The following is a 57,043-nucleotide window of genomic DNA, read 5'->3' as shown; positions in this document are numbered from 1 at the left end:
CGGCGGCTGTTGGGCAGCTCGATGCCGATCACGTTGCGGCCAGGGATGACGGCGACGCGCGCGCTGGTCGCGCTCATCGAGCGCGCGATGTCGTCGGCGAGCGCCATGATGCGCGTGGCTTTCGTGCCGCGTGCGGGTTCAAGTTCGTAGAGCGTGACCACCGGGCCCGGCTTGATGTCGCGCACTTCGCCTTTGACGCCGAAATCCGCCAGCACGTCTTCGAGCAGGCGCGCCGTGCCGCGCAGCACCGTCTGGGAGAATTCCGCCGACGACTTGGTGGCCGGCGTGCGCTTGAGCATGCTCGCGGCCGGGCGCTTGAAGGTTGCCTCCGCTTTCCGCGCAATGGCCTTGAGAATGGCCGGAGCCCCGCGGCGGACAGCCTGCGGACGGGCCGCTTGCACGGGGGCCTGCTGGATCGGCGCGGGTGGGGCAGCAGGCATCGGCGCATGAGAGGGGGCCCCCTCGCGCGGCGTGGCGGCGCTGCGCATGAAGCGCGGCAGATCCTGGTCGTCGAGCGGCGGCGCAATCGGAGCCGGACGCGCGCCAACCGGCGCGAAGCGTTCCGCGATCGCGCGGCTGGAATAATCGAGCGTGGTGTCGGGCTCGGCGTCGTCCATGCCGAAATCATCCGGCGCGGCGTCGCCATAGGCCGCGCCCGCCTCGTCGTGTCGCGGCGGCGCGCCGTAGTCGCCGGCCGCATAGCTGCGCGCATACTCGGCTGCGACGGGCGAGCCTGGCAGCATCGGGTCCTGCCCATGCCGGTTGCGCGGGGTGGCGGCGTCGCGCGATCCCCAGACGCTGAGCGTTCCCAAGGCCGACATGAGACTGTGCGGGCGCGCGCGAGGCGGCATCCAGGTCGCATCACCCAGTCCGCCCAACTCAGGCGCAGAATGGCGGATCGTACGATTTTGGCGTGTGCCAGCGAACGGAACATGCTCGCGTGTCAGTCCCGCCGCCTGAGCCAGCGACGACAATCCGATGCCGAACAGCAGGATCGCGGCCGCGATCGCCGCCGTGTCCGAGCTGATGAAATTCATGATCGAGGCGACGAAGCCGAAGATCACGTCGCCGAGAATACCGCCGTAGCCGTGCTCGAGCGGCCAGGAGCCCGCCATCGGCAGCGCCGAAACGCCACCGGCCAGCGCCAGCAGGGCAAGCGGATAATAGGTGACCTTCGTGCGCAGGCTGGCGACCTGCTGCGAAACTAGAAGCTCGATCCCCCAGATCATGATGGGCAAGAGCGCGATGGCCGAGGCAAGGCCGAGAGTCTGAATGAGGAGGTCGCCGACGATGGCGCCGGGGGCGCCGAGAGCATTGCGCACGGCGCCGCTCGTGACATGCGTGAGGCTCGGGTCCGACACCGACCACGAGACGAGGCTCGCCCACACGGCCGCAAGCACCGCAAGCAGCACAAGGCCGCTCGCGCGTCCGAGCGCACCGATCAGGTGGGCTTCGAGAGCGGGCGGCAGAAGGCGTTGACGATGAAGCCCTGATGCGGACGGCATGGGTGCGAACGTCTCTTACGCAGATACATGAACGAACCGTTCGAGCGCTTCCCTGATCGTCTGGACGTCATGCACCAATGCCACGCGCACGTAATGTGCGCCCGGATTGGTCCCATCGCGTCCGGTCTGAGCCAGGTAAGAACCAGGTATGACCTTGACGCCGAAACGTTTCCATAAGGTTAGTGCCGCGTAAGCGTCGTCGCCGATGCCGCTCGTATCGAGCCAGAGAAAGAACCCGCCGGCCGGCCGCCGGTAGCCGAACCGGGTCCCGAGCACCGCGTCCGCCACATCGTATTTGGCGGCATAGGCCAGCCGGTTGGCCGTCACATGCTGTTCCTCCGCCCACACGGCCGCCGAGGCGTGTTGCGTCGGCCCCGGCATCTGGGGGCCGACGAGGTTGCGCACCTCGAACAGCATCTGGAGGAAAGTGGCGTCCCCGGCACAGAAGCCTGACCGCAACCCGGGCAGGTTCGACCGCTTGGAGAGAGAGTTGAAGACGACGAGGTTCCGGAAGCGCTCCGGCGTCTTGGCCGCCACTTCGAGTCCGCCGGTGGGCGGCGCCCCCCCGTAGATCTCGGAATAGCACTCATCGAAAAACAGCATGAAGTCGTAGGTCCGGGCCAGCGCGAGCGCGCGCGCGATATAGGCTTCGCTCGCCACCGCCCCCTGCGGATTGGCGGGCGAGCAGAGATAAAGCGCCGCCGTGCGGGACAAAAGTTGCGTATCCGCCTCGAGCGCATCGAGGTCCGGCAAGTGGCCGGTCGCCTCGGTGGCGTCGAGAAACACGGGCTCTGCGCCGGACGCGAGCGCCCCGCCCAGGTACGCCTGGTAGAATGGGTTGCACATCAACACCGCCGGCCGCCCCTGCCCGGCTTTTCGGCCGGCTGCCGGAAAGGCGGCATAGAAAAGCCCCTCGCGCGAGCCATTGCACGGCAGGATCTCGCTCGATGGGTCCATCACGCCGGCAAGGCCAAAGCGCCGGCCGATCCAGTCGCTGATTGCGCCCCGCAGGTCGTCGGAACCGCGGATCGGCGGATATTTCGCGAACAGAGCGTCCGCCTCCGCGATCTTGGCCGCCACGAACGGCGGCATCGTCTCGCGCGGCTCACCGAGCGTCAGATCGAGCGGGCGATCATGCCCCGGCGTCACGCCGTCCAGCAGGTGGCGGAGCCGGGTGAACGGCGACAGGATCGTGCCGTCGGCCAGCGCCGCAAGGCTCAGAGGATCGGACATCGGTTTGTATTCCACGCAGGGTGCGAGCCAGGAGATAGCGTGCTTCCGGAAAATTGGGAACCGGTCATGGCGAAGCCATGCTGCCCACAGTGCCCGGCAAGAAGCACGCACGGACAAAGCCCTAGAGCCGTTCAGCAAATTTCGCGGGACGGCTCTAGCGTCCGGCACCCCGCATTGTCCACGCCCTTCCGCCCGGATCGCGAGCCCCGCGGCTTGTTGCGGCTACGGAATCGGATCGCGGCGGGCGCTGCTGTAGTTCTCGGCGGTCGTAAGCCCGATCGCCTGGTCGAGCCCCCGCACACCGCGCAACTCGGCTTCGTCGAGGTTCGCCCCGGTGAAATCGGCCCCGGCGATGTTGGCGCCTGTGAAGTCCGCCTTGAGCAGGTTGGCGCCGCGCAGGTTCGCACCCGACAAATCCGCATCGACGAAGCGCGCATACCTGAGCGATGTGCCTGACAGCTTCGCGTCCTTGAGCACGGCCCGAGTGAAGTTCGCGCTCATGAGGCTCGGAGGAGAATTGGGGGACGGCTCACGCGTGGCTGCGCGCCCAAGGACGGCGCCAGTCAGGTCCGCATCGGTAAAATCGGCCCGGTCGAGCCATCCGTCGGAAAGCAGACGCACAAGCTTGGCGCCGACGAACTTCGGCGCCTCCGCCGCGGCGACCTGGAGCGTCGTGAAGATCGTCGGGCGCAGGATGCGAGCATCCGTCATGTCGGAGCCGCTGAAATCGGCGCCGGTGAGGGTCGCCCGGTCGAGCCGCGCGCCGACGAGCGAAGTCCCGTTCAACTTCGCACCCGTCATCTCGGCGCCGTAGAAATCGGAGCCGTCGAGTTGAGCGCGCTTGAAGTCGAGCTCCGCGAGATCCAACTGCGAGAGATCGAGCCCCTTGAGATCCGGCCGCGACTGAGCTGTCGCCTTGAACAGACGCTCGGTGACATCTCGCGCCGTCAGTTTTCTAGCGACGCCATCTTCCGCGCTCGGCTTGGGATCGGGTTGCGTATAGCTCGGCAGCCCGCCGGCCATCGCGAGCAAAGGCGAGAACGCAAGCAGGCCGGCCGCAACGCCGTGTGCAAGTCGCATGGCAGCTCTTCGCGTGCCCGGCCTTCGCATTATCGTCCTCCGCATGTCGCCGCCGCTTGCCCCCGCGATCTACGGAATGGGATCGCGCCGGGCGCTCTCGAAATTCGTGACCGAGGAAAGCCCGATCACCTGGTCGAGCCCGCGCGCGCCGCGCAGATCGGTCTCGTCGAGGTTTGCCCCCGTCATATCGGCGCCTGCGAGATTTGCGCCGCGGAACATCGCGCCGGTCAGGTTCGCGCCCCGGAAGTTCGCCCCGCTCACATCCGCATCGATGAAACGCGCGTACTTGAGGGCAGCACCCGGAAACTTCGCGTCCTTTACGATGGCCTTCGTGAAATTAGCAGCCGTCAGGCTCGCGGGCGAAAACAGGGTTTCCTCGCGCGTCGCCCCGCCGCCGAACACCGCCCCCGTCAAATCCGCGCCGCTGAAGTCGGCCCGGTCGAGCAGACCGTCGGAGCGGATGCGCACGAGCTTGGCGCCCGCGAATTTCGGCGCTTCCGCGGTGTCGATTTCGAGCGTCGTGAAAATGGTCGGCCGCAGAATGCGCGCGTCCGTCAGGTCCGCGCCGCTGAAATCCGCAGCCGTAATGGTTGCCCGGTCGAGGCGCGCGCCGACGAGCGAGCAGTTCGCCAGATTGGCGCGCGACAGATCGGCCCCGTAAAGGTCCGCCCCATCCAGCTTCGAATGCTTGAAATCGAGCTCCGCCAGATCGAGGCGTGTAAGGTTGAGCTTGGTCAGGTCGGGTCGCGAACCGGGTGCCGCCTTGAACAGGCGCGCCGTCACATCGCGCGCCGAGAGCTTGCCCTCCTGCGCCTCCCCCGATGCGTCGGCGTTGGCATTGGGCAGTTCGGTTTTGGGCTGCGTATAGCTCGGCAGGCCGCCGGCGATCGCAAGCGAAGGCGAAAGTGCCAGAACGACAGTCGCAACGCCGCGTGCAATTCGCATGGTCGTTCTCCGCAACACGCGTTCTCTCCGCACGGGCTCAGTCGCCGGTGGCGCCGTCCGTCAACAGCTTATAGTTGATCGAGTCGATCAGCGCTTCAAAACTGGCGTCGATGATGTTCGGTGAGACGCCCACCGTTAGCCACCGCTTGCCGGTTGCATGGTCGAGCGTTTCGACGAGCACGCGCGTCACCGCTTCCGTGCCCCCGGTCAGGATGCGCACCTTGTAGTCGACGAGTTCGATGCTCTCGATGTGCTTCTGGTAACGGCCGAGATCCTTGCGCAGCGCCCGGTCGAGGGCGTTGATCGGACCGTTGCCCTCTCCGACAGACCACAGAGGGTCCTGGTCGCCGTTGACGTAGACTTTCACGGTCGCTTCCGATGCAGTCACGAGATCGCCGGATGCGTTGTGCCGCCGCTCGACCATGACGCGGAAGCTGTCGACCGAGAAATAATGCGGCACCCGCGCAAGGTGCCGCCGGGCCAGCAGTTCGAACGACGCCTCCGCCGACTCGTAGGCATACCCGGACGATTCCCGCGACTTCACCTCGTCGAGCAGCGACTGCACGCGCGGATCGTCCTTGTCGACCGAAAGCCCGAGCGTCTCCAGCGACGCCATGACGTTCGACCGCCCGGCCTGCTTCGAGACCAGCAGGCGGCGCTGATTTCCGACCACCTCCGGCGGCACGTGCTCGTAGGTCTCCGGATCCTTGAGGATCGCCGACGCATGGATGCCCGCCTTGGTCGCGAACGCGCTGTCGCCGACGTAGGGCGCGTGGCGGTTGGGCGCCTCGTTGAGGAGTTCGTCGAGCACCCGGCTCGCATGCGTGAGCGTGCGCAGCCGCTCCGGCGTGATGCCGGTCTCGAACCGTTCCGCGAAATCCTTCTTGAGCAGCAGCGTCGGGATGATCGACGTCATGTTCGCATTGCCGCAGCGCTCGCCGAGCCCGTTCAGCGTGCCCTGGATCTGCCGACAGCCCTGACGCACGGCCGCGAGCGTGTTCGCGACCGCATTGTCCGTATCGTTATGCGTATGAATGCCAAGGTTCCCACCCGGCACGTGGGTTGCGACTTCGCCCACGATGCGCTCCACCTCGTGCGGCAGCGTCCCGCCGTTGGTGTCGCACAGCACGACCCAGCGCGCGCCCGCGTCGAGCGCCGTCTTGGCAACCGCCAGCGCATACGCGCGATTGCCCTTGTAGCCGTCGAAAAAGTGCTCGCAATCGAGCATCGCCTCGCGCCCCGAGGCGACGACGGCGCGAATGCTCTCCGCGATCCCGGCGAGATTCTCCTCGTTCGAGATGCCGAGCGCGACCCGCACGTGGTAGTCCCACGACTTGGCGACAAGGCAGATGCTGTCCGCCGCCGAATTGAGCAGCGCATTGAGCCCCGGATCGTTCGCCGCCGAGCGCCCGGCCCGCTTGATCATTCCGAACGCGGTGAAGCGCGCCGTCCGGAACGCCGGCTTCGACTTGAAGAACTCAGTATCGGTATCGTTCGCGCCGGGATATCCGCCCTCGACGTAGTCCAGGCCAAGATCGTCGAGCAGCGTGGCGATCCGCCGCTTGTCCTCGAGCGAGAAATCGACGCCGGTCGTCTGCGCGCCGTCGCGCAGCGTCGTGTCGAACAGATAGAGGCGTTCCTTGCTCATCGTCCCGGCTTCGGTTCGTTGCTTCTAAGGTCAGCCATCATTGGCGGCGCCGAGCTGTTTTTTCATTGTCGTGTTGCCGAGCCACAGGTCGTCCCTCGGCACCATGTTCCGCTGCGTGGCGACGTAGCCGCGCGCTTCGAAAAACGGCGCCGCCGTATCGCTCGCCTCGGCCGTAATCGCACTCGCGCCGCGAGCCCGGGCAAGCCGCTCGATCGCATCCGCCAGCGCCGCGCCGATCCCCTGCCCCGCATGGTAAGGATGCACATAAAGCATCTCGAACGTCGCGTTGTCCTTGAGCGAGGCAAATCCGGCGTACTCGCCGTCGACCTGCACCACCAGCGTCACCATCGAGCCCAGCCGCTCCGCGAACGCTTCCGCATCCGCCGCCACGCTTGCCCACGCCACGCGCTGGTCTTCGTCGTAGTCCTCGGCGGTTAATTCTTCGATGCTCTGCGCGAACAGCTCACGCAACGCCATCGTATCGGCCGGCAGGAACGGACGCAGCGGAAAGGCAGTGGTCATCACGCTGCCCCCTCCGAAGCGGACAGAAGCCCAAGCTCAACCATCACAGCGGCCATAACGCCTGAAGTATTGTTCAACACGTCGCCATTCCAATAACGCAGGACACGATACCCATTTCCTGAAAGCCATTTGGTTCGCAACGCATCTCTAGCGGCATTGGACGGCATTCCATGCTGTCCACCATCCAGCTCGATCACCAGCTTCGCCGTGTGATCGGCAAAATCTGCGATGTACGGCCCGACAGGCGCCTGCTGCCGAAAGCGAAACCCCTGGCGGTTGAGTGTGCGGAGTTCACGCCAAAGTTTTCTTTCGGCCTCTGTCTTTTCACGGCGAAGACGCCGGGCACGATCGCTCATGATGTTGGTCATGGCGCCTCCCGATCAAAATCAAACGCGACATTCCCCTCCCCCTTGTGGGGAGGGGCTAGGGGTGGGGGGAACCCCGACAATTGCCGTTCTGGGCTGGCCCCCCCCCCCCCGCCCCCCCCACGGCGGGGGGGTTGGGACGGGGGACACCGAACCCCTCCGCCGCCCACCCCGCGCTATCACCCCCCCGGGGGGGGGGGGGGGGGGGGGGGGGGGGCCCCACCCCGACAATTGCCGTTCTGGGCTCCCCCCCTCCCGGCCTCCCCCACAAGGGGGGAGGAGAAGGAAGGTCATCCCCCTTGCGCGTTCGCTCATGACGTTCGTCATGACGAATACCGCTCATAATCGAACGCGACATTCCCCTCCCCCTCGTGGGGAGGGGCTAGGGGTGGGGGGAACCCCGACAATTGCCGTTCTGGGCTCGCCCCCCCCCCCCCCCCCCCCCCCCCGGGGGGGGGGGGGGGGGGGGGGGGGGGGCCCCACCCCGACAATTGCCGTTCTGGGCTCCCCCCCTCCCGACCTCCCCCACAAGGGGGGAGGAGAAGGAAGGTCATCCCTCTCGCCGATGCGAAGCTCACCGGGCGATCTCCCAGGTGGTCACGATCTCGCCGGTCTGCGGATCCTTCGCATCCTTGAGCGCGACGCCCATCGCGGCAAGCTCATCGCGCAGCCGATCGCTCTCCTTGAAGTCCTTCGCACGCCGCGCCGCCAGCCGCGCAGCAACAAGCGTATCCACCTTTGCGGCATCGACCGTGGCGACTTCCACGCCGACGTTCAGCTCGTCCCGCGTCTCGCCGCCGTAGAGCCCCATGAATTCGAGCGTCGCACGCAGCTCCGCTGCGCCTTCCGGATTACGCTTGGCCGATTTGGCGAGGCCGTGAATGATGGACAGAGCGCTCGGCGTGTTGAGATCGTCGGAGAGCGCCGCCACGACATCCGCGTTCGGCTCGCCCGCCGCGTCCACACCCGACAGGAGGTCCGCGAAGTCGAGCAGCGTCGCGCGCGCCTGCAGCAGCCGCTCCGCCGTCCAGTCGATGGGCTGGCGATAGTGCGTCCCGAGCATGGCCAACCGCACCACGCGCCCGTGCCACTGGCTCGCGCCGAAAGTCTTGGTCGCCAGCAGCTCGTTGATGGTGATGAAGTTGCCGAGCGACTTCGACATCTTCTCGCCTTCGACCTGCAGGAAGCCGTTGTGCATCCACACCCGCGCCATCACCGGCGTGCCGTGTGCACACCGGGACTGTGCGATCTCGTTCTCGTGATGCGGGAACACCAGATCGATGCCGCCGCCATGAATGTCGAACTCGGGCCCGAGGTGCTTTTCGGACATCGCCGAGCACTCGATGTGCCAGCCGGGCCGGCCCGGCTCGCTGATCCCGCACGGCGACGGCCAGGCCGGCTCGGATTTTTCGTTGCCGGCTTCGCCAGCCTGCTTCGACGGCTTCCAGAGCACGAAATCCATCGGCCCCTTCTTGTAGGGCGCCACCTCGACGCGGGCCCCCGCCTCCATCTCCTCCAGAGACCGGTTGGAGAGCGTGCCGTAATCAGGCATCGACGACACGTCGAACAGCACATGCCCGGACGCCACGTAGGCGTGGCCGCGCTGCACCAACGCCTCGCACAGCGCCTTCATGCCCTCGATGTGCTCGGTGGCGCGCGGCTCTACCGTCGGCGGCAGCACGCCAAGCGCGGCGATGTCGTCGTGAAACTGCTTTTCGGTGGCGCTCGTCACCCGGCGGATGGCGTCGTTCAGCGGCAGGTCCGGGAAATCCTTGGCGGCCCGCGCGTTGATCTTGTCGTCGACGTCGGTGATGTTGCGCACATAGGTGACGTGGTGCGCCCCGTAAACGTGGCGGAGAAGCCGGAACACCATGTCGAACACGATGACGGGCCGTGCGTTGCCGATGTGGGCATAGTCGTAAACCGTCGGCCCGCAGACATACATCCGCACATTGGCGGCATCGATGGGGTCGAACGGCTCTTTGCGCCGCGTCAGCGTATTATAGAGCGTGAGCGCCACGCGTCCTCCTCATCGTTCGCCGGACGGGGCCCTTCCGCAGAGCCCCATGCAATATGAACCCGTTCCCGGGCAGGGCGTGGCGTTTCTCTGTCTTGTGATGAGGCAAAGAACGAGGCCGCGCGCCAGCCGGACGTGACTAGCTCGAAATGGTAATGATGCCGCAAACGGAGCGGGCAGTATGGCGCAGGCGGGTTCTCATGGCCGGAGTTATGCGGGCCAGTCCGGGTGCCGTCAAGCGGCGGACGCACCAATCCCGGAACCTGCGGCCGGCGACGGGAGATTTAATGAGGGGCATTGAAGGAGTGCGATTTCGCGAGGATAACGGCGGACCAGGGCGAGACGCCGCATTTCTCCCGCATTGACCCCCTATCCGGGGGCTCTCATAGTAAATGCATGTGACGAGACAAATCGGGGGCATGCGCCTCCGACCGTGATGGGGCCGATGGCAGATTTCCGCATCAGCGGCTTCAAGCGCCGACTGGGCAAACTGAGAGCCGGCAGGACCGCGGCGGCCGTGATGGCCGCGCTCGTCCTCGGCGGAGCCGTGACCGTCCCCGCGCTCGGACAAAGCTGGTGGCCGTTCGGCGGCAACGAGCAATCCAAGCCGCGCCGCGACCCCGTCCCCAGCGAACCCGTCTACCAGGACCCCGCGACCGTGCCGCCGCAAGGCGCGCCTGGAGCGGCCGTCGGCCGTGGCGGCAGCCCCATCTGTCTCGAACTCGAGCAGCGCCTCGTTCAGGAAGGCCAGCGCGGCAGCGACAACCGCAATCTTCTGCCGATGGTGCAGACCGAGCTGCGCCAGGTCGAGCAGACCTATCGCGACAGCGAGAAGCAGCTCGATCGCGCCGACTGCTACGAATATTTCTTGTTCTCGAAAACTCTGAGGCGCACGCGCCGCTGCGTCGATCTCGCCAACCAAGCGGACTCGGCGCGCCAGCGGATCGAGGATCTCGAAGTCCAGCTCCGCCAGCTCGAAGGCTCGCCGGGACGTTCCTACCAGGACGAAATCGTGCGCGAGCTGGCCCGCAACAACTGCGGCGCGAGCTACCAGCAGCAGGCGCGCCGCCAGAGCGGCGGCGGCGTCTCGAATTTCTGGGACGACGGCGAAAGCGGCGACTATCGCGGCGGCGGCGGTTCGAGCTTCGGCTCGCTCCCCTACGCCACCTATCGCACCGTCTGCGTGCGACTGTGCGACGGCTACTATTTCCCGGTCAGCTTCTCGACGCTGCCGAACCACTTCCAGCGCGACGAAGAAGTCTGCCAGTCGAAGTGCGCCGCCCCCGCGCAGCTCTTCTATCATCAGAACCCCGGCGCCGGCATGGAGCAGGCCGTCGATGCCCGCACCAACCAGCCCTACACGAGCCTCAAGACGGCCTTCCGCTATCGCAAGCAGTACATCAATGGCTGCTCGTGCAAGATGGCGGAGTATCAGCCCGCCCCCGGCGATGTGATCCACACCCCGGCCGGCAACGCTGACGGCTGGAGCGCTGAGGCGCCGACCGGCGCGACACCGGTACCGCCCGATCAGCAGGGACCGCCCCCACCGGCGGCGGCACCCCCGTCCGCTCCGCCGCCCCAGGGCCGCGGAGAAACGCTGCCCTGGGATACGCAGTAGTCGGACACGCCGGAGCGCTCGAGCACACGGACCAAAACGCGCCAGCTAATTCGCCCTGCCCGCCAAGCCATGCCAGCTCGCCCGCCTTCGCCAGGGCCGTTACGACTTCAAATGCATCGCCCAGCGCCCCCTCACCCTAACCCTCTCCCCAAGGGGAGAGGGAATTGCGGCTGGCTGAACTGCAGAAAACACCCTCTTCGCCTCTCCTCGTCCATGCGAAGCAGAACTTCGCCTCTCCCGTCCATGCCAACCACTGCTCGCCTCTCCCGTCCATGCGGAGCATGGCTACGCCATGACGGGAGAGGCCGGAAGCCATTGAAGATGGCTTCCGGGTGAGGGGGCGCTGGATTGCTTCAACGCAAAGCGACGGGATGAAAACTCTTCACCGTGCGATACCCGATGTAGGCCGCCAGCACCAACAGCACGCCTTGCGCGATCTGGAACGGCGGTTCGGTCTGCGTCGGCGCGAGCTCCGCGATGCCGGGCACTTTCTGGAACGCCTGCACGACCAGCACGAAGCAATTGAGATAGAGCGCCGCGACCGCCGTCGAGGCATAGATCCAGCGCCATGGGCCCGCCAGCCGGAACACGTAGAGCGCCGCGAGCGACGCCGCGAGCAGCACCAGCGACAGCACACCGAACACCTTGGCCGGCGTGAACTCCGGCGTCGGGAACAGGAAGCCGGTCACGCTTGTGAGCACCGTGGTGGCCAGGAAGACGTGCGTCAGCCAGCCGGGGCTTTCGGACCGCAGCATGCGCGGCAGCACGAGCAGGCCCGATAGGATAGCGACCAGGCTGATCGCCACATGCAGAAGTGTGAATTCGTAGAGCGGCAATCCCAGTGTCATGGCGCACCCCCACCTGATGAACGGAAAGACTACCTCCCCACGGCTACAGCGCCAAGCCATCCGCAAGCTGAAATACCAGGCAGCCCAGCTCAGCCCGTATCGGCGTCACCCAGCGCCAAAGCGCACCGCATTACGCGCCTTGGCTTTGGCCGCCTCGACGTCCCGGTTGCGCGGTGGCGCGAGCGTCACGAGCGAGGCCATCAGCTCCTCGGCCGCCTGCGCGACCTGATCGACGGCGCGATGGAAGGCGTCCTCGTTCGCTTTCGAGGGATGCGTAAAGCCGGACAGCTTGCGCACGAATTGAAGCGCGGACGCGCGGATCTCGTCCTGCGTCGCGGGCGGCGAGAAATTGTAGAGCGTCTTGATATTCCGGCACATCGAAAGACCTCCTTTCGAGCCCATGTGTTGCGGCGCCTGGAGACAATTTGGCGGCCAGCCGGCGTCATGTCCAGTCGCCGGCAGCCTCCACCCAAGGACGATCGGGCGCGCCCGCGGCCGACACCCGCGCCTGATTGCGCGCGTGAGGCCCGCCAAAGCTGCACGATCATTGGCCGGCGAAACGATGCTTCGTTGTCAGAACCGCACGTTGAGCGAGGCCTTCACGCCGTGGTCTTGCGCGTCATTAGCGATCTGACCCGCGTAGAGCAGCGTAAACTCGGTCTCGTCCGCGACCGCCATGTCGAGACCAGCCTCGATCAGCGCCGTGTCTTCGGCAATCGGAACGCCCGCGATCGCGAACGCCGCGCCACCCGCAAACGCGTTGAACGCAATCGGCGTTGTATTGCCGTACGCATGCCGCCAGCCGATCAGCCCGTGCGCCCGCGCGTTGAGCGTCCCCAACGCGAAGTCGAATGCGCCTCTGACGCCAAGCGTCGAGAACGTCACATCCGTATCCACGCCGCGGCCCGACAGCGCCGCCGCGCCGCCTGTTTCGCGATGGCGTTCTGTATCGAGGCTGACATGCGCCAGCCCAGCGAACGGCTCGAACGACACCGGGCCGCCAAAGCGATAGCCAACCTCCCCGAACACCTGCGCGGTACCGCTGTCGTATTCGGACGTAACCGTCTCGTTGACCGCCGGAAACACGACGTGCCGCTTCGTCTCGATGTCGTTCCAGGAATAAGCCGCGCCGCCGCGCAGCCCGAGCGCGGCCCACTGCGTGCCGCCATAGAGGCCTACGTGCGCACTGTCGCTGTCGCCGGACGCTCCGCGCTCGCGAGCATTGAAGCTTGTCCGGCTGTAGCCCGTCAGGAACCCGGCGCGCCACGTGTCGAACAGCACGCCGTCGATGCCCGTGAGCACACCGCCCGTCGTCCGCGAAACGCTTGCGCCCGCGCCGTCGCTATCGCCCCACGAGCCGAAAGCCTGGCCCCATCCGGCGAACTTTGCGCTGAAGTCCAGCCCAGCGTCGCCGTCAAACGCTGCGCGAACCCGGTCCATCGCCGCATTGCGCACAAAGCGACTGTCCTCGATCAGCGCTGTCTGCGCCGACGCATGCACGTCGCCGGACAGCGCGTCGAACGCGCGTTGAGCTTGCGCAGCATCGAGTCCAAGGAGCGCGTCGTGAATGGCATGCCCCGCCCCGAGCCGCTCGGCCGCGGAACCAGCTGCATCTTGATTGTCGCTCTGACCGATCGCAGCAAAGAGCACCGCGTTACGCTCAAGCGTCATCGTCACGTCGGTTGCGCTGTACGCGAGTTTCGCATCCAGGAAAGCGAAGTTTTCTTCAAGAAAAGTGAAGGTGCCGGAGATCGCGCCCGCGGTCAGTATCGTATACGTCGACGAAAGTGCGTACGGTCCAGGAAACCCGACGTGACGCACCTTGCCGCTATTTAGAAACGCAGTCCCCGAAACAACGATCAGGTCCGAAGTGTTGCTGTTTGGGTCGATCTCAACGTCGTACGTTCCGCCCCCGCGATTGAACCAAAGATCACCGTTTACCTTCAACGTGTCGATCGAATTGCCGGGTGCGATCACTCCGCCTCGCCGTACAGAGACATTCCCGACGGTTCCTGATCCGCCAAGCCTCCCATTGACCTCTGTGAGTGACGACGAAGCGATCGAGCCATTAACGATCAGGCTTCCGCCATCGACGGTTGTCGTACCTGTGTAAGTGTTAGTTCCGCTCAACGTGAGCCGAGAACCAGCGCCAGACTTGGTGAGGTGGAACGTATGCCCGTTTCCATCAGACATTACTCCGGCAAAAATTGAATCGCCCAGCACGGTGCCATCAACAGTCAAATCCCCGTCGGACAGGGTGTTGGGCTGGATGGTGCCAACCCCGCCGATTCGCCCAAGCACGGTGCCTCCTAGCAACAGCTTGGAATTCCCATTCAACTGGACGTCGACCTCGCGAGTAGAAGAGCCGTGAAGCGAAATGGTTGCGGTGTCGTAAGCGAGAAACGCGCCGCCAGTTAAACGACCCAAAAAATCCACAACTAGTTTGCTTCGATCGAAAAAATACTGAACACCGCCGGAAATACCCCCACTGAGTATGGAAGCCCTGCTATCGCCGTAAAACTCACGCAGACCGGCAGAAACATCAGAAGATGCATAATAATCGAAACGTAGACTGCTTTGGTCATAGAACCGCTGCGTGCCCCCAACTATGGTCCCTTGAAGCTCTAGCCTCGCGTTGTCGAAGAAACTTTGAGAACCGCCTTCAATGCTAGAAGTGTCTGAACCGGATGGGAAACCCAAATTCATGTACGACTGATTGTAGAATTCTTGTTCGCCCCCCACAATTGACGCCTTCTGGTCAATAAAAAGAAGGCTACCGTCGAAAAATTTTTGTTTCCCGCCACTGATCGCGACAACAGTATCGTATTGACCGCCTGTGATACGGATCGAAGAATAGTTATAAAAAAATTGTTTTCCGCCAGAAGTCGGCTCTACCCTCCTTTCCACGCCGCGATAAGTTTGCGCCGTCGCGTCGGCCGATGTGAACAGCACGCCCGCGAACGCACCCGCGACCGCTGCCGACGCGCGCACAGTGCGCGACCTGCCGGCATGCAAAATGACCCTACGCGCGTGACAGCGCCTTCCGCGCACCGAATTGATTTCCATAGCGCGCCCCCGCCAAAATCTCCGCCTACAGCAGAGACGATTCTTTGGAAGAGGGTCAACTAAGCGGAATCAATAGGTTTTTTGTTGGTGCACTGTCGATCGTAGCGCCGATGCGGCCCGCCCCTGAGTGACCTCCCGCATCGCCAGTCGGCCGTCCTTGTGGCATCGTCGGCGGCGATGACAGACCCGCAATCCTCTTCCACATCTGACCCGTCCGACCTCGTGCCCGGCCGGTCCTGCGACGGCTGCACAATGTGCTGCAAGCTCATGGAGATCGACGTTCTGGAAAAGCCGCGCGCCGTCTGGTGTCCGCACTGCGACCAGAAGCGCGGCTGCACGATCTACGAACAACGCCCGGAGCCGTGCCGCATCTTCTATTGCGGCTACCGCAAGGTGCCGCACCTCGACGAGCGCTGGAAACCGTCCAAGGCCAAGTTCCTCGTCAACTACGAGAGCCGCAACAGCCGCATCGTGATCCACGTCGATCCGGCGCGCGCCGGCGCATGGCGGCAGGAGCCCTATCTGTCGACGATCCGCCAATGGGCCAAAAACGCGGTCCGCGAGAACGGCCTCGTCATCGTCTGGACCGGAGACCATGCCATCGCCGTCCTGCCCGACCGCGAAAAGGACCTCGGCCGCATCCGCGACGACCAGATCCTCGTGCCCACACTGAAACAAACGCCCCAGGGTCCCGCGTACGACATCACGGTTTCGGACGCCTAACGGCGTCGCCTCCAAATCGCGGATTCCCGACAGCCTTCGATAACGTTAGAGTGCCTACTGACAAGTGGGCCAGGGGGTGGAGGCACGCGATGCACGACCGGCAACGTTGCGGCATCGTCGGACTCCGCCGGGGCGGGAGCCTGCTTGGTCTCCTGCTCCTTGCGACGGCCGCAGCGGGATCGCTTTACGCCGCGGACGATGACGATACGCCTGCGGGTTTCACGGCGATCTCTCCGATCTTCGGCCAGCTCGTCGCCTTCACGCAGCCGCCGGGCTTCGTACCGGTATTCGAGGAGCCGACGGCCAACCGTTACATCCGCGAAGCTGTCCCGAAAGGCGAGACGGTCGAGAACTGGACCCAGATGATCACGATCACCGGCGTCAAGGGTGCGGCAGCCGACCCCGAAGCCTCACCCGAAGGGTTCGCATCCGCGATCGTCGACGGCTTCAAGCGCACATGCCCGCAGACTTTCGCAACGGCCGTGCTGAGCGAAGATCAAATCGACGGCCACGACGCATATGCAGTCGTTGCAAGCTGCGGCTCCGTTGGAACGGAAGGCGCCGCGCACAGCGAAACGGCGCTCATCGTCGCGATTGAGGGCGCCGAGGACTATTACACGATCCAGTGGGCCGAACGCAGCGAGGCGGCGGCCGAACCGCTCGACATCGACGACGACGCATGGCGGCAACGCTTCGAGCAGCTCTCGCCCATTCGCCTCTGCCCCATCGTCCCGGGAGAGAGCGCACCGTTTCCAAGCTGCGTCGCGGCGGATTAGGGAAGATGCAGCCGCGAAACCCTGCGGACGGCCCGCGACCCGCCTTTAGTTCCCGGTCACTGCCACCTTCGGCTTCGCGATCTCCGCTTCGACCGCTTTGACGAGGCGTGCCGCATCGGGCGCCGTCGCCGAGAAGAAGCTCGTCACGAGCTTGCCGTCGCGGCCGACGAGATACTTGTGAAAATTCCACTTGGGTGCATTGAGCCAGCCGAGCTCATCGCGCGCCCACTTGTAGAACGGATGCGCGCCATCGCCCGTGACGACGTTCTTGTCCGTGAGCGGAAACGTGACGCCGAACATGCCCTCGCAGAATTCCTTGATCTCACCCGCGGCCTTCGGCTCCTGCCCGCCGAAGTCGTTCGACGGCACGCCGATCACCGAAAAGCCCTGCGCCTCATACTTGGCATTGAGCGCCTGCAGCGCCTCGTACTGCTTCGTGAACCCGCAGAACGACGCCGTGTTGACCACGAGCAGCACGCTTCCCTTGTAATCCGACAGCGGCATCGGCTTGCCGTCGATCGACGTGAACGTGAAATCCCAGGCGGTCATGCCAGTCTCATTTGAAAACGCGGAAGGGGCGGCCAGCACAATCGACGCAAACCCGATCAGCGCGGCCAACGCAACCTTGAAGCTCATGCACCACTCCATTGAATGAGTTGCAGCTTACACTTAATGGCCTCTACCCGGTTGCACCAGCTATCTAAATCGTAACTTTTCAGATCTCGCGAAGCATGGCACGCTGGCGTCATCGTTCAACAACTGGAAGGAGGTGATCCGATGTCGAGTGGGATCTTGAGGACGGCGATGTCGCGGTCGCTGGGTTTCAGGCCGGATCTGCCTCTGGTAGTGGCTTAGACCAAGCGACAAGCGGCCGGGCGCAACAATCGCCCGAGTACGCCGCCGAAATCTCACGGGGGCTGTCCTATGGGCAGCCCCTTTGCTTTGAGCGGCTGTCCAATGGGCAGCCCCATTGTTTTTGGATATCGCGCGACGGTTGCGGGGACGTCCCGGCAAGGGCCCCTACTCGGGATCCGAGCCGATCACCTCGACGACATATTCGGCCGTCTTGGCCGGAGCATCCTCGCCGGCTTTCACGTAGTTGAACACGAGCTTGGCCTCGCCTGCATCGACACCTGTGATCTCGAACTTCTGCTTTTTTGGCGCCCCGAGCACGGGACGCTTGCCGGGCTCGGCGGCAGCAGCCGAATATCCCTGATCCGCAACCATCACCAGCTCGGCGTTGGCACTCGCTCCCGTGTCCAGAACCCACGAAAACCCGGTCGACGGGTTGCCGTCGAGTTCGAGCGTGGCCGACGCGCCCACGGAAACCTGAAGCGTCTCGTCGTTCGCGGCGAAACTTGCCGGGATCATCGCGCCGGCGGCGGCGAGAATGACGCCGAGCACGGCGCCGGCACGGACTGCAGCAAGGAGGTTTTTCATCGTCTCGTCCCTCAAGGGCCCGAACGAACGGACCGGCAAAATCCCCAGCGCGGACCATGCCATGCGGCCCCGCGCAGCGTCCATTCCCTTCCCAAGCCGCCGTTCGGACACGCGAGTTCAACGCGTCCTAGTTCAGCACGTCGATATGCGCCTGGAAGGTCTTCGAGCCGCTGCGGAACACGAGCATCACCTGCCCCGCCTTCAGCCCCTTGACCTGAAACTTTTGCGCCGAGGCCGACGCCCCGAGGCTCTTGACCGACACAAGACGCGCCTGCCGGCTGGCCCCGCCATCGAACACCCAGGGCTGGCCTTCGAGGTGCAGCGTGGTCGTCTCGCCGACATGCAGAACTTCCCCGTCACCCGCCATGCCGGGCGACACCGCCAGCGCGGCCATCAGACAAGCCGCCGCCACCCACATCCCGAAGCCTCGTAAACCCCTGAACCCGCTGTCCATCGCCCACCGGCCCTCGAACGGCCCGCATCCGCGCGAGCCTCCAAATTGCTCGCACGCCGCCGTTCGCACGTCCATCCATCGAGCGGGAACGAGCGGAAGCGGGGGATAGCGCCCGAACGAAACGCTTCAACTGCCTCTGCAAGTCGTCCGCACGCATCGTTAACGCATAAAATTCGAACGATTTTGCGGTCCGTCTTTTGAGACCTTTTGCTGATGATCCCCGCAAGACAGGTTGGGGGATCACGTCGATGAGCAAGCCCGTTTATACGAATGCGCAAGTCGTAGCCCAGCTCGACACCGGCTATCACTGGAGCGGAAGCGCTCTCACCTACGGGTTCGCAACCAACACGAGCTTTTTTCCGGGCGGCGGCGAAGCGGCCGGCTTTTCCGCCTTCAACGCCAATCAGAAGGCGGCGGCCACGGCCACGCTGCAGCTCTGGGACGACCTGATCAAACCGGACTTCACGCTCACCGCCAACGCGGCGGCCGCGAACATCAAGTTCGCCAACACGACGACCGGGATCGGCTACGCCCATGCCTATTATCCGGGGACGTGGGAGGCCGCCGGCTCGGTCTGGATGAATAAGAGCTACAATTCCGGTAGCAACGACCTCGTCAATCCCCAGTCTGGACAGTGGGGCTATGCCACCTACATCCACGAGATTGGCCACGCCCTGGGCCTCGACCATCCGGGAGATTACAACGGCGGCTCGCCGACGTATGCGGCCGACGCCAAATACACTCAAGACTCTGAACAATACACGGTCATGTCCTACTTCACGGCGGACGCGACCGGAGCCGATTGGATCGCGAGCGACGGCAGAGATTATTCTCCCCAGACGCCCATGCTGCACGACGTGCTGGCCATCCAGGCTATGTACGGCGCCGAGACGACGACCCGGTCGGGCAATACCGTTTACGGCTACGGGGCCACCGCCGGCAACTCCGTGTTCGACTTCAACCTCAATCCGCACCCGATCATCTGCATCTACGATGCCGGCGGCGTCGACACTTTGAACCTGTCGAATTCGAATTACGCCTGCAGCATCAATCTCAATCCCGGTGCGTTCTCCAATACCGACATGATGACGAAAAACATCTCGATCGCGTTCGGCACGTGGATCGAGAATGCGACGGGCGGCAAAGCCAACGACACGATCGCAGGCAATGCGCTGAACAACATCCTGAACGGCATGGCTGGCAACGACACGCTGAGCGGCGGCGCCGGCAACGATTCACTTTACGGCGGCGTCGGAAACGACACGCTGCGTGGTGACGCCGGCAACGACCGGCTCGATGGCGGCACCGGCAACGACAATCTCATCGGTGGAATAGGCGACGACATCTATGTCGTCGATGCCGTCGGCGACGACGTGACCGAAGCCGCCAGTGCCGGCACGGATGCCGTCCATACGGCGCTCGCGAGCTACGTGCTCGACACCAACGTCGAAAATCTCGTCTACACCGGCACCGCGACGTTCGCGGGTACGGGCAACGAACTCGCCAACACCATCACCGGCGGCGCGAACAAAGACGTCCTGGCAGGCAAGGGCGGCAACGACATCCTGAACGGCGGCGCAGGCGTCGACACGCTCTACGGAGACGGGGGCAACGACACGCTGAATGGCGGCGCCGGCGCCGACTACATGTACGCCGGCTCCGGAAACGACATCTACATCGTCGACGACGCACGCGATACGATCTGGGAAAACCTGAACGACGGCACGGATACGGTCCGCACCGCGCTCGGATCGTTCACGTTGGGCGCCAACTTCGAAAACCTCGTCTTCACCGGCACCGGCGCGTTCAAGGGCACAGGCAACGCCCTCAACAATGCGCTGACGGGCGGGGCAGGCAATGACACGTTGTATGGCTTGGCCGGCAACGACAGTCTCGTCGGCGGAGCCGGCGCCGACACCCTCATCGGCGGCGCGGGTAAGGATGCCTTGTCAGGCGGCCTCGGCGCCGACGTTTTCCGCTTCAACGACGTGAGCGAAAGCACGCGCTCGGCCTTCGACATCATTTCGGACTTCACGCGTGCCCAGGGCGACCGCATTGACCTGCGCGCGATCGACGCAAACACGAAAATCGCGGGCGACCAGGCGTTCTCGTTCATCGCAGCGGGCGCATTCACGGGCGTTGCAGGCCAGCTGAGCTACCAGAACCAGTATCTGCTGGGGGACATCAACGGCGACCGCATTGCCGATTTCGATATCTTCTTCGTCGGCGTCCAAAGCCTGCAGGTTGCCGAGATGTTTCTCTAGATGTCGCGAGCTTCGAACCCTGCCCGGGCGCCGCCGCCATCTCCAACGGACCCCCGAATTATCGAACGATATTAATTACCCAGCCAACTGAGTACTTGCCGGGATGGGGCCCCCATGGCATTCCAGTGGGATTATTCCCGCAAGGAGTATTGATCATGGCCATGCTCGCATCGCGTCAAACGGCCTCGACACTTGCACTTATGTTGTTGGGTCTTTTCTTCGTCCCGGCCGCCCAGGCCGCCCCGCTGTCCACCGCTCGCGCCCCCGGCGATCAGAGCGCCGTCATCCAGGTCGATCACGACTGGGATGATGACGACGACTACGACGACTATTACTCGCGCCGATACTATCGTCGCCACTATGTCGGCCGGCCCTATTACGGACGGCCCTATTACGGCTACGGCTATGGATCGGGTTACGGCTATGACGACGGCTATCGCTATGACGGCTATCGCTACTATGGCCGCCGCCGCGTCACGGTCCACGCTCCCTTCGCGGCCGTGCGTGTCAGGCCGCGCGGCGTCTATGTTCGCGCCCCGTTCGTGAGACTTTGGGTTCCGCGCTACTGAGCGGCACCAACGCAGGATTGAACGCGTGACGGCTCGCCCCCAAACACGGGCGGGACTGCGCTCAATTATATTGGCCGCGTTCACTCTTTAACGACAAATTTCCTCCATCTGACCGCAATTCTGTCCATAGTGGACACAGTTCGCGTGGGTTCAAGGGGAGGTATGCGTGTTTAGTCGCGGCTCAAATTCAGATTCAGGTGCACCGAAACCGCCGACGCTGCCAGGCGCAGCTCCGGGGTTGAATGCATCTCCCTCGCCGGCCACAAATGGCCGCGCATCGCCCTTCGGCGCCGCCTCCACGATGGGCCAATCGCTGATCGGCACCGACCTCACCATCCTCGGCGACAAGATCACCATCATCTCGCAGAACAAGCTGCAGATTGACGGCGACGTCCGTGGCGACGTCAACGGCAAGCAGATCATCATCGGCGAGGACGGCTCCGTCGTCGGCACCGTTTGCGCCGAGCAGATCGAAGTGCGCGGCGGCGTTCGCGGCGCGATCAAGGCTCAAACCGTGATGCTGCATCCGACCTCGGTGGTCGAAGGCGACATCTTCCACCAGTCGCTCTCGATCTCCGAAGGCGCCCAGTTCGACGGCCGCGTACGGCGCGCCAAGGACCTTGCCGAAATTACGCCCAATCTTGACGTCAATTCTTATCCGCACGCCGGCGAGCAGACTTCGTAGGGCTGATCCGGCGGCTGCAGGCGCGCAGCGCAATTCGCGCCAATGTGTTTGGGGGGAGGAGAGCCCTCTGCCGTGATCGGCAGAGGGCTTTTAATTTGTGCGTTTCCGTAAGAAGTACGGCAAGCCAAGACCACGCGGGTGCATTCAACTCGGAACGATCTGATGGAATCGCGACGCGTCCCCCTCCCCGTCATGGCGAAGCCATGCTCCGTATGGACGCGGGGAGGGGTTAGGGGTGGGGGAATGATCTAGGAGCACGCCCGAAAGCCCGGCACCCCACCCGGCATCTCGCGTCATGGCGAAGCATGCTTCGCATGGACGCTCCATGCCACCCTCCCCGTCAAGGGGAGGGTGAAGAAGCGGGAGCCGCATCGGTGCCAAGCCGCATGATCCGAAAATGTCTAGAACGGCCGGCGGCCGACGCTGTTGGCATCGATGCAGGCCATGTAGATGCGGTTGTCGCGGCCGACATGCTGGCAGACGTTGCGCTTGAGGTTCGGATTGTTGCGGATCTCGTTGGCCGAAACCTTCACGCCGCGTTCGCGCGCGACAATCGCCACCAGCTCGTCCTGGCAATAGGGCGTCGCCAGCGGCACGCCGTTGACGATCTGGTTGCCGTTCACGCATTTGATGCGCGCTTCGGCCGGACTGGCGAGCGCAAGGGCAAGCAGCGGCAGCGCCAGCGCCCCAAAGGCGCCGGTCAAGCGCGTGGCAGTCAGGCGTTGGCCGGAAGCGACACCGGCCTTGTTGGACAAGGTCATAAAAAACTCCATTGTTTGAGGCGCCGCCCGCCACGGGGAAAGGCAGGGGCGCCGGGCAAGCGTCTTAGAAATTTACCGGGCGTGGCCGCTATACCGCGCGGAACTGCCCAAATACGGGCCAAGCGCTCACGGACGATATCGGGGCAAGTGCACTTTGCAGTAAGGTATGGGGATCCGCCGGGGGAGTTCAAGGCGGCGAGGGAATGCCATGCTGACGATTTATGACACCAACGGCGAAAGCCTGATCCGCCACAACGAAACCGCGCCGATCACGCCGGATACGGTCTGGTATGACCTTCTCAATCCCACCAAGGAGGAGGACAACCACGTCGAGGGCCTCCTCAAGATCTCGGTGCCGACGCGTGCGGAATTGCGCGAAATCGAGGCCTCGAGCCGGTTCTACCAGGAGAACGGCGCGAGCTACATGACGGGCTTCATCGCCCACAACATCGACGAGCAGACGCTCGGCTCGTCCACGCTGACGTTCATTCTCACGGGCAACGCGCTGGTCACCGTGCGCTACGCCGACAGCAAGGTGTTTCCCACGTTCCTGTCGCGCGTTGAACGCCGCGATGCGACATGCAAAACCGGCGCGGGCATCATGGTCGGGCTCATCGAGACGCTCGTCGAGCAGCAGGCCGACCTGATCGTGCAAATCCAGGATCGCGTCGAGAAGATCGCCAAGGGCGTCTTCAGTCTCGACAAGCGCCGCAGCCGAGACACCAAGCTGGACGTGCTGCTCAAGGGCACCGGCACGCACGGCGACATGGTCGCGCGCCTGTCGGAAAGCGCCACTTCCATCGAGCGCGTTCTGCACGTGCTGCGCAACACCGCGCAGGAACGCAATTGCGACGGCAAGATCTTCCAGCGCATCGACACCGTCGACCGCGACCTCAAATCGCTCACCGAGCACATGCGCTTTCTTTCGGATCGCATCGGCTTCCTGCTCAACGCCACGCTCGGCCTCATCTCCAACGAGCAGAACCAGATCATCAAGCTGTTCTCGGTGATGGCCGTGATGCTGATGCCGCCGACGCTGGTCGCCTCCATCTACGGCATGAATTTCCGGCACATGCCCGAGCTCGATTGGCTCGAGGGCTATCCGTGGGCGCTCGGTTTGATGGTTGTCTCGGCCGTGATCCCGTTCATCTACTTCCGCCGCAAGGGATGGCTCTAGAGCTCTAAGAGCATTCAGAAGAGCATCGATCCGATCAGGCTGGCCGCCGCGCAGACGGCGAGCGCCGCCAGGATGTTGCGCGTGGCGAACACGATGATGAGAGCCAGCACGGCGAGCGCGCCCAGCGCCGGATTGAAGCTCGACAGCACCGGCAGGGACGGACTGACCGGGCCCCACACCACGGGAACGACCTCACGGAACAGCACGTGCAGCGCGAACCAGAGCGTGAGGTTGAGGATCACGCCGACCACCGCCGCCGTCACCGCCCGCAGGGCGCCGGACAAGCGCGGCTCGCGCGTCAGCCAGTCGATGTAAGGCGCGCCCGCGAAGATCCAGAGGAAACAGGGCGCGAATGTCGCCCACAGCGTCACCAGGCCGCCCAGCACACCCATCAGCAGCGGCCAGTCTCCGCCATGACGCCACGCCGCCAACACGCCGACGAACTCCGTGACGAGGATCAGCGGGCCGGGCGTGGTCTCGGCCAGTCCCAGCGCGTCGAGCATTTCGCCCGGAGTGAGCCAGCCGAAGCCCTCGACGACCTGCTGGGCCATGTAGGTCAGCACGGCATAGGCGCCGCCGAAGGTCACGACGGCGAGCTTCGAGTAGAACACCGCCAGTTGCGACAGCACATGCGACGGTCCGAAGATCGCGCCGATCAGAAGCAGCGGCGCGATCCAGATCACGAGCCACACGGCGATGGTCGTGAGCGTCTGGCCAAGCCTGACGCGGCTTGGCGCGGCGACGTCAGGCGTATCGCGCTCCGGCGACGCGGCCAGATAACCGGCGGCGAGCGCCGCCGCCACGACGGCCGGAAACGGCACGTGGAACGCGAACAGCGCCACGAAGGCGGCCGCCGCGATCGCCCAGTCCATCGGCCTCTTCAACGCGCGGCGCGCAACGCGCACAAGCGCTTCGACGACAATCGCCAGCACGGCCGCCTTGACGCCGAAGAACAGCGCCTCGACCACCGGCAGGGAGCCAAACGCGGCATAGAGCAACGCCAGCCCGAGCATGAGCAGCGCCCCGGGCAGCACGAACAGCAACCCGGCCGCCAGCCCGCCCGCGACGCCATGCATGCGCCACCCTGCATAGGTCGCGAGTTGCATCGCCTCCGGCCCGGGCAGCAGCATGCAGAAGTTCAAGGCCGACAGAAATCGCGTCTCGTCGAGCCAGCCGCGCTTCTCGACCAGTTCCTGGTGCATCAGCGCGATCTGCCCCGCCGGCCCTCCGAACGAGAGCAGCCCGATCCGCGTCCACACCGCCAACGCCTCGCGGAACGACGGCGGCTGAAAGGTCGAGAGCGGTCCGGATTGAGGCATGGCGGGGTCCTTGGCGAGACCTCGCGTCTTACCGGTTCCACATGACGGACGATAGGCCGCTCCCACCACCCGGTTCGCCGGACGTGATCACAAAACCCACGAACGGATGCCACAAAGTGGTCGTATTTCCAGCGCCTTGCCGGACAAAGATAACCTCGTTTGTTCTGCGACCTGCCGTCGCACCTTTCGCAGTGCACAATAAAAAACGATGGCAAATCAACGTGACGGAACATCCATCAAAACGACGTTCATTAACTGGCATTGCTTCCGTCCAATTCGACTGATCAGGTGCCGCTCACCAGAATGGGGAGCTACGTACAACCCCGTATTTCAGAGTGGCAGGACAAGTTCTGGTGGTGCGCTGAGATCCTCTCGGCGCCTCTGTGGCCCAACGGCTTGATGAAAATCGGATCCGCCAAGGCGGACGGCGAGAGGTGGTCCCAAGTGGACCTCTGCCGCGTTGGACCTTTCGACCACGGCACTGCCACAAGGGACGAATGGAGAATGATTATGCGGTATATTGCATTGGCGACGCTCGCACTTTTGACTGTTGGCACCTTTGACGCTCGCACCGCGAGCGCAGCCACCTGGCAGTGCGTCGGCCCCGAAGTCGCTTGCGGCTCGGCCAGCGCAGCACCGAAGGCCACCTACAAGAAGCAGCGCGCCAGCGCCGCCCAGAAGGGCAGCCGGTCGGCTCGCAAGGCCATCGCGCACACCAACAAGGTCGCTAAGAAGGCCTCGGGCTCTTACAGCGCCGCTTCGTATAGCGGCGGCTCTGGCGGCGGCTCCGGCATCGCGTCGTACTACTGGCAGGGCCAGCAGACCGCTTCGGGCGCACGCTTCAACCCGAACGGCATGACGGCCGCTCACCGCACGCTGCCCTTCGGCACGCGCGTTCAGGTCACCAACCACTCGAACGGCCGCACGGTCACCGTGACGATCAATGACCGCGGTCCCTTCATCAAGGGTCGCGTCATCGACCTGTCGCGCGGCGCAGCCAGCGCCATCGGCATGACGGGCCAGGGCCTCGCCCGCGTCTCGTACACTGTCGTCGGCCGCGGCTGATCCCGAACACACGGATTACAAAGAGGCGAGCCGCTCATGCGGCTCGCCTTTTTTGTTGCGCCAACACGGTCTGAACCAAACGCGGCCTTCACCACACGGCCCATTTGGGCTTGGGGTGGCGGCAATTATCGGTATATTACGGAAAGTTACTATCCATGGGGTGGGGCGTTCCGGCACGATGAAAGCAGCACCAAGCAGCAAGGAGCGCGCGGCCGCCGTCCAGACTGTCCGGACGGCCATGGTCGAGAAGAAGCTCACGCAGGCAGAGCTGGCCGACGCCGCCGACTGCCATGAGAAGACCATCCAGAACCTGCTGCACGGCAAGCCGGTCCGCGAGCAAACCTTGTTCGACGTCGCAATGGTGCTCGGCCTCGATTATCAGCGCCTCAAGGAATCCTGGTTCGGCTCCATGTCCACGGCACAGCCGATGGAGCTCAAGGGCGAAGGCGGCGTCGTCGCGCCGGTTTACATGGGCGCCTACACCCACGCCGCCGTCGACCATTACATCGGCAGCTACCTCACCATCCGCCCGGCCTTCGCCAAGCCGGAGGCGATCGTCGCCTACCGCACCGACATCGTCTGGGACCCCGAATGGCCGAGCCTGCTGTTCGAAGAGCGCGAACGCCCGGACGCCCCGTTCTCCCACCGCGGACGGCTCTACGTGCCGGCCTCGTCCATGTACATCCACCTGGTTTCGCTGACCAAGGGCGCCATGCGCATGGTGCTGATCTCGCAGATCGACCAGGCCGGCGAGATGCGCGGCCTGATCACCACCCTCAACAAGCAGCGCGCGTCCTACGTGCCCGTCTCGGCGCCGATCGTCTACCTGAAGCGGCAGGAATTCAAATCGCTGGCGCTCGGCGAGATCACGCCCAAGACGCCCGATTACAAGATCTACAAGGCGCTGCTGGAGACGTCCGTCGAGGAAGGCTACGCCAAGCTCATCGGCCCTTAGAGCCTTCCGCCCTCTTCGCCTCTCCCCCTGGGGAGAGGCCGGAAGCGATAGGTCATGGCGGAGCAATGCTCCGCATGGCGTCGCGTTCGGGTGAGGGGGCTGCACTGGGTTCCGCTTAATCCGGAAGCGCTGACGCCTGAGCCTTCATGCCCGCGAGCAGGGTCGGGCTACGCCCGCGAACGAAGAGCCTCGCCGCCTTCATCCGCATCGGCCGGCTCGTCCTCGACGACCTTCGAAAGATCGCCATGGAAGCGCAAGGCCAGATCGACGGTCTCTTTGCGCCCGACCGATTTCAGATGCTGCCCGATCCACTTGTGCGCTTGGCCGCGCCCGGCCGCGTGGAGATAGGTGAGCAGCCCCAGGTCCGGCTTCATCTTGCTGTCATCCGAGAGCGTCGCCGTATAGCGCCCCGCCTCGATCAGATGGAAGCGATGCGCCGCGAGCGCGTTCTGCCGGCCTCGCCGCATGGCGCCGAAGCGGCCCCGCATGGCTTCGCGCACGGCCAGGATGAATTCCACATCCCTGAGCAGCGGCGCGTTGAACGTCAGCCGGTTCGTCGTGCTGGCAATTTCGCGAACGCCCTTCGGCATATCCGGCCGCAACAGCGGATTGATCTGCACGATCAGTGTATCCGGCACCGGGCTTTCCATCGCCAGCGTCACGAGATCGGGGTTCTTGGAAAACCCGCCGTCCCAATAGCCGACGCCGTCGATTTCGGTCGTCCTGTGCAGCGTCGGCAGGCACGCCGAAGCCAGCACCGCTTCGACCGTCATTTCCTTCTGCCGGAAAAGGCGCGACCGCCCCGTGGCGACCTCGGTCGCCGCGATCAAGAGCCCGACCGGAGATTTCTCCCGGATGCTTTCGAAATCGATCGTCTCGGCCAGCAAATTGCGCAGCGGATCGAACCCGAGCGGATTGAACTCATAGGGCGACAGCAGCCCCGCGACCTGCGCGAACGTCGAGGAATGCGTGAGCCCGAACAGAAACGGATTGAGCCTGAGCAGGTCCGGCACGCCGGCCTTGTGCACGCCCTCCCACACCTCGCGCAACTTCGCCCGCGCGCCCTCGCGCCCGCCGGTGGCAAGCCCCGACGCGAGCGCGACCGCATTGACCGCACCGGCGCTCGTCCCCGACACCCACCCGAAAGACAGCACGTCTTCCTGCAGCAGCCGGTCGAGCACGCCCCACGTGAAGGCGCCGTGCGCGCCACCGCCCTGGAGAGCCAGATTGATCCGGAGTTGTCGTCTGAAGCGCATCTAAAAGGAATTCTCCTGGTCCACGCGCCGAGTGGTTAACACTAGCACGGCGGAGCCTCGCATCCGCCCCCGCAATAGGCCGCATGTCATTCTTGCACCTGCCTAAAAGTGAGCACAAACGCATTTAATTCATGCGTTCATGAGTTTGGTGAAACGAGTTCGCGTTCATCGAGAGCCACCACCTCGCCGCCCTCGATAGCCAATCCGCGCGTAATACTGACGATGCGCGTGCGTCCCTCGTCGCGGCTGAGGCGCAGCACGCGATAGCGCGCCAGTGGCTCCCCGTGATGCGACCGCCCCGTCGAAGCCGCGGAAATGCCGAGCACGGGCACGCCACTGCGCCACAGCAGCGTGTCGCGATGATTGTGGCCATGCAGCACGAGTTCCGCCCCGCAGCGGTCGAGCACGTCTGCGAAAGCCGCGGCATCCGAGAGCGCACGCCGCGGTGGCGCCTGATCTGGCAGCGGCGGATGATGGATGAGCACGACGCGGATCAACTCCTGCGCCTTGAGCCGGTCGAGGCACGTCGCGAATTCCGCGAGCTGCGCCTCCCCGAGACGGCCCATCGCGGAGAACAACGGCGTCGGGATCGCGGAATTGAGCCCGATCAGCGCCACCGGCCCGATGATCTTCACGAACGGAAACCGCACCGGCTCGCTCGCGGTCCAGGCCTCGCCGGAGCGCATGTACGGCGCCCAGGTGTCGAGGCACGACGCCCCGTGCAGCCGCGCCGTGTAGATGTCGTGATTTCCCGGCACCACGGAGACGCGGTCCGGCTCGCCGAGCGACGCCAGCCACTCCGTCGCCGCCCCGTATTCTCCGGGCAAACCAATGTTGGCCAAATCGCCGGTCACAGCGATATGATCGGCAGCCTGCGCCAGCGCATCGGCCGCGATGAGGTTTGCGACCTCCCGCCGGTGCACGCGCACCCGGCCGCGATGCCAGTTGAGATAGCCCACGCCCCGCTTGATGTTCCAGTAGCGCCAGTGAAATCCTTCGATCGGCCCGAGGTGGACGTCCGACATGTGGATCAACGTGAATATCTGGGTCATCTGCCCTCGTGTCGTGATCGCGCCGCCAATCCGCAACCGCCCACTGCCGGACCTCAGCTTGGGGCATCACCGAGGACTGCCAAGTGCTGCCTGAAAAACTGATCAACAAGACCCTGCAGCGCTTTTGGCGGTACTCTCGCGGTTTGACGTTGGGCGCGCAAGGCGTCGTGCTCGATGCCGAAAATAGGGTGCTCCTCATCCGGCACACGTACCGTTCGGGATGGCATTTCCCGGGCGGCGGCGTCGAAAAGGGTGAGACCGTCGAGGATGCATTGCGTCGCGAGCTTCACGAGGAGGCCGCCGTCGAGCTGACAGGACCGCCCGAAATGTTCGGCCTCTACGCCAACCAACACCTGTTCCCAGGCGATCACATCGCCCTGTTCGTCGTCCGCACCTGGAAAAGTGAGGGCTTTCCGAAGCCCAACGCCGAGATCGCGGAGCACCGGTTCGTCCCGTGGGATGCCCTGCCCGACGGGACGACGGCCCCGGCCCGTCAGCGTCTGCTCGAGATCATGACGCAACAGCCTCGGTCCGCGCACTGGTCGAAGCCATCGCCGTGACGCCATCACCGTAACGGACGCCGCCGCGCCCGCCCCGGACGCGAAGGATTTGCGACAGGCGACGCGAAAATCGCCCAGGCTGCCCCCGCCAATGGGTCGCGCTAGACCCACCCCTGGCGCCATGCTAAAGCGCCGCCCATGAGCATTCCTCCCACCAGCTTGAGACCGATGACGCGACGAGAGCGCACGCATGCCCCGCGCGCCTCTATGTCCGTCTGAAGCTGTTCAGGATCCCGTCCATGCTCTCAAACATCGTCCACCGGCCGGTCACGCCGGAAGATATCCCTGTCATCTCCGAGCTGCACAGCCGCGTTTTCGGCCCCGGCCGGTTTGCGCGTACGGCCTACCGCGTGCGCGAGCAGATCGGAAATGGCGCTGAGGCCTCCCGCTTCTGCCGGATCGCCGAAAGCGACGGCCGCATGATCGCGGCGCTTCGGATGTCCGGCGTCGCCATCGGCGGCGTGAAGGGCCCCCTGCTGCTCGGCCCCATCGTCGTCGATCCGGAGTTCACCAACCAGGGCTACGGCCGCGCCTTGATCGGCGACGTGATGGCTTTGGCGCGCGACGCCGGCATCCGCCTCGTCGTGCTCGTTGGCGATGAATCGTATTACGCGCGTTTCGGCTTCAAGCCGGTAACGCCGGGCCACATCACGTTTCCGGGTCCCGTCAATGCCGCGCGTATCCTCGCGGCCGAACTCCAGCCGGGCGCGTTGAGCGACTTCCACGGCTGCGTCTCCGGCGCGTAAAGCCCATCTCGGCGCCGAGCTTACGACGCCCACTTAGCCTGCGACGCCAAGCCCGCCTCAGCCCTCGAAGGGATCGCGCATGAGGATGGTGTCCTCGCGCTCCGGGCTCGTCGACAGCAGCGTCACCGGGCACTCGATCAGTTCCTCGATATGGCGCACGTATTTCACCGCCTGCGCCGGCAGGTCCGCCCAGCGGCGCGCCCCGCGCGTCGACTGTGACCAGCCCTCGAACGTCTCGTAGATCGGCTCCACACGCGCCTGCGCGTGCGCGCATGCCGGCAGCCGGTTGAGCCGCTCGCCGTCGAGCTTGTAGCCGACGCACACCTTGATCTCGGAGAAGCCGTCGAGCACGTCGAGCTTGGTCAGCGCGATACCGCTGATGCCCGAAACCTTGGCCACCTGCCGCACCAGCACCGCGTCGAACCAGCCGCATCGGCGCTTGCGGCCGGTCACCGTTCCGAACTCGTTCCCGCGCTGGCCGATTGTCTCGCCGATTTCGTCCGTCAGCTCGGTCGGGAACGGGCCCGCACCAACGCGCGTCGTGTAGGCCTTGGCGATGCCGAGCACGAAACCCAGCGCGCCCGGGCCGACGCCCGAGCCGGTGGCGGCTTGGGCCGCGACCGTATTCGACGACGTGACGAACGGATATGTGCCGTGATCGACGTCGAGCAGCGCGCCCTGCGCGCCCTCGAACAGGATGCGCTTCCCGGCCTTGCGCGCCTGGTCCAGCAGATCCCACGTCACATCGACGAACGGGATCACCTTGGGCGCGATCTCGGCGAGTTCGGCCATCAGCGTTTCCTTGCTGATCTCCTCACGTCCGAGCCCGCGCCTGAGCGCGTTGTGGTGCGTCAGCACCCGGTCGACCTTCGGACCCATCGTGTCGAGATTGCGCAAGTCCTGAATCCGGATCGCGCGCCGCCCGACCTTGTCCTCGTAGGCAGGCCCGATGCCGCGGCCGGTCGTGCCGATCTTGCCATCGCCCGCCGCATCCTCGCGCATGACGTCGAGATCGCGATGAAGCGGCAGGATCAGCGTGGCATTCTCGGCAATGCGAAGGTTGTCGCGATTGATGGCGACGCCCTGCCCCTTGAGCTTCTCGATCTCGGCGATGAGCGCCCACGGATCGACGACGACGCCGTTGCCGATCACGCCCAGCTTGCCCGGACGAACGACGCCCGAGGGCAGCAGCGAAAGCTTGTAGGTCTTCTCGCCGATGACGAGCGTATGGCCCGCGTTGTGGCCGCCCTGGAAGCGCACGACGACATCCGCGCGTTCCGACAGCCAATCGACGATCTTGCCTTTACCTTCGTCGCCCCACTGCGCGCCGACGACCACCACGTTAGCCATGTTGCATTCACCACATGTCATGAAATGGCCCCGGCTGATGGGCCGGGGCCAGAACCATCGCTGGTAGGTTTACTGCGCTAGCCGAAAAGTGGAAGCGCTTTTCCGCCGCGGGCGAATTTCGCCAGTGTTTCAGAGGCTAGGAGCCCGCGATAAGCCCTACTGCCGGTAGATGATCGCGCGCGCCGACGGCCACGAGACTCGGTAACCAAATTCGATCGTCCGTTCCTGGTCGGGCTCCAGCTTGCCCTCCCACATCAGCACGCCGCGCTTGTCGTCGACGTTCTGCTTCGTCGGACTGGTGGCGCCGGTCAGGTCCACCTTGATCTCCTGGTTGGCCGAGACGGGCACCTGATCGTAGACCGCGAGCGCGATGGCCCGCTCGTGCATGCTCTTGATCGACAGCAGATAGTTGCGGTTGTCGGTCCGCGACGTGGAAATCAGGCCGGTCTCGCCGCGCGTCTCGGCCGCAACCGCATGACGGACGCGCACGAGGTCGTCGATGCCGAAGCCCAGCTCGTGGTCTTCGCCCGGCGACAGGATCGGCAACCGCCCCGTGCCGACGAACGTCCCGTCGCGAAACAGGGACGCGCTGCCCGGCAGCAACGGCGTGCCCTTCGGCACATTGAACTTCGCGTAGAGGTAAGCCTTGGCGTCCACCTTCGGAACGGCCCGCACGGTGAGCTGCGGCTCGACCGTATCCGCGCCAAGCTGCACGCGTTTCGATTCCCCCGTATCGGGGATCGTCAGCCGGCCCGGCACGGCATAGAGCGCGTGGAACGGCGCCTGGATCACCTCGACCGGCCGCTCTTCGATGGCCGCCTTGCTCTTGCGCTGCCGCGCGTCCAGTGCATCCGACTCCTCAGCCATCTCGGCCTGCGGTTCGGCCACCGCAATCCCGTCCTCGGCGGAGAACGAGCGCGCCGCTGGAGCCGGCGCCATGGCGACCGGCGGCATCGGAGCGCGCCGCTCAGGTTCGAAATCGACGATCAGCGGACGCAGCTCCGGTGCCGCAGCGCCCGCCGTCGGCCGCGTGGTCGAGAGCGTGAGCGCGATGTTGTCCCAGCTTTCGCCGGTCTTCTGATTGATGGACGCCCGGCGGCTGATGTCGATCTTGGGCGCGACCGTCTTGGCGCCCGTGGAGAGGCGCACGTCGTAAAGCGGCGTCCACGAGGCATGAGCCACCTGGTAGCGCAACGTGATGTCGGCCTCGAGCGCGGACTGCGTGATCACGAACACCTTGGCCTCCGTCCGCTCCGTACGCTCCGGAGCGAGCGAACCGAGCTTGTTTTCCAGGTCCGCGATTTTGCGGTCCACTTCGCGCATCTTGGCCTGCGCATCCCGCAGCGAACGCTGGGCCTCGGAGGAGCCCGCCGAGATCAGCGCCAGGATCGCGGCCCAATCCTCGCCCTTGTCGGCGCCGGCGGCCGGCGCGGGCCGCGTCGGCAGTTGCGTCAGGTTGGTGATCAGCTGCTTCTGCGTTTCGGCGGCAGCAACCTGCGCCTCCAGCACCGAGCGCTCGTCGCGTAGCTGCTCGATCTCGATTTCGATCTGGCGCTGCTCGGTCGCGGCGGCCTGTGCATCCGCGCGCGGCACGAACACGCGGCGCGTATCGACGGAGCCGATTTCGAGCTTACCGGTCGCGCTGCCCTCGACGCGGATCGAGCCTTCGACGGCGCCCGCCGGAAGATCCTGAAACAGAATGGTGTGCTCGCCCTTTTCAAGCTGCACCTTCGCGACCCGCATCACCTCCGCGCCCATCGGAAACACCGTCACGGCATCGATGCGAGACACCGCCTCGACCTCGGCCGTGTGACCGGCGCGAACGCCCAGCCCAAGGAAAAGAAGCGCGACGACAACGATCTGCTTCACGGTGAGGCACCTTTCGGATGGTGTTGAGAAGGACTGCGGAAGCGCGATCATGAGCGCGCAGAAATGACCTCGCAAAAACTCGCGAAGCGGTGATGGCACCTGTGCGGCCGTTTCACGACGAAATTATGGCCACCGTCGATCCGCGCACGCCCTGCGACCCGGCCCACGCATCGCGCAGGGCCTTCGTGCGATACGCCCAAACGCAAAAAAAACGGAGCCGCCCGAAAGCGACTCCGTTCCTCATTTACTAATCCTACGAAGACGCAGCCCGAGACAAGATACGATCAGGCCGCGCCTTCAATTCTTACTTCATCGCGACCGGGTACATCGGCTGCGGGTTGTCGAGACGATAACGCGCGCTCAGCAGGAGATCATGCGAGGTGATGTCCTGGATTTCGAGACCGCTGTAAGAGCCCGATCCGTCGTAAGCCGACGCGCGGCCCGTCTCGACCGATCCGAGATCCGTGTAGCGATAGGCGAAATCAAGAGTGAGCTGCGGGGTCACGTCGTAGCTGAGACCGGCGTAGAGCGCCCAGGCGAAGTTCGTCGAATAGTTGTCCTTGTCGCCGTAGTAGACGCTGTTGTTCGGAACGTTGACGTCCTTGAAGCCCTGAACGTCGATGCCGGCGATGCCGATGCCGCCGCCGACGTAAGGCGTGATGCCGCGGAACGTGCCGAGGTCGATGTAGGCGTTGACCAGGCCGAGCCAGCTTTCGAGATCGGCCGTGTATTCGTTCGTGCCGCAGTTACCAGGTGTGCCGCAAGGACCATGATTGTAGGAGTCCTGAGCCAGAAAGAGCTGCTTGCCGCGATACTCGCCCGTCACGTCGAAGCGCAGCCAGCGGCTGTGCTCAACGCCGATACCGAAACCGTACAGCGACGAACTCTTGATGTCTTCGTGATGGACCGTATGGTCGGCGAACGCGGGATCATCCACGAAAATCCCACCCGGCTCCGGGTTCTTCATGCCGATGGTGCCCTTGAGGTACCACGCGCGGCCCGACGGCGCTGGCGGCGGAATATCTTTAATGCTGCCGTAACCAAGGTCGGCGGCCTGTGCCGGCGCCGTGGCAACAATAAGCAAAGCTGCGCTGACGGCTGCGCCCGCCAGGACGCAAACACGTGACGTTCTCATCGACTGTCCCTTTCGGATTCTGTCCCGAACTCTCCCGGGACCTGAAAACAAACGCAGCACTAATCTCTAGGGGACTGTGTCGGAGAACGTTTAATATACACTTAAGCGGCGTTCTGTTTTGGCGCGGCTCCTGCGTGTACGCAGCATCGCGCGCACGTCCGCAAACTCGCGATACGCGCGTCGCGCAAAAACATTTCGTTAAGCTTTGTTACGCGGCCTTGGCCGCAGCCTTCACGGCTTCGACGATATCGCCTACCACGGTGTTGACGAGGCCTTCGTCGTCACCCTCGGCCATCACGCGAATGACGGGCTCGGTGCCGGACGGACGAATGACCAGCCGTCCCGCATCGCCGAGCTTCAGTTTCGCGCCCTCGATGGCTCGGCGCACGCGGCTGTCCTCGAGCGGCTTGCCGTTGACGTAGCGCACGTTCTGCAGCACCTGCGGCAGCGGCGTGAAGCGCGCGCACACTTCTGAAACGGGCTTCCCGGTTGCGACCACGCAGGCCAGCACCTGCAGCGACGACACCAGTCCGTCGCCCGTCGTCGTGAAGTCGGACAGCACGATATGCCCCGATTGCTCACCGCCAACGTTGTAGCCGTGTTTGCGCATGTGCTCGACGACATAGCGGTCGCCGACCGGCGTACGCGCAAGCGAAAGCCCTTGCTCCTTGAGATAACGCTCGAGGCCGAGGTTGCTCATGACGGTGGCGACGATGCCGCCCGCCGTCAGTTTGCCACGCCGGTGCCAGCTCTCCGCGATCACGGCCATCAGCTGATCGCCGTCGACGATGTGGCCCTTCTCGTCGACGATGACCACGCGGTCCGCGTCGCCGTCGAGCGCGATGCCGATGTCGGCGCGCACTTCACGCACCTTTTCAATCAGCGCATCAGGCGCGGTCGAGCCACACTTGTAGTTGATGTTGCGGCCGTTCGGATCGACGCCGATCTTGATGACCTCGGCGCCGAGTTCCCAAAGCGCTTCCGGCGCAACCTTGTACGCCGCGCCGTTGGCGCAATCGATGACGATGCGCAGACCGTTGAGGCGCAGGTTCTTGGGCAGCGTCCGCTTGGCGAATTCGATGTAGCGTTCCTGCGCGCTGTCGACGCGCGTGGCGCGGCCGATGCTGTCGGCGGAGGCGAGCAGCGCATCGCTCGGCCCATCGATCAGCCGTTCGATCTCGAGCTCCACATCGTCGGAAAGCTTGTAGCCGTCGGGATCGAACAGCTTGATGCCGTTGTCGTCGTAGCGGTTGTGCGATGCGGAGATCATGACGCCGAGATCGGCGCGCAGGCTGCGCGTCAGCATCGCGACGGCAGGCGTCGGCATCGGGCCGAGCAGAAATACGTCCATGCCGACGGCCGTGAAGCCGCTCATCAGCGCCGCTTCCAGCATATAGCCCGAAAGGCGCGTATCCTTGCCGATCACGACACGATGGCGATGCGAGCCGTTCTGGAACAGTTTGCCGGCGGCCATCCCCACCTTGAGGGCGATTTCGGACGTCATCGGGTGCTTGTTGGCGAGCCCGCGAATGCCGTCGGTTCCGAAATAGCGGCGTGTCATCAGTTCCCTCACCGATCAGAAGGCCCCCGCGGGGCGGCCTTAAATTCCCGCAGCCGCCAGCCAAGCTAGCAATACACCCTTTTGCCCAACCCTTTGGAGCTAAAGGTGACGAAGCCGGTCTCGCCCGCGCGCACGTGCTGAATGCCGTACTGAATCATACGCCTATGTAGAAATCGGTCAGCGGCGGCCGGGCCAGGCGGCGAATTGTGCGATCTTCGTTAAGGCGCACTTACCGGCCCAGGCCGCGAAGCGCAACCCTTACGGGGATTTCGCCCCCACCCGTTGCTGCGGCGCGGCTGTTGCGTCGCAAATTTCTACGCCAACCGCGCTTCGGAGCCCGCCTGCGCAGCCTCCCAGACATCCACCGCCTGGCGCGTGTCCGCCACATCGTGCACGCGCACGAGCTGCACGCCCTGTGAGATCGAATGCAACGCCGCCGCGATCGAGCCCGCCACCCGCCGGCGCGGATCCTCGACATTCGAGATCTGCCCGATCAGCTTCTTGCGGCTGGCCCCGAGCAGAACCGGCACGCCAAGCCCGTGATAGAGGCTCATCGCGGCCAGCACCGCCACGTTGTGATGCAGGTGCTTGCCGAAGCCGATGCCCGGATCCGCGATCAGCCGCGACTTCGGGATGCCCGCCGCGATACACGCGCGGATGCGCTGCTCGAGAAAGTCGAACACATCGAGCACCACGTCGCTGTACTGCGGATCGTCGTTCATGGTCTTGGGATCGCCCTGCGCATGCATCAGCATGACCGGCAGGCCGGACTCCGCGGCGACCTCCAGCGCGGCAGGATCGTGCGTCAGCGCCGAGACGTCGTTGAGGATGTCGGCGCCCGCATCGGCGGCCCGCCGCATCACCTCGGACTTGCGCGTGTCGATCGAGATGAGCTTGTCCGTCTTCGCCCGCAGCCCCTCGATCACGGGAATGACACGGCGCAGCTCGTCGTCGAGCGAAACGGTGTCCGATCCCGGCCGGGTCGACTCACCGCCCACGTCGAGAATGTCCGCACCTTCCTCGGCCAGGGAGAGGCCATGCGCGATGGCCGCCTCGGTCGAGTTGTGCCGTCCCCCGTCCGAAAAGCTGTCCGGCGTCACGTTGACGATGCCCATGAGGCGCGGGCGATCCAGCGAAAGTCCTGCTATGCGCGCGCGCGGACTGCGGATCGCCTCGACCAGATCGGCCGCATCGAGCGTGCTCCGCCCCCAGTCGCGTTCGAACAGCTCGCCGAGACCGATGGTCCGGCGCATCGTCCCGCGCGGGCTTCGTTCGAGCACTTCGAGCGCTGAGAACGCCAGCGGACCGCCGGCCAGCGGCAGCCCGCCCCAGATTTCCTGCGGATCTTCCCCGATCTGGCTCGGATAGATCCCGAGCGGGCGGACATAAATCGAGCGCTGCATGGCGTTCCTCGGACCCTGGCCGACAGATCGGATTGGCCCGGAAGCGGGCGGGATCGGTGATCTACAAACGGAAACGGCCGCGATCAACTCGCGGCCGCCCCAGCACATAAACGAAGCCAGTCTAAATCATCAAGAGTCTAGATCATCAAGACTGCGGCTGGGGTTCCATGCCGCCCGTACCCGGCTCCTCGCGCGGACGCGTGCGCCCCGCGTTCGGCACGGCGGGACCCGCCGAACCCTTCGAGCCGTCGTCGTCGCGGCGGATGATCTTCTCGCCCGCCATGATCGCCTTGACCTCGTCGCCGGAGAGCGTCTCGTGCTCGAGCAGCGCCTTCGCCACATCGTGCAGCTTGTCGAGCTTCTCGGTCAGGATCTTCTTGGCCGTCGCCTCGCCGTCGTGGATCAGCCTGCGGATCTCCTCGTCGATCAGCTTCGCCGTCTCGTCCGAGATGAACTTCGTCTGCGTCACCGAGTGGCCGAGGAACACCTCCTGCTCGTTGCCATTGTAGCGGACGCGGCCGAGCGTATCGGACATGCCCCACTCCATGACCATGGCGCGCGCAAGCTGCGTCGCCATCTGGATGTCGCCGGTCGCGCCGTTCGTCACGTTGTCCGGCCCGCCCAGGATGATTTCGGCTTCACGCCCGCCGAACAGCACCGCGAGGCGCGCTTCGCACCACTGGCGCGTGCGGCTGTAGCGGTCGCCTTCCGGCAGGTTCATCGTCACGCCGAGCGCGCGTCCGCGCGGAATGATCGTCACCTTGTGCAGCGGATCGTAGGGCACGACGAGGCCAACGATGGCGTGACCCGCCTCGTGATAGGCCGTGTTGCGCTTCTCTTCCTCGCTCATCACCATGGAGCGCCGCTCGGCGCCCATCATGACCTTGTCCTTGGCGTCCTCGAACTCGGCCTGCGTCACGAGCCGCTTGTTGCGGCGCGCGGCCAGCAGCGCCGCCTCGTTGACGAGGTTGGCGAGATCCGCGCCCGAAAAGCCCGGCGTGCCGCGCGCGATCGTCTTCGGATCGACATCCGGCGCGATCGGGCTCTTGCGCATGTGCACCTTGAGGATCTTCTCGCGGCCCGCGATGTCCGGGTTCGGCACGACGATCTGGCGATCGAAGCGGCCCGGGCGCAGCAACGCGGGATCCAGCACGTCCGGCCGGTTGGTGGCCGCGATGATGATGACGCCTTCGTTGGCCTCGAAGCCGTCCATTTCGACGAGCAACTGGTTGAGCGTCTGTTCACGCTCGTCGTTGCCGCCGCCGAGACCGGCGCCGCGATGGCGGCCGACAGCGTCGATTTCGTCGATGAAGATGATGCACGGCGCATTCTTCTTCGCCTGCTCGAACATGTCGCGTACGCGGGACGCACCGACACCGACGAACATCTCGACGAAGTCTGAGCCGGAAATCGTGAAGAACGGCACGTTGGCTTCGCCCGCAACCGCACGTGCGATCAGCGTCTTGCCGGTGCCAGGTGGGCCGACGAGCAGCGCGCCGCGCGGGATTCGCCCGCCGAGCCGCTGGAACTTCTGCGGATCGCGCAGGAACTCGACGATCTCCTCGAGATCGGACTTCGCCTCATCCACGCCCGCCACGTCCTCGAACGTCACGCGGCCCTGCCGCTCGGTGAGCAGCTTCGCACGGCTCTTGCCGAAGCCCATGGCGCGCCCGGATCCGGACTGCATCTGGCGCATGAAGAACACCCACACCGCGATCAGCAGCAGCATCGGGAACCAGTTGAGAATGACGGACAGGATCGACGGCACGTCCTCATCAGAGGGGCGCGCGGTGAACTTCACGTCTTTCGTCTTGAGGCGCTCGACGAGACCGGGATCGGACGGCGCATAGCTCGTGAACGGCGCCGCGTTTTCGCGCATCGTGCCGTGAATGCGATTGCCCGCCAGCGTCACTTCCGCGACGGAGCCGGATTCGACCGCGTTCAGGAAGTCCGAGTAGCTGATCTCGGACCCACGCCGCCCCGGCGTCGGATTGTTGAAGAGATTGAAAAGCGCGGCCAGCAGCACAAAAACAGCTACCCAGATCGCAAGCTTCTGAAAGTTCGGATTCATCTTTTTTCCCGTGCCAACCGGCGCCCAGGACGGACACCGGCACGACCCACGCCAAATTACAGGCTAAGATAGGGTCCGGGGGGGTGTTTGCCAAGTTGAATGCCCCCGTATCTTCAAGTGAAGACGCCGCATCGTTCGCTTTTGGTGAAGCGTCAGGCCTCCCATCACCTCACCTTGCGTTTCAGACCAATGAATTCGGCGCTGAAGCGGGCGTCGCCGTCGAGTTTGTCGGCCAGCGGCGGAACTGAGATGAGGCGGCCCGCGGACCAGATCGACGGCAATCCGGCCGCGGCACGCGCGGGAGGACGGTGATTGAGGCGAAATTTGTCCCGCAAGGTTGCATACGCGGCAAGCCCAAGGGGACGCACCACGACCGGCGCATCCGCCGCCCCTTCACCCGATTCGGGCGCGTAGCGAACGCGGAAGCGCCAATCCCACAGCAGCTCCTGTCCGGCCGCCAGTTGGGCGTCCGGGACCGCAACCGGCGGCGGCTCGCGATAGAGCCGCAGCGTCGTCCGGCCTTGAGAGACGATGCAGCCGCCAAGCGTCCGCGCCATCGGCTGATCGTCTCGCGTCATCGCCGCTTCGAGCGCTTCCACCTGCGACAATCGCGCGGGCTTGGAGTCGCCGCCGAATGCGCCGAGCAAGCGCGCCAGCATGCGGATGCGAACTTCCTGGGACTCGCGCCGCCAGACCTCGCGCGAGAGCGACGCGAACACGCCGCCGTTGATCGCGACCAGTGTCTCGATCCGTTCTTCCGTCATCGCGTCGAGCGCAACCCGCGCCCGTGAGAGACGCTGTGCGCTGAGCGCCAGCTTGTCGTTCGAAAGGCCCAGCGCCGTCAGATGAGGGTTCGCCTGCCGCAAGCGCACGCGTTCGAACTCGGGCCGCTCATTGCTGGGATCCTCGAGCCACGCGCCATCGCTGTGCTTGAGCACCGCCGCCAGCGCGGCCTTCGTCACGCCGAGCAGCGGCCGCACGAGTTGCACGGAGCCGTCCGGCAGCAGCGCGCGGGCGGTTGCCATGCTGGCCAGCCCATCGAGCCCGCTGCCCCTCCCGAGCCTCATCAGGAACGTCTCCGCCTGGTCGTCGGCCGTGTGCGCCGTGACGACGGCGCCGGCCCCGGCCGCGCGCGCGTGCGCCACCAGCAGCGCATAGCGCGCTTCCCGCGCCAGCTCCTGCACACCGGCCAGCGGCTTCTCCGCGCTCCAGACGAGCGTGGCGTGCGAAAAGCCTGCCGCACGCGCCTGGTCCGCGACCCAGTCCGCCTCGCGCGCCGAATCCGCGCGCAGCCCATGGTCGACGGTGGCCACCTCGATGGCGAGCCCCTTGGGCGCGAGACCCGCTTTGACCCAGCGCGACGCGAGCGTCATCAGCGCCATGCTGTCGACCCCCCCGGACACCGCCAGCACGACACGCCGGTAGGGGCCGAGCACGTCTTTGAGCAAGGCGTCGACGGAGACGATATCTTGGAACGGGTGCGGTTCCGTCATGGACGGGCTCTAGATGGACCAGCTCGACGTGGACAGGCCGTAGCGGCACGCGCGCGGTGAATACCCGCTTGCACGAGACGCCGCGTCATGTCCGCAACGAACGGCCGCGCCGGCCCTCGGGCCGCGCCGTCACGGGCAGCCGATCCGCTGCCGCTCGCCATCGGCTTTCGATTTCAGAAGCGGCGGCGCATTCGGATACTTCGTCGTCACCGCGCGCAACGAGGCGCACGCGTCCTGCCGCTTGCCGAGCTGCGCCAGCGCCATGCCGCGCTTGAGCTGCGCATCGGGCGCCTTGCCGCTCGTCCCGTACGCCTGAATGACGAGGTCGAAGGCTTCGGCCGCGTCCGCGAAGTTGCGTTGCACGTAGTGAGATTCGCCCAGCCAGTAGAGCGCGTTCGGCGCCAGCGGATCCTTTGGATAGTTTTTCAGGAAGTCGCGGAAGCCCGTTTGCGCGGCGCCATAGTCCTGCTGCAGCAGATGGCCGTACGCGTTCTCGTAGACTTCCTTCGCGCTGCCGCCGCCCATCGGATCGGCGGCCGCAAACTGATCGCCGCCGCCCGGTGGCGGCGGGAGCGACTCGGCCCCGTACGTGGACGGCGCCGCAGGTTGCTGCGAGGCGACGGGCGGAAACCGCGAACCGCCCGGAGCGCTGCCCGCCCCCGGTCCTGGCTCACGTTGTCCCTGTTCACGTTGTCCCGGCTCACGTTGCTCAAAGCCGTTGTTGTCGGACGTCACGGTCGTCGAACCGAATCGGCTCGTCTGCGTGCCGTCGTCCGCGAATTCCTGGCTTGGCGGCCCGGCCGCATCCGATCGGCGCTGACCACCGGCCCCTTGCGCCCGCATTTCACTCGAAAGCTGCTCGACCTGCGCCGTCAGCGCGCGGATCTGCGTCTCGATGCTGTCCAGCCGCACGCTGTCGCCTGCCGACATGCTGCCACCGCCCTGCTCGGTGCGCAACGGAGCCGGCTGCGCGCCGCCTGTCCGCGCCAGAGATTCGAGCGTACCGATCACGACCTGCAGATCGACGAGCTGACCTTCGAGCTGTTCGACACGCTGGCGCAAGCCCGCGCTGTCGCCACCGCCACCGCCCGCACCCGCACCCGCAGCGGCCCCTGCTCCGGCGTTTGGCGCAGCCTTCTGCGAAGGAGCCTTGGCCCCCTTTACGGCAGGCAACTGCTCGCTTTCGAAGCTCTGCGCGAGAGCCGGACCCGCGCCCATGACGAGAGCCAGCGCTAGGCCCACGGCGGACCAGCCGGAAGGCCGTCGAACAACAGGCTGCGTGGATTGCATGGGCGAAGAGCCCTCCTCATTGAGCGGTCGATATCACTGCGCGCGGCTTCGACATTACGCGGCGCGCGACATGAAAACAAAGGGAGAGCCGGAGCTCGAAGGCACGCCAAATGCCTCACCTGCTCTCCGTCCTTCCCCGGCGCTTGTCAACCGGTCGAACCCACCGCGGCTCTACTGGAACGCTGGAGACTGTAGGATTTCCGCCGAACCCGAACCGCGCCCGCCATCCTTGATCCGGCTTTGCAGCAAGATGGTGATGGTGCGCCGATTCTGCGCCAGGCATGCCGCGTCCGGACAATCGGACACCCGCTCTTCACGGCCGCGCCCGTAAGCCGTCAGCCGATCGGATGCAACGCCTTCCGCAATCAGCCTGTCACGGACGACCGCAGCCCGCCGCTCGGAAAGCTCGACGGTCTCCTCGTCGGGCAGAGCCCCGTCGTCCGCGTGACCTTCGACGGCGGCCGACAGCCAGGGGTTCTGGGTGAGGAATCGCGCTTGCGCCTGAATGACACTCTGGGCGCGCGTCCCAAGGCTCGCGCTGCCCGCGCTGAAGAACACGCGGTCGCCGGCAGCGGAAAGAAACCGGCCGTCGATGTCGGCGGAGACTCGCGCTTGCAGCAGCGCGCTCCGGCTCAGCGGCCGGTCGACAGCGAGCGCGGCGCGCGTTTCGGCATTGGTCCAAGTCGAGCCGGCCTCAACCGCCGCCGCCGTGGCGCCCGCGCCAGTGGGCGCATGAGCGGGCGCAGGAACGGGATAGGCGGTCGGTGTCGTCGATCCTGTCGTGGTGCTGTAGATTCGCCCGAGATGCTGGCGCGCCTCGGTCGCCTGCACGCTCCGTGGCGCCTCAGCGATCAGGCGCTCGAACAGAGGCTGCGCCTGGTCCACGCGACCGCCTTCGAGCGCCGCCATGGCCTCGCCATAGAGCTTCTCGGCCGTATCGGCAGGTGCGGATTTCTGCCAGCCCTCGAAGAACCAGCGGTTGCTTCCGTCGTCATTCGCCTCGCTCTTCGCCTCCGGCATCCCGGCGGGAGGTTCGACGACGGAAAAGCCGTTGTGTGGATTTCGGATGTTGAACGTGCCGAGCGGCACTTCACCGGCGGCTTCGCCGCGCGTTTGCGATCGTGCCGCATCGGACGTCAGGAGAGCGGCCAGGCAGACGACGGAGAATGCTGCGACTTCAGCCAGCTGGCGAACTTCGCCGGAAATCGAGTGGCGAGCTTCGCGAACGATCGATTTATGTCCTGCGGCCGCACGGTGCGCGCGCATGAAGGCATCCTCACTTCACCGGCCGTTGGAAGCGTGCGGAAAACCAGCCGGAACCTGCCCACGTGTGCGCTTCCAATGCGGCCAAACTTTGCCACCGGAGCGCCAAAACCAGGCAGAAAAGCAACAGTGCACGGCCGCTAAGCGCGAAACAGGATGAGGAGGGCAGCAGGGTGGAACGGAAGCGCCACACCCACCGCCCCGCCGCACCCGGCAGGTCGCGAAACGCGCGCCAAAAGCAAAAAAGCACGCGAGCCTGGGCTCGTGCGCTTTTGAAATTGAATGCTGCAAGCCGCCGGACCGCGCGATGGCAAACGGCGGCCGTCGAGTCTTACGAAGCGACGCGGTTGTTGAGCACCGTCTGCGCGCGCCGGTTCTGCGACCAGCACGAGATGTCGTTGCAGACGGCCACCGGCCGTTCCTTGCCGTAGGAGATGGTGCGAACGCGATTCGCCGCGACACCGTTCTGGGCCAAGTAATTGCGGACCGACGTTGCGCGCCGTGCGCCGAGCGCGATGTTGTATTCGCGCGTGCCGCGCTCGTCCGCGTGGCCTTCAACCGTGATCGTGAACTGCGGATACTGCCTCAACCACTGCGACTGCTTGGCCAGGATCGCCTGCGCTTCGGGCGTCAGGTCCGTGCTGTCAGATGAGAAGTACACGAGGTCGCCGACGTTGACGCTGAAGTCGCGCTGCGTGCCGGGCGTGATCGGACCTTTGCCGTCCGGACCGAGCTGCGAGTTCGGATCGTTTTGATTGTTGGCGCACCCGCCCAGGGTCGCTGCCGTCAGCGCGAGCAATACCGCACACATAAAGCCCGAGGCCCGGAAAACAGGCGCCATAAATCTTCCTTTCGTAGGCTCGACGGCCGCACGCCCGCGCACCGGAGCCAAAAGTCCCCTAACCACCCAGTTACCCGAGCTGAAGTACGAAAATGTGGCCACGTCCCGCGCGAAACCGAGATCCGCGAAAAATGACCTCATCGTCAAAGCTCGAGTCGTTCCCTCGGCGCTTCCCGCAAACGTCGCCCCGCCTCTGATGGGCTTTGAAGACTGGCCCAACGCTGCCTGAGCGCGGGCGGCACAGAGCCGCCATATGGGCCGTCCGGAAGACGCGAGCCGAAAATGAGCGATATCACCCGATGCGGCAAGCAGCGAATGTGACAGCGATTAAATCGTCTGGGGAAAGAGGCTGGAAGAGCGCACACCGACGCAGAGCAGCTTATCGGCGGTAAATGTGGCCCCGAATCCAAGCCGTCAGTGAGACCAAGCCTTCAGCCGGGTGCCGGACTGTCTCTGCTGCGGGCGCAAGCGCCGGATCTCTGCGGCGTTCAGCCACTCGCCGGAGTGTCCGCGCGGCCGCGCTTCGCGCGTTACGACAAAGCGCAGCGTGCTTTAGAAAAAGAACGTGCTTTAGAAAAAAACAGAGCTGCCGCAGCATTCGCTACGACAGCTCTAATTTTCAAATCTGCCTGGACTTTAGATCCAAGCCGACTTTGAATTCGCCTTAGCGAACGTCGGCAACAGCCGGAACGTCTGCGCCGAGCTTGAGCGGAGCAGCCTCTTCACGACGGCAAGCGCCGAGAGCGACAGCAACGATAGCAGCGGCAAGAACGATAGCGCCCTTCATGGTAGTTCTCCTGTTGTGTCCCAAAAAATTTTCGGACGTTAGCGAGCCACTTCCGTGGCAGTCGGAACCTCGGCGCCGAGTTTCAACGGCGCCGCCTCTTCACGACGGCAAGCGCCGAGCGCAACAGCGACGACGGCAGCCGAGAGAATGATCAGCCCCTTCACACCCTGCATGGTCTTATCTCCTGATGCTTGTTCGGCAACGAGCCGTATATGTGGGTACCGGCGCTGCATGATTTGATCAAGAACTGAGGGTGCCAAGACACTGTTTTCCCCCCTCGTTGATGCGAAAATGCAACTCGATATCTGTACGCCCTAAGCAACTTGAGACGAAACGCTCTACCGGCGGAAACGACTGATTTTCCAACCTTAATTCCATCTCGGCACGCCGGGGCGCACATGCAAGATAGAGAGTGGCCGGTTAAAGCCGCGTTAATCGCTGTCTCAGTTCAGGAGCGGTGACCAGGCCGGGTCGGACCCGAACGATGGCGTGTTGACGACTCGTTCGTTGTAGCCGGTGAGATCGACCGAATAGATTCGCGACCCTCCCGTCTCCCCCTGGCTTTCCCGGAAGAACATCAAAACGCGCCCGTTGGGAGCCCAGGTCGGCCCCTCGTTGTGGTAGCCCTCGGTCAAGACGCGCTCCCCGGACCCGTCCGGACGCATGACGCCGATCAGGAATCGGCCTGCGAGCTGCTTGGTGAACGCGATGTAGTCGCCGCGCGGCGACCAGACCGGCGTCGAATAGCGCCCCTCGCCCATGCTGATCCGCCGCGGATTGCTACCGTCGGATCCCATCACGAATAGCTGCTGCGTGCCGTCGCGATCGGATTCGAACACGATCTCGTGCCCGTTGGGCGCATAGGACGGGCTGGTGTCGAGCGCACTCGAGTTGGTGAGCTGCCGCGTCTGGCGCGTTCGCAGGTTCATTTCGAAAATGTTCGAATCACTGCCGCTCTGCAGGCTCATGATCACGCTCTGGCCGTCCGGCGAGAATCTAGGTGCAAACGTCATGCCCGGAAACTCGCCGACCGCTTCCCGCTTGCCGGTCTCGAGGTTCATCAGGAACACGTGCGGCTGGTCCTTCGTGTAGGCCATGAAGGCGATCTCGCTCGCGATCGGATTGAAGCGCGGCGTCAGAACGAGCTCCTGGCCCTGCGTGAGCAGGCGCACGTTGGCGCCGTCCTGGTCCATGATCGCGAGCCGCTTCACCCGCTTCGCCTTCGATCCCGTCTCGTCGACGAACACGACCCGGGTATCGAAGTATCCCTTTTCGCCCGTCAGGCGCTCGTAAACCTGGTCCGCCACGAGATGGCCGACGCGCCGCCAGTTCTGCGATCCGGTCGTGAACCGCTGCCCCGCGAGCTGCTTGCCGCTGGTCACGTCCCAGAGCCGGAATTCGCTCATGAGCTTGCCGTCCGGCCCGCGCGTCACGCGTCCCACGGCCAACGCTTCGGCGCCGATCTGCCGCCAATCGGGGAAGCGTGGCAACGCGTTGACATCACGGATATTTTCAAGAAATGACGCGGGATCGAGCGGCTGGAACAAGCCCGAGCGCTCGAGATCGGCCATCACCACCTGCGCCACATCGGCCGCGAGCTTGGGGTCGTCGCCCGTAAACACCGGGATCGCGATCGGGATCGGCGCCACCGTGCCCTGGCGCTGCGTACCGCGCAGGCCATCCGGCGAAAAACCGTCGACGCCCGCGCCGGGGCGCGAGTCGCCGCTGCCGCCGCTGGTCGGTGGACCCGGCGGGCCTTGCTGAGCGGGCGGCGGCACCTCGTAGCCCTGCTGACGCAATTGATCGCCGAATCCCCCACCCCCACCGCCGCCACCTGCAGGGGGACGATAAGCGTCGTCCGCCTGCGCGCGCGCCGGCGAAACCAAAACCGGCATCGTGCCGACCGCTGCGGCAACGAGGAGAACAGCACAGACACGGACGAAGTGCTTGGGCAGTGCGCGCAGCGCATGCGTGGGAAGGAGGCGTGGTTCGGTCATGGTCCTCATCTTCGATGTCATCGTGGCGCTTTCCTGCTCGTGGAAGGCCAAAACCCCATAAATCGGGCGTGAGCGCGGCACCTTTGGCATACGCTTACAGCATTTCGCGCGGATCGAAGTCCCAGATGATCGACTTCCAGGCCCAATAGCGATCCTGCGGCAGCGTGAACGGCGAGCACGACTTGACCGCGCGCACCGCCGCTTCGGCTGCGATTTGGAACACGGGGCCGGATTGCGGGGCCTCGATGGCGGGCTCACCTTCGAGCGTTCCGTCCGGACGCAGCCGCCAGCGCACGGTCACGACCATGGTCTCGATCCCACCGCCGCCGCCCGGCAGCTTCCAACACGCCCGCAATTGCTGGCTGATCTGGGCCCGCAGCAGATCCTGCTCACGCACGGAAAGCCGCGGCGCGTCGCCCTCGGCGGCGCCTGCGGTCGGTCCGGTGTAGTCGGTCGGCTCCGTCGGCTCGGTCGCGGAATTCGGCGCGCCCTTGCGGGTCGGATCCTTGTCGAGCAGCGCGGCCAGGCGATCGGCCTGCTCCTGCTTTTTCTTCTTCTCGAGGTCCTTTTTCTTCTGTTCGGCGAGCTTCTTCTTGCGCGCTTTTTCGCGCTCTTCAGCCTTCTTTTTCTCGTCGGCCTTCTTCTTGTCCTCTTCGGCTTTTTTCTTCTCGTCCTCGGCCTTTTTCTTATCTTCGGCCTGCTTCAACTCCTCCGCCTTCTTCTCCTCCTCGACCTTTTTCAGCTCGTCGGGAGTCGGTCCCGGCGGCGGGTCGGGCGGCATGGCGGCGAGCTTTTCCGCGATCGGATCGGGTTTCGGGGGCTCGGCCTTCGGGGGCTCGGGAGGTGGCGGCGCCTCTTCCACCTTTTTCTCGGGCTCGGGAGGCGTCGGCTCGACGGGAAGCTCGGGCGCGAGAATCGGCTTCGGCTTCTCCGCCTCGAGCTTCGACATCTCGGGTTTCGGCTCGTCCTTGGCCTTCGCTTCAATCTCGGTCGCGGTCGTGCTGCCCTTCTTGAGCGCAAGCAGGTCAGACGGCGTGATGAGCGCGACTTCGATCGGCGCGGGCTCCGGCGCCTTGAGCGGCGGCGTCGAGAGCATGGCGAGGTACATCCACGCCAGCGCGCCGCCATGTAGAAGGATCGACAGGGTCAAGCCGAACGGCACGGCAGGCCCCCGTTTTCAAGGCGCAAACCGAGTACTGTATGGCAGGCGTCACGGCAGACGGCGTCCGCCACGGAGACCAGCTCCGGCCGGTATGATGTCGGCGGGCTGGCGCGATCCCGCGCCGCGCTCCCTCGCCTGAACTGCATCATGCCATCGTCCTCGCACAAGCCCTGCGGAGGAACCCCTGCCTCCGATGCTCGATCATTGCGGGGCGGCAGCCCCGTCCTCCACTTCCGTCACCAGCGAAACCTTCTTGAAGCCGCCGGCGCTGATCCGTCCCATGACGCGCATGATCGCGCCGTAGTTCGTGCCCTTGTCGCCACGCACGAAGATCTGCTCTTCGACGCCGTTCTTCGCGATTGCCTTGAGCTTTTCGGCCACCTCGTCGATCGTGACCTTGGTTTCGCCGATGAAAACATCCCCGTTGGACGAAAGCGAGATGGTGAGCGGCTCGTGATTGCTTTCGAGCTGCTTTCCTTGCGACTGCGGCAGCTCGATCGGCACGCCGACCGTCAGCAAGGGCGCCGAGACCATGAAGATGATCAGCAGCACGAGCATCACGTCGACCATCGGCGTGACGTTGATCTCGCTCATGGGCGCGCGCCGGCCGCGACGGCTTCTGCGCCGGCCGCCACCACCCGCAGCGTTGAGGCTCATTCCCATCTTAGTGTCCCGATTCCGAAGTTCGCTTGAGTTTTAGGCTAGGTCCCAGAGCGAACTTCGGAATCACAAGGGACACTAGAATCATAGACTTGCTAGTGTGATTCAGATCGAGAAATTCACTCGGATCCAGGCGGCTTGATATGGCGAATTTCTCGATCATCACACGAGGCGGTCAGCTCCTCACGTCGATCTGGCGCGAAACGATTGCGGCGAACTCGTCGGCGAACGCCTCGAGCCGCTGCGCGATCTGGGCCGAATCGGCGGAAAACTTATTGTAGAAAATGACCGCCGGAATAGCGGCCATCAGCCCGAGCGCGGTCGCAAACAGCGCTTCGGCGATACCCGGCGCGACGACGGCGAGGCTGGTGTTCTTTGAGATCGCGATCGCCTGGAAGCTCTGCATGATGCCCCAGACGGTTCCGAACAGCCCGACGAACGGCGCCGTCGAACCCACGGTGGCGAGAAACAGCAGCCGCCGGTCGAGCCGTTCCATCTCGCGGCTGATGGTGACGTCCATGACTTTCTCGACACGCAGCTGGATGCCGCCGAGCGCGCGGATGTTGCCCTCGACGGAGCGTTTCCATTCGCGCATGGCCGCCACGAACAGCGCCGCCATGGTGATCGTCGGCCCGCGCGAGAGACCGTTGTAAAGCTCGTCGAGCGACTGCCCGGACCAGAATGTCTGCTCGAAGCGGTCGGCCTCGATGCGGGCGCGCCGGAACGCGATCAGCTTTTCGATGATGATCGCCCACGACCAGATCGAGGCGAGGCCGAGGCCGCTCATGACGATCTGAACAGTTGGCGAGGCTTGGAGGAACAGCTCAATGAAGGATACGCCATGCGCGGCAGGCGCAAGGGCGGTTTGCGTCACGTCTTGCGGATTCATTGCGTCAACCGTCTTTCGAGGCTTCGAGCGGGCGGCCGAGGCGCCATGAAGATTGAGTGTGCCGAATCGGCAATCCGCTCCCCAGCCCCAGCGGATCGAACGTGCACCGGCGCGCACAGTGCATCAAGAACCTTGTTGCCGCGCAATATGACCAAATAAGGGTCGGACTGCCCAGCTGCGCGCCACGGCGAAGCGATTCTCGATCGAGCTGGATCCCGCGCCAGGACCCTCGCTCGACGTATCCTCGCAACCCAGAGCACGGGCAGCACCGCAGGAGCATTCCAACTGCTGCAGTGAACGCGGTTCCGGCATTTCAACACGTGGGCATGTCAGCTTCTTTTCTTAGCTTTTCTTGGACGGGCCAAAGCCAAGTTTCCTTGCCGGACGTCTCTCTCCACCTCCCGGAGCGAGGCGTTGATGTTTTTCTTCCATTTAGGGCCACGCGACTTTGCTTCCTCAAGAGCCTCCTCAAAGGCCGCGCTGTCTGTCTCGAGGAACACGTCGATAAGATCCTTTGCTTGCTTCAAATCCTTGCTGCGCTTCGCTGGATTGGTTCGCCGCTCCTGAGCGATAAGAAGCTTATGGATTGCATACCGCATGGGAGGCGGAACGCTGACGAGCACCCCGGTGCCATACAAGGCGACAGCCTCAACGCTCTCCTCAGCGAGATATTCCATGAATTTCAATGCCTCCGCGGAGCATCGAAGTTCGTCGATCAGCACAGGCGATTTTCGCCCGCGACCGAAGGTCGTCAGAACGTCGATTTGAAACTTGTTGTCGGCGACGAAGACCTTAGGGAGTCGATCATCCCGGCTCATGCGTGCCTTGAAAGTCGGATCCGCACGTTTCAAAATCGCTTCAAGGTCTTGAGGTTCGCCAGCAGCAACGAAAGACGAAACCAGCAGGTCGGCGTCGTTCGTCATCAGCGCGCTCGACGGCAGATAGGCACCGACGAGGCACGGATATGTTTGATAGGCCGAGGTGCCAACGAGGACGACTCCCTGCTTAAACAAACCGGCGTTGGCGACTGTCTCGAGAACCCTGCCAAGCGGAAGCGTTGGACCTGGTATGTATGCTTTCTTTAGGACAGAAACGGTGGTTCTCAGACCTTTCGCGTGCTCTGCCGCGCGGCGGATCTCTTCAGCTTGAGCTTGCGCACCTGGATCGTTGGCGGGTCCGAGAGATCTCTGATTCCGCGTCGCGCCATCTTTGGTCGTAACGTAGAGATAGTCCTTCCCTTTGATTTTTCTCACTGACACAGATCCGTGCGCAACATCGGCCAAGCCGATGCTTTGCAAGAGATCTGCGTACATGGTCTGAAAATTGAGGGGTATCGGCCTCATGGTTAGATACACTCTACGTTTTTTGTATCTAACAGTTAGCATGTCCCTAGTTAGATACAAATAAAATTTTTTGTATCTCGCGTCGACGGTCGCTCTAAACGACACCCCGCGGCTCGATATGTCGATCCCTCAACGCCCGCAAAGTCCGATGTGTCTTCCCCGGTGCACTTCGGAGTCCGCCCGCCCTAAACCGCCCGGGGCCCATGCAGGATGAGCAGCGCGCCCGCCACGCAGATCGCGCCGCCCGCCACGTCCCAGCGGTCCGGCCGCACGCCTTCGAACGCCCACAGCCAGATCAGCGACGCCGCGATGTAGATCCCGCCGTAGGCGGCATAGGCGCGTCCGGCGAATTCGGTATCGATGCGCGTCAACAGCCACGCGAACGCGACCAGAGCCGCGATCCCCGGCACCAGCCAGTACGCCGGCGCGCCCTGCCGCGCCCACGCCCAGATGGCGAAACAGCCTGCGATTTCGAGCAGCGCGGTGAGCCCGAAGATGGCGAGCGACGTCATGCGCCCTGCTCCAAAAGGCCAAGCCAGCCGCCGGTCTTCGGGTCGTAGGCTTGGATTTCGCCGGCTTCCATGTCGTAGAGCCAGCCGTGGATGTTGATGCGCCCCTCGGCGACGCCCCGCGCCACGATCTCGTAGGTCATGAGGTTGTCGAGCTGGAACTGGATGTGCGCGCGGATGGTGGCGAGGCTGCGTTCCGCCTCCGGTACGCGCGCCGCCGCCACGAGTTGATGCGCAGGCCGCGTATATTCGACCCAGCGCCCGAGATGCGCCTCTGAGTTTGGCGGCAGCGGCTCGGCAAGGGCCTGGATCCCGCCGCACCCGGTATGTCCGCACACGACGATGTCGTCGACGCCGAGATGACCCAGCGCATATTCGATCGCCGCGCCCACCGCTTCGTCGGCGGCAAACGACGGCGGCACGCAGTTGGCGATGTTGCGCACTTCGAACAACTCGCCCGGATCGGCGGACGTGATCTGCGACGGCACCACGCGGCTGTCGCAGCAGCCGATCCAGAGCAGCCTCGGCTTCTGCTTCTTGGTGGCGAGGCTTTTGTAGAAGGCCTTGTCGCGCTCGAACTCCATCCGGAAGCGCTCGTGCCCCTGCATCGCGTCCTTGATGTCGAGATCGATGCCGTCGGCATCCTTCGTGGTCGTCATGGTTCCCCCCGGAACTTCCTCAACATGATGAATGCCGTCCCTGCGGCGCGGCGCATCATCCTCGCCCCGCCCCGACTTGTCTATGCGCCTTACTTTTGGGCAGGCGTTCCCGCAGGCGCGGTCCCGGCAAAAGCCTCGCGCACCTCGGCCGGAACACGCAGCGGCTTGCCCGACACCGCCACCAGCACAACCGTCACCTCGGCTTCGAACACGCGCCGCCCCTGATTGAGCACCGCCTGCAGCAGCGTCACGCTCGCGCCGCCGATCTCCTTCACGCGCGTCTCGACGATCAGCACGTCGTCCATGCGCGATGGCCGCAGGAAATCGCAATTCATGCGCCGCACGACGAACGCGGCCGGCTCCCGGCTCGCCGAGCCGTCGATCATGCGGCGCGAATCCGTGCCGAGCAGCCGCAGGAAATCCGTCCTCCCGCGCTCGCACCAGCGGATGTAGGAGGCGTGATACGCGATGCCGCCCGCGTCCGTATCCTCGAAGTAGACACGCACCGGCAGCACGTGGTGGCGCCCGCTCGCATCGTCGACGATGCGGCCCGCCAGATCCGGCCACACTCCGGTCGAGTGGTCCGGCGCGCCATCGCTCGTAGGTGTGTCAGTCATGGGATCTCTGCTGGAAGCTGGCGGTGTCAGGCAAACGTGCGCCCCGATTCGACGGTCACGAGCACGATCTCCGGCGGCGCACCGAACCGGATCGGCAGACTGGAGCATCCGAGCCCGGCCGAAACGATCAGATTGCGCTCCTCCTCGACGATGTGGCCGAACAGGTAGCGCTGACCGTAGCGGGAAGGAACCACCGGCGCATAACCGAACACGCGCACCTGCCCGCCGTGCGTATGCCCGGCGAGCGTCAACGCCACGCGCTTGGGCACCTCGGGAAAGATGTCCGGCTCATGCACCATGAGAAGGACCGGCGCGTCGTCGGTGACCTTTTCGAGTGTGCCGTCGAGATCGTCCACGCCCTCGTACGCATCGCCGCGGAAATCGAACGTGTTCGGATCGACCGTCGGCCAGAACGCCCATTGATCGCCGAGCCCCGCGACCCAGAACGGCAGGCCGTCCTTTTCCAGCCGCACCGCATCGTTCTCGTAGACGGGAATGCCGGCTGCTTCGAGCGCCTGCCGGGCCTTGATGGGTCCGCCGCGCCGCTCCTGCACCTCGATATCTTCCCACCAGTCGTGATTGCCCAGCACGGCATGCACGCCGAGCGGCGCTTTGAGGTGAGCCAGCGCCTCGGCCCACTCGGCATGCGGAATGACGCGCCCGAAGCGCGCCATCCGCCCGCCGGGCACGAAGTCGCCGAGCAGGAAGACCATATCGGGCATGAGCGCATTCGTGCGGGCCACGATCTGGCGCAGCCGGTCCATGCCGAGCCAGGGCTCGCAAATGTGGAGGTCCGTGATAATCGCAATGCGCAACGCCAGCCCCGTAGGCCAATCCGGCGGCGACACGGCATAGCGCGTCACGCCGAGCCGGTACGGTTCGGCCAGCCCATAGCCGCCGAACGTCATCGTCGCCACACCCGAAAGCGCAAGGCCTTTGAGCAATTGTCTACGGGTAATCAAAAGATTCCTCTCGGACTGCACGGACGAAAGAATGACGGCCTGGCCGGAAACGGTCCGTCGAAGCCGCGGCCGACGATACGCCGCACCGAAGCATCAAGTCATGACCGGAACGTTGCGTCATGACGTCCGCCCCGCGCCGCCTTGAGCGCTTCCGGAAACAAGAGTGCTTCCGGAAAAGTGGGAACCGGTCATGGCGAAGCCATGCCAGCAACCGAGTGGCGAAGCCATGCCAGCAACCGAGTGGCGAAGCCATGCCAGCAACCGAGTGGCGAAGCCATGCCAGCAACTGAGTGGCGAAGCCATGCCAGCAGCCGAGTGGCGAAGCCATGCCAGCCAAGTGTCCGATAAGAAGCACGACAAATAGAGAGCTAGAGTCTTTCCGCAAAACAACCAAAAAACCGGAAAGACACTAGTCCTCTTCGCCCGCCTCGAACATCGGCAGCTCGGGCGTCGCGGCCCGCGACGGTCCCGAGAGCCCGAGATGGCGGAACGCCTTCATCGTCAGCACACGGCCGCGCGGCGTCCGCCCGATGAACCCCTGTTGCAAAAGATAAGGCTCGACGATTTCCTCGACCGCGTCGCGCGGTTCCGACAGCGCCGCCGCAATGGTTTCAATGCCCACCGGTCCGCCTTCGTAAGTACCCGCGATGCACGTGAGGTAGCGATGGTCGAGCGCATCGAGCCCCGCATGATCGACCTCGAGCGCTCGTAGCGCCACATCCGCCACGCCCGCGTCGATCACCGGCGCACCCGCGACCGCCGCAAAGTCGCGCACACGCCGCAACAGCCGGCCCGCGATGCGCGGCGTGCCGCGCGCACGCCGCGCGATTTCCGTCGCCCCATCCGGCGAGATCGGCGCGCCGAGCACGCGCGCGCCCCGCGTCACCACGCTTTCGAGTTCCGGCACGGTGTAGAAGTTGAGCCGGATCGGAATGCCGAAGCGGTCGCGCAGCGGCGTGGTCAGCAGGCCCGAGCGCGTCGTCGCGCCGACCAGCGTGAACTTCGCCAGATCGATCCGCACCGAGCGCGCCGCCGGCCCCTCGCCGATGATGAGATCGAGCTGGAAGTCCTCCATGGCCGGATAGAGGATTTCCTCGATCGCCGGATTGAGGCGATGGATCTCGTCGATGAACAGCACGTCGCGCTCTTCGAGATTGGTCAGCAGCGCCGCCAGATCGCCCGCCTTCGAGATCACCGGCCCCGAGGTGGCCCGAAATCCGACGCCAAGCTCCTTCGCCATGATCTGCGCCAGCGTCGTCTTGCCGAGACCCGGCGGCCCGGCGAACAGCACATGGTCGAGCGCATCGCCGCGCGCCCGCGCCGCTTCGATGAACACGCGCAGGTTCGCGCGAGCCTGCTCCTGGCCCACGAATTCGTCGAGCGAACGCGGCCGGATGGACGTTTCGAAGGCGTCCGCCTCGCGTTTCGCTCCGCTGATGAGGCGGTCGGTCATGTTTTGTTCGTGGCCGTGTTTGCGCGTCGCGTCAAGCGCGTGTCCTCAATGACGGTAGGACAACGACCTGCCCACGCACCCCGACCTGCTCACCGGAAGGAGCCAGGGCCTGCTGGCCGATCAAAAGCCCCCTCACCCCAACCCTCTCCCCAGGGGGAGAGGGAGCCCGTGCAGCGAAAGCCACGCACGTCCCCTCTCCCCAGGGAGAGAGGGACAGGGTGAGGGAGAGCCACGCACTTCCTCTCCCCTCGGGGAGAGGGAGCCAGTTGGTGCGAGCGAAAGCCACCCACTTCCGCCCTCCCCTCGGGGAGAGCGGGCCCGTGCAGCGAAAGCCACGCACTTCCCCTCTCCCCTCGGGGAGAGGGACAGGGTGAGGGGGGAGAGAAGCTCGGTGAGCGGTCAAGGATGGGGCGCCAGGGAGCGCGACGCGGGCGATACCCTACGCTCTGCGGCAGAGCATGCGCCCGAAAATCAGCGCAATCGCCGGCGGCACGGCCGCCAGCAACCCGTACATGATGGCGTGCTTGGACGTCGCCGCCCTGAGTGCCTCGACCGTGGCCGGATCGGTCGCCGAAACGTCGAGCGGCGCATAAGGCGCGTTGATGTAGCCGAAATAGGCGACCGCACCGGTCCAAATCAGCGACAGCACCAGCCACACCGGAAACGAAAACAGTTTGCACATCGCACGATCCTCCGTTGAGTACGAACATTCTTTGATAGTGAGCGGTCGCGTCAAGTGCGCGGGCACGCGTCCTCGCGCAATCTTCTTGTCAATCCGCGCCCAGCCAAAGCCCTGAATCTCACGCCCGATTGAAGTGTGTGGCAACGATGCCGTGTGCTCGTGGCCAAGCTGCAATAGTTTAAAGCAACAGGTGATTCGACCTGTCATCAGAGGGGGAGCGGGTTATGCGATTCAAACTGACGCTGGCGATCATCACGAGTTTTGTAGCGGCCCCGGCCGTCGCTGAACAAGCCACGCCGGCCCGAGGTGTCTACGCTGGCATCTTCGGCGGTGGAGGCTCCAGCACCGCCACTGACGTCACACAGCTCGGCACTGCCTTTTTTCCCGAGGCCGTGGGG

General features: G+C 64.7%; 52 protein-coding genes (1 of these 52 cut by a window edge). 11 read left to right on the top strand and 41 right to left on the bottom strand.

Features of this window, described 5'->3' with window-relative positions:
* The 8 genes from ACTIFK_RS18070 to cysS all read right to left on the bottom strand — a co-directional run.
* Positions 1-1,505 carry the 5' portion of a DNA translocase FtsK 4TM domain-containing protein gene (locus ACTIFK_RS18070; RefSeq protein WP_439544409.1) on the bottom strand. The gene continues 1,195 nt to the left of window position 1, outside the view, so only the first 1,505 of its 2,700 coding nucleotides appear in the window; it begins with the start codon at positions 1,503-1,505; its stop codon lies beyond the left edge, outside the window.
* Positions 1,506-1,520: 15 nt separating this feature from the next.
* Entirely contained in the window at positions 1,521-2,738 is a 1,218-nt protein-coding gene (locus ACTIFK_RS18065) for an aminotransferase class I/II-fold pyridoxal phosphate-dependent enzyme (RefSeq protein WP_439544408.1), read from the bottom strand.
* Positions 2,739-2,960: 222 nt separating this feature from the next.
* Entirely contained in the window at positions 2,961-3,818 is an 858-nt protein-coding gene (locus ACTIFK_RS18060) for a pentapeptide repeat-containing protein (protein ID WP_439544407.1), read from the bottom strand.
* A gap of 69 nt (positions 3,819-3,887) precedes the next feature.
* Entirely contained in the window at positions 3,888-4,763 is an 876-nt protein-coding gene (locus tag ACTIFK_RS18055) for a pentapeptide repeat-containing protein (protein WP_439544406.1), read from the bottom strand.
* Positions 4,764-4,800: 37 nt separating this feature from the next.
* Positions 4,801-6,411, bottom strand: coding sequence for a citramalate synthase (gene cimA, locus ACTIFK_RS18050; RefSeq protein WP_439544405.1), 1,611 nt, complete (start codon positions 6,409-6,411; stop codon positions 4,801-4,803).
* Positions 6,412-6,441: 30 nt separating this feature from the next.
* On the bottom strand, positions 6,442-6,933 hold the full coding sequence (locus ACTIFK_RS18045; RefSeq protein ID WP_439544404.1) for a GNAT family N-acetyltransferase: 492 nt from the start codon (positions 6,931-6,933) through the stop codon (positions 6,442-6,444).
* Positions 6,933-7,301, bottom strand: a complete 369-nt coding sequence (locus ACTIFK_RS18040; RefSeq protein ID WP_439544403.1) for an endonuclease domain-containing protein — start codon at positions 7,299-7,301, stop codon at positions 6,933-6,935. Before ACTIFK_RS18040 ends, ACTIFK_RS18045 begins: the two co-directional genes overlap by 1 nt.
* A gap of 571 nt (positions 7,302-7,872) precedes the next feature.
* Positions 7,873-9,318, bottom strand: a complete 1,446-nt coding sequence (gene cysS, locus ACTIFK_RS18035; RefSeq protein ID WP_439544402.1) for a cysteine--tRNA ligase — start codon at positions 9,316-9,318, stop codon at positions 7,873-7,875.
* 442 nt (positions 9,319-9,760) lie between these two features.
* Here cysS and ACTIFK_RS18030 point away from each other — a divergent pair, with 442 nt between their 5' ends.
* A complete protein-coding gene (locus tag ACTIFK_RS18030) occupies positions 9,761-10,933 on the top strand; it encodes a DUF2865 domain-containing protein (RefSeq protein ID WP_439544401.1) in 1,173 nt (390 codons plus the stop codon).
* 353 nt (positions 10,934-11,286) lie between these two features.
* Here ACTIFK_RS18030 and ACTIFK_RS18025 read toward each other — a convergent pair whose 3' ends face one another.
* From ACTIFK_RS18025 to ACTIFK_RS18015, 3 genes are all read right to left on the bottom strand, one after another.
* Positions 11,287-11,781 carry a hypothetical protein gene (locus ACTIFK_RS18025; RefSeq protein ID WP_439544400.1) on the bottom strand — a complete coding sequence of 165 codons (495 nt, stop codon included), beginning with the start codon at positions 11,779-11,781 and terminating at the stop codon, positions 11,287-11,289.
* 105 nt (positions 11,782-11,886) lie between these two features.
* On the bottom strand, positions 11,887-12,159 hold the full coding sequence (locus ACTIFK_RS18020; RefSeq protein WP_439544399.1) for a DUF2277 domain-containing protein: 273 nt from the start codon (positions 12,157-12,159) through the stop codon (positions 11,887-11,889).
* A gap of 195 nt (positions 12,160-12,354) precedes the next feature.
* The gene (locus ACTIFK_RS18015; protein WP_439544398.1) at positions 12,355-14,733 is read right to left on the bottom strand and encodes an autotransporter outer membrane beta-barrel domain-containing protein; all 2,379 of its coding nucleotides are present in this window, start codon (positions 14,731-14,733) and stop codon (positions 12,355-12,357) included.
* Between the two features lie 366 nt (positions 14,734-15,099).
* Here ACTIFK_RS18015 and ACTIFK_RS18010 point away from each other — a divergent pair, with 366 nt between their 5' ends.
* Together ACTIFK_RS18010 and ACTIFK_RS18005 are read left to right on the top strand one after the other, a co-directional pair.
* A complete protein-coding gene (locus ACTIFK_RS18010; RefSeq protein WP_439544397.1) occupies positions 15,100-15,570 on the top strand; it encodes a YkgJ family cysteine cluster protein in 471 nt (156 codons plus the stop codon).
* 89 nt (positions 15,571-15,659) lie between these two features.
* Entirely contained in the window at positions 15,660-16,346 is a 687-nt protein-coding gene (locus tag ACTIFK_RS18005) for a hypothetical protein (RefSeq protein ID WP_439544396.1), read from the top strand.
* Between the two features lie 45 nt (positions 16,347-16,391).
* On the opposite strand, the gene ACTIFK_RS18000 is transcribed toward ACTIFK_RS18005, so the two are convergent.
* The 3 genes from ACTIFK_RS18000 to ACTIFK_RS17990 form a co-directional block, all read right to left on the bottom strand.
* The gene (locus tag ACTIFK_RS18000) at positions 16,392-16,982 is read right to left on the bottom strand and encodes a glutathione peroxidase (RefSeq protein WP_439544395.1); all 591 of its coding nucleotides are present in this window, start codon (positions 16,980-16,982) and stop codon (positions 16,392-16,394) included.
* 384 nt (positions 16,983-17,366) lie between these two features.
* The gene (locus ACTIFK_RS17995) at positions 17,367-17,786 is read right to left on the bottom strand and encodes a protease inhibitor I42 family protein (RefSeq protein WP_439544394.1); all 420 of its coding nucleotides are present in this window, start codon (positions 17,784-17,786) and stop codon (positions 17,367-17,369) included.
* 127 nt (positions 17,787-17,913) lie between these two features.
* Positions 17,914-18,204 (bottom strand): hypothetical protein, encoded by a 291-nt coding sequence (locus ACTIFK_RS17990; RefSeq protein ID WP_439544393.1) that lies wholly within the window; start codon positions 18,202-18,204, stop codon positions 17,914-17,916.
* 284 nt (positions 18,205-18,488) lie between these two features.
* On the opposite strand from ACTIFK_RS17990, the gene ACTIFK_RS17985 reads away from it, so the two are divergent.
* The 3 genes from ACTIFK_RS17985 (at position 18,489) to ACTIFK_RS17975 (ending at position 21,758) form a co-directional block, all read left to right on the top strand.
* Positions 18,489-20,504 (top strand): M10 family metallopeptidase C-terminal domain-containing protein, encoded by a 2,016-nt coding sequence (locus tag ACTIFK_RS17985; RefSeq protein ID WP_439544392.1) that lies wholly within the window; start codon positions 18,489-18,491, stop codon positions 20,502-20,504.
* 155 nt (positions 20,505-20,659) lie between these two features.
* Positions 20,660-21,073 (top strand): hypothetical protein, encoded by a 414-nt coding sequence (locus tag ACTIFK_RS17980; protein ID WP_439544391.1) that lies wholly within the window; start codon positions 20,660-20,662, stop codon positions 21,071-21,073.
* Positions 21,074-21,374: 301 nt separating this feature from the next.
* Positions 21,375-21,758, top strand: coding sequence for a bactofilin family protein (locus ACTIFK_RS17975; RefSeq protein ID WP_439544390.1), 384 nt, complete (start codon positions 21,375-21,377; stop codon positions 21,756-21,758).
* Between the two features lie 401 nt (positions 21,759-22,159).
* Here the strand turns inward: ACTIFK_RS17975 and ACTIFK_RS17970 are convergent, their stop codons facing one another.
* A complete protein-coding gene (locus ACTIFK_RS17970) occupies positions 22,160-22,519 on the bottom strand; it encodes a hypothetical protein (protein ID WP_439544389.1) in 360 nt (119 codons plus the stop codon).
* 208 nt (positions 22,520-22,727) lie between these two features.
* Between ACTIFK_RS17970 and ACTIFK_RS17965 the strand changes: the two genes are divergently transcribed.
* Positions 22,728-23,696, top strand: a complete 969-nt coding sequence (locus ACTIFK_RS17965) for a magnesium transporter CorA family protein (RefSeq protein ID WP_439544388.1) — start codon at positions 22,728-22,730, stop codon at positions 23,694-23,696.
* A 14-nt stretch (positions 23,697-23,710) separates the two neighbouring features.
* On the opposite strand, the gene chrA is transcribed toward ACTIFK_RS17965, so the two are convergent.
* Entirely contained in the window at positions 23,711-25,015 is a 1,305-nt protein-coding gene (gene chrA / locus ACTIFK_RS17960; RefSeq protein ID WP_439544387.1) for a chromate efflux transporter, read from the bottom strand.
* Positions 25,016-25,525: 510 nt separating this feature from the next.
* Between chrA and ACTIFK_RS17955 the strand changes: the two genes are divergently transcribed.
* Positions 25,526-26,080: a septal ring lytic transglycosylase RlpA family protein gene (locus tag ACTIFK_RS17955; RefSeq protein WP_439544386.1), complete on the top strand. Its 555-nt coding sequence runs from the start codon at positions 25,526-25,528 to the stop codon at positions 26,078-26,080.
* 178 nt (positions 26,081-26,258) lie between these two features.
* A complete protein-coding gene (locus tag ACTIFK_RS17950; protein WP_439544385.1) occupies positions 26,259-27,035 on the top strand; it encodes a helix-turn-helix domain-containing protein in 777 nt (258 codons plus the stop codon).
* A 167-nt stretch (positions 27,036-27,202) separates the two neighbouring features.
* On the opposite strand, the gene ACTIFK_RS17945 is transcribed toward ACTIFK_RS17950, so the two are convergent.
* Together ACTIFK_RS17945 and ACTIFK_RS17940 are read right to left on the bottom strand one after the other, a co-directional pair.
* Positions 27,203-28,291, bottom strand: coding sequence for a patatin-like phospholipase family protein (locus ACTIFK_RS17945; protein ID WP_439544384.1), 1,089 nt, complete (start codon positions 28,289-28,291; stop codon positions 27,203-27,205).
* Positions 28,292-28,428: 137 nt separating this feature from the next.
* Positions 28,429-29,343: a metallophosphoesterase family protein gene (locus ACTIFK_RS17940; protein WP_439544383.1), complete on the bottom strand. Its 915-nt coding sequence runs from the start codon at positions 29,341-29,343 to the stop codon at positions 28,429-28,431.
* An 83-nt stretch (positions 29,344-29,426) separates the two neighbouring features.
* Between ACTIFK_RS17940 and ACTIFK_RS17935 the strand changes: the two genes are divergently transcribed.
* Together ACTIFK_RS17935 and ACTIFK_RS17930 are read left to right on the top strand one after the other, a co-directional pair.
* Positions 29,427-29,903, top strand: coding sequence for an NUDIX domain-containing protein (locus ACTIFK_RS17935; protein ID WP_439544382.1), 477 nt, complete (start codon positions 29,427-29,429; stop codon positions 29,901-29,903).
* A gap of 239 nt (positions 29,904-30,142) precedes the next feature.
* A complete protein-coding gene (locus ACTIFK_RS17930; RefSeq protein WP_439544381.1) occupies positions 30,143-30,649 on the top strand; it encodes a GNAT family N-acetyltransferase in 507 nt (168 codons plus the stop codon).
* A 57-nt stretch (positions 30,650-30,706) separates the two neighbouring features.
* Here ACTIFK_RS17930 and ACTIFK_RS17925 read toward each other — a convergent pair whose 3' ends face one another.
* The 23 genes from ACTIFK_RS17925 to ACTIFK_RS17815 form a co-directional block, all read right to left on the bottom strand.
* Entirely contained in the window at positions 30,707-31,999 is a 1,293-nt protein-coding gene (locus tag ACTIFK_RS17925; RefSeq protein ID WP_439544380.1) for an adenylosuccinate synthase, read from the bottom strand.
* A 156-nt stretch (positions 32,000-32,155) separates the two neighbouring features.
* On the bottom strand, positions 32,156-33,868 hold the full coding sequence (locus ACTIFK_RS17920) for a mucoidy inhibitor MuiA family protein (protein WP_439544379.1): 1,713 nt from the start codon (positions 33,866-33,868) through the stop codon (positions 32,156-32,158).
* 304 nt (positions 33,869-34,172) lie between these two features.
* Positions 34,173-35,003 (bottom strand): outer membrane protein, encoded by an 831-nt coding sequence (locus tag ACTIFK_RS17915; RefSeq protein WP_439544378.1) that lies wholly within the window; start codon positions 35,001-35,003, stop codon positions 34,173-34,175.
* A gap of 208 nt (positions 35,004-35,211) precedes the next feature.
* Positions 35,212-36,564, bottom strand: a complete 1,353-nt coding sequence (glmM, locus tag ACTIFK_RS17910; protein ID WP_439544377.1) for a phosphoglucosamine mutase — start codon at positions 36,562-36,564, stop codon at positions 35,212-35,214.
* 314 nt (positions 36,565-36,878) lie between these two features.
* A complete protein-coding gene (gene folP / locus ACTIFK_RS17905) occupies positions 36,879-37,967 on the bottom strand; it encodes a dihydropteroate synthase (protein WP_439544376.1) in 1,089 nt (362 codons plus the stop codon).
* 145 nt (positions 37,968-38,112) lie between these two features.
* Positions 38,113-40,038, bottom strand: coding sequence for an ATP-dependent zinc metalloprotease FtsH (ftsH, locus tag ACTIFK_RS17900; protein ID WP_439544375.1), 1,926 nt, complete (start codon positions 40,036-40,038; stop codon positions 38,113-38,115).
* A gap of 164 nt (positions 40,039-40,202) precedes the next feature.
* A complete protein-coding gene (tilS, locus tag ACTIFK_RS17895) occupies positions 40,203-41,531 on the bottom strand; it encodes a tRNA lysidine(34) synthetase TilS (RefSeq protein WP_439544374.1) in 1,329 nt (442 codons plus the stop codon).
* 129 nt (positions 41,532-41,660) lie between these two features.
* Entirely contained in the window at positions 41,661-42,821 is a 1,161-nt protein-coding gene (ybgF, locus tag ACTIFK_RS17890) for a tol-pal system protein YbgF (protein WP_439544373.1), read from the bottom strand.
* Between the two features lie 171 nt (positions 42,822-42,992).
* A complete protein-coding gene (locus tag ACTIFK_RS17885; RefSeq protein ID WP_439544372.1) occupies positions 42,993-44,087 on the bottom strand; it encodes an OmpA family protein in 1,095 nt (364 codons plus the stop codon).
* Positions 44,088-44,415: 328 nt separating this feature from the next.
* On the bottom strand, positions 44,416-44,925 hold the full coding sequence (pal, locus tag ACTIFK_RS17880) for a peptidoglycan-associated lipoprotein Pal (RefSeq protein ID WP_439544371.1): 510 nt from the start codon (positions 44,923-44,925) through the stop codon (positions 44,416-44,418).
* 664 nt (positions 44,926-45,589) lie between these two features.
* On the bottom strand, positions 45,590-45,712 hold the full coding sequence (locus ACTIFK_RS17875; RefSeq protein WP_291151118.1) for a hypothetical protein: 123 nt from the start codon (positions 45,710-45,712) through the stop codon (positions 45,590-45,592).
* A gap of 38 nt (positions 45,713-45,750) precedes the next feature.
* Positions 45,751-45,885 carry a hypothetical protein gene (locus tag ACTIFK_RS17870; RefSeq protein WP_291151120.1) on the bottom strand — a complete coding sequence of 45 codons (135 nt, stop codon included), beginning with the start codon at positions 45,883-45,885 and terminating at the stop codon, positions 45,751-45,753.
* A gap of 270 nt (positions 45,886-46,155) precedes the next feature.
* The gene (tolB, locus tag ACTIFK_RS17865) at positions 46,156-47,709 is read right to left on the bottom strand and encodes a Tol-Pal system beta propeller repeat protein TolB (protein WP_439544370.1); all 1,554 of its coding nucleotides are present in this window, start codon (positions 47,707-47,709) and stop codon (positions 46,156-46,158) included.
* 94 nt (positions 47,710-47,803) lie between these two features.
* Positions 47,804-48,871, bottom strand: a complete 1,068-nt coding sequence (gene tolA / locus ACTIFK_RS17860; protein WP_439544369.1) for a cell envelope integrity protein TolA — start codon at positions 48,869-48,871, stop codon at positions 47,804-47,806.
* Positions 48,872-49,072: 201 nt separating this feature from the next.
* The gene (tolR, locus tag ACTIFK_RS17855) at positions 49,073-49,534 is read right to left on the bottom strand and encodes a protein TolR (RefSeq protein WP_439544368.1); all 462 of its coding nucleotides are present in this window, start codon (positions 49,532-49,534) and stop codon (positions 49,073-49,075) included.
* Positions 49,535-49,706: 172 nt separating this feature from the next.
* Positions 49,707-50,420, bottom strand: a complete 714-nt coding sequence (gene tolQ / locus ACTIFK_RS17850; protein WP_439544367.1) for a protein TolQ — start codon at positions 50,418-50,420, stop codon at positions 49,707-49,709.
* Positions 50,421-50,749: 329 nt separating this feature from the next.
* Complete coding sequence (locus ACTIFK_RS17845; protein ID WP_439544366.1) at positions 50,750-51,673, bottom strand: GSU2403 family nucleotidyltransferase fold protein; 924 nt, start codon at positions 51,671-51,673, stop codon at positions 50,750-50,752.
* Positions 51,674-51,948: 275 nt separating this feature from the next.
* Positions 51,949-52,275, bottom strand: a complete 327-nt coding sequence (locus tag ACTIFK_RS17840) for a YnfA family protein (protein WP_439544365.1) — start codon at positions 52,273-52,275, stop codon at positions 51,949-51,951.
* Positions 52,272-52,931 carry a carbonic anhydrase gene (locus ACTIFK_RS17835; RefSeq protein WP_439544364.1) on the bottom strand — a complete coding sequence of 220 codons (660 nt, stop codon included), beginning with the start codon at positions 52,929-52,931 and terminating at the stop codon, positions 52,272-52,274. Before ACTIFK_RS17835 ends, ACTIFK_RS17840 begins: the two co-directional genes overlap by 4 nt.
* An 89-nt stretch (positions 52,932-53,020) precedes the next feature.
* Positions 53,021-53,548 (bottom strand): YbgC/FadM family acyl-CoA thioesterase, encoded by a 528-nt coding sequence (locus ACTIFK_RS17830; RefSeq protein WP_439544363.1) that lies wholly within the window; start codon positions 53,546-53,548, stop codon positions 53,021-53,023.
* A 26-nt stretch (positions 53,549-53,574) separates the two neighbouring features.
* On the bottom strand, positions 53,575-54,510 hold the full coding sequence (locus tag ACTIFK_RS17825) for a metallophosphoesterase (RefSeq protein WP_439544362.1): 936 nt from the start codon (positions 54,508-54,510) through the stop codon (positions 53,575-53,577).
* 409 nt (positions 54,511-54,919) lie between these two features.
* Complete coding sequence (gene ruvB / locus ACTIFK_RS17820; RefSeq protein WP_439544361.1) at positions 54,920-55,963, bottom strand: Holliday junction branch migration DNA helicase RuvB; 1,044 nt, start codon at positions 55,961-55,963, stop codon at positions 54,920-54,922.
* A gap of 439 nt (positions 55,964-56,402) precedes the next feature.
* The gene (locus ACTIFK_RS17815; RefSeq protein WP_439544360.1) at positions 56,403-56,645 is read right to left on the bottom strand and encodes a hypothetical protein; all 243 of its coding nucleotides are present in this window, start codon (positions 56,643-56,645) and stop codon (positions 56,403-56,405) included.
* Between the last annotated feature and the right edge of the window lie 398 nt (positions 56,646-57,043).

It is taken from the genome of Hyphomicrobium sp., from assembly GCF_051860585.1.
Taxonomy (GTDB): Bacteria; Pseudomonadota; Alphaproteobacteria; order Rhizobiales; family Hyphomicrobiaceae; genus Hyphomicrobium_C.
Note: the sequence above shows the minus strand (reverse complement) of the source record. Positions and strands in the feature narration are given on the sequence as shown.

Bases quoted from the DNA above. Each gene is read 5' to 3' on its own strand.
- folP (WP_439544376.1), bottom strand. From the start codon at position 37,967: ATGCAGCGCTCGATTTATGTCCGCCCGCTCGGGATCTATCCGAGCCAG.
- tolB (WP_439544370.1), bottom strand. From the start codon at position 47,709: ATGACCGAACCACGCCTCCTTCCCACGCATGCGCTGCGCGCACTGCCC.
- ACTIFK_RS17915 (WP_439544378.1), bottom strand. From the start codon at position 35,003: ATGAGAACGTCACGTGTTTGCGTCCTGGCGGGCGCAGCCGTCAGCGCA.
- ybgF (WP_439544373.1), bottom strand. From the start codon at position 42,821: ATGCAATCCACGCAGCCTGTTGTTCGACGGCCTTCCGGCTGGTCCGCC.
- pal (WP_439544371.1), bottom strand. From the start codon at position 44,925: ATGGCGCCTGTTTTCCGGGCCTCGGGCTTTATGTGTGCGGTATTGCTC.
- ACTIFK_RS17815 (WP_439544360.1), bottom strand. From the start codon at position 56,645: ATGTGCAAACTGTTTTCGTTTCCGGTGTGGCTGGTGCTGTCGCTGATT.
- ACTIFK_RS17945 (WP_439544384.1), bottom strand. From the start codon at position 28,291: ATGCGCTTCAGACGACAACTCCGGATCAATCTGGCTCTCCAGGGCGGT.
- ACTIFK_RS17990 (WP_439544393.1), bottom strand. From the start codon at position 18,204: ATGTGGGTGGCGGCGGCTTGTCTGATGGCCGCGCTGGCGGTGTCGCCC.
- ACTIFK_RS18060 (WP_439544407.1), bottom strand. From the start codon at position 3,818: ATGCGACTTGCACACGGCGTTGCGGCCGGCCTGCTTGCGTTCTCGCCT.
- ACTIFK_RS17950 (WP_439544385.1), top strand. From the start codon at position 26,259: ATGAAAGCAGCACCAAGCAGCAAGGAGCGCGCGGCCGCCGTCCAGACT.
- tilS (WP_439544374.1), bottom strand. From the start codon at position 41,531: ATGACGGAACCGCACCCGTTCCAAGATATCGTCTCCGTCGACGCCTTG.
- ftsH (WP_439544375.1), bottom strand. From the start codon at position 40,038: ATGAATCCGAACTTTCAGAAGCTTGCGATCTGGGTAGCTGTTTTTGTG.
- ACTIFK_RS17840 (WP_439544365.1), bottom strand. From the start codon at position 52,275: ATGACGTCGCTCGCCATCTTCGGGCTCACCGCGCTGCTCGAAATCGCA.
- ACTIFK_RS17885 (WP_439544372.1), bottom strand. From the start codon at position 44,087: ATGCGCGCGCACCGTGCGGCCGCAGGACATAAATCGATCGTTCGCGAA.
- ACTIFK_RS17925 (WP_439544380.1), bottom strand. From the start codon at position 31,999: ATGGCTAACGTGGTGGTCGTCGGCGCGCAGTGGGGCGACGAAGGTAAA.
- ACTIFK_RS18010 (WP_439544397.1), top strand. From the start codon at position 15,100: ATGTGCTGCAAGCTCATGGAGATCGACGTTCTGGAAAAGCCGCGCGCC.
- ACTIFK_RS18055 (WP_439544406.1), bottom strand. From the start codon at position 4,763: ATGCGAATTGCACGCGGCGTTGCGACTGTCGTTCTGGCACTTTCGCCT.
- ACTIFK_RS17930 (WP_439544381.1), top strand. From the start codon at position 30,143: ATGCTCTCAAACATCGTCCACCGGCCGGTCACGCCGGAAGATATCCCT.
- chrA (WP_439544387.1), bottom strand. From the start codon at position 25,015: ATGCCTCAATCCGGACCGCTCTCGACCTTTCAGCCGCCGTCGTTCCGC.
- ACTIFK_RS17835 (WP_439544364.1), bottom strand. From the start codon at position 52,931: ATGACGACCACGAAGGATGCCGACGGCATCGATCTCGACATCAAGGAC.
- ACTIFK_RS17975 (WP_439544390.1), top strand. From the start codon at position 21,375: ATGGGCCAATCGCTGATCGGCACCGACCTCACCATCCTCGGCGACAAG.
- tolR (WP_439544368.1), bottom strand. From the start codon at position 49,534: ATGGGAATGAGCCTCAACGCTGCGGGTGGTGGCGGCCGGCGCAGAAGC.
- ACTIFK_RS17970 (WP_439544389.1), bottom strand. From the start codon at position 22,519: ATGACCTTGTCCAACAAGGCCGGTGTCGCTTCCGGCCAACGCCTGACT.
- ACTIFK_RS18025 (WP_439544400.1), bottom strand. From the start codon at position 11,781: ATGACACTGGGATTGCCGCTCTACGAATTCACACTTCTGCATGTGGCG.
- ACTIFK_RS18005 (WP_439544396.1), top strand. From the start codon at position 15,660: ATGCACGACCGGCAACGTTGCGGCATCGTCGGACTCCGCCGGGGCGGG.
- ACTIFK_RS18045 (WP_439544404.1), bottom strand. From the start codon at position 6,933: ATGACCACTGCCTTTCCGCTGCGTCCGTTCCTGCCGGCCGATACGATG.
- ACTIFK_RS18065 (WP_439544408.1), bottom strand. From the start codon at position 2,738: ATGTCCGATCCTCTGAGCCTTGCGGCGCTGGCCGACGGCACGATCCTG.
- cimA (WP_439544405.1), bottom strand. From the start codon at position 6,411: ATGAGCAAGGAACGCCTCTATCTGTTCGACACGACGCTGCGCGACGGC.
- ACTIFK_RS17985 (WP_439544392.1), top strand. From the start codon at position 18,489: ATGAGCAAGCCCGTTTATACGAATGCGCAAGTCGTAGCCCAGCTCGAC.
- ACTIFK_RS17875 (WP_291151118.1), bottom strand. From the start codon at position 45,712: ATGAAGGGCGCTATCGTTCTTGCCGCTGCTATCGTTGCTGTCGCTCTC.
- ACTIFK_RS17965 (WP_439544388.1), top strand. From the start codon at position 22,728: ATGCTGACGATTTATGACACCAACGGCGAAAGCCTGATCCGCCACAAC.
- ACTIFK_RS18040 (WP_439544403.1), bottom strand. From the start codon at position 7,301: ATGACCAACATCATGAGCGATCGTGCCCGGCGTCTTCGCCGTGAAAAG.
- ACTIFK_RS18020 (WP_439544399.1), bottom strand. From the start codon at position 12,159: ATGTGCCGGAATATCAAGACGCTCTACAATTTCTCGCCGCCCGCGACG.
- glmM (WP_439544377.1), bottom strand. From the start codon at position 36,564: ATGACACGCCGCTATTTCGGAACCGACGGCATTCGCGGGCTCGCCAAC.
- ACTIFK_RS17995 (WP_439544394.1), bottom strand. From the start codon at position 17,786: ATGAAAAACCTCCTTGCTGCAGTCCGTGCCGGCGCCGTGCTCGGCGTC.
- ACTIFK_RS17955 (WP_439544386.1), top strand. From the start codon at position 25,526: ATGCGGTATATTGCATTGGCGACGCTCGCACTTTTGACTGTTGGCACC.
- ACTIFK_RS18030 (WP_439544401.1), top strand. From the start codon at position 9,761: ATGGCAGATTTCCGCATCAGCGGCTTCAAGCGCCGACTGGGCAAACTG.
- tolQ (WP_439544367.1), bottom strand. From the start codon at position 50,420: ATGAATCCGCAAGACGTGACGCAAACCGCCCTTGCGCCTGCCGCGCAT.
- ACTIFK_RS17830 (WP_439544363.1), bottom strand. From the start codon at position 53,548: ATGACTGACACACCTACGAGCGATGGCGCGCCGGACCACTCGACCGGA.
- ACTIFK_RS17870 (WP_291151120.1), bottom strand. From the start codon at position 45,885: ATGCAGGGTGTGAAGGGGCTGATCATTCTCTCGGCTGCCGTCGTCGCT.
- ACTIFK_RS17980 (WP_439544391.1), top strand. From the start codon at position 20,660: ATGGCCATGCTCGCATCGCGTCAAACGGCCTCGACACTTGCACTTATG.
- ACTIFK_RS17940 (WP_439544383.1), bottom strand. From the start codon at position 29,343: ATGACCCAGATATTCACGTTGATCCACATGTCGGACGTCCACCTCGGG.
- ACTIFK_RS18000 (WP_439544395.1), bottom strand. From the start codon at position 16,982: ATGAGCTTCAAGGTTGCGTTGGCCGCGCTGATCGGGTTTGCGTCGATT.
- ruvB (WP_439544361.1), bottom strand. From the start codon at position 55,963: ATGACCGACCGCCTCATCAGCGGAGCGAAACGCGAGGCGGACGCCTTC.